This window comes from Chitinophaga dinghuensis (genome assembly GCF_003259435.1).
GTDB classification, from domain to species: Bacteria; Bacteroidota; Bacteroidia; order Chitinophagales; family Chitinophagaceae; genus Chitinophaga; species Chitinophaga dinghuensis.
In genome coordinates this window covers 115,344-173,014 of the sequence record NZ_QLMA01000005.1, presented here as the reverse complement: position 1 = coordinate 173,014, position 57,671 = coordinate 115,344, and the positions used below count along the sequence as shown (strand labels likewise).

The window sequence follows — 57,671 nt, the reverse complement described above, 5'->3', positions numbered from 1 at the left end:
GGGTCGAGTACGCATTCCTACGGGAAGTATCAACTGGATACTCGCACCTTCGTATATCCTTAACAGTGGGGGATGGGGCATCTTCCATGAAATAGGCCACCACCATCAACACTGGAGCTGGATCTGGTCTACCTGTATTGAGGTCGGCGTTAATATATACTCTCTGGCAGCCAAACGCGCTATCCATCCGGGAGAGCCGGGTATCGGGGCATCAGATTGGAATACCATCTTCGCATACCTGGCCTTGCCAGACGGCAGCAGGAATTTCAATGCCAGCAGTACCGCGCTCTTCACCCGACTCGGTATGTTCCACCAGTTATGGCTGGCCTATGGCGATGAATTCTATCATACCCTGCATAAACGGAGTCGCGATGAAGCGCCTTCTCCAGTAGGCGATGAGCAGGAGATGCGACTTTTTATGCTCTATGCTTCCCAGATCAGCGGCGATAATCTCAGCCAGTTTTTCCGCAAATGGGGCTTCAATGTAAGCGAATCTATTTATGCAGAAGTGGCGGCACTCGGACTTCCAAACCCGGTCGTAGATCCGTCTTTACTCCGCGATGATATTGTCACAAGTATTCAAACGCCTGCCTCAGACGCAGTATACGCCGCAGGAGATACTGTATTTATCGCCGCTGCTGCCAACGGTCCTGGCAAAGTGACGAAAGTGGAATTCTTTCAGAATAGTACCAAGCTGGGAGAAGATACGACTGCGCCTTATACTTTTAACTGGATCAACGCAGCTCCCGGGCACTACGCTCTCACCACCGTGGCCACTATTCAAGGTGGCGCTACGGCTGCTTCTTCTCCGGTAAACATCACGATGAATGCGATTAGTATAACGAGCCCCCTGGATGGCGCCGCCTTCGTGAAAAACGCACCGGTTCCTGTTTCTATACGCGTGGCATCGCAAGGTAGTCCCGTACAGCGAATAGATTATTACCTGGATAACGTTCTGGCGGGAACCGCTACTACAGCGCCTTACAACATTTCCATCGTACCGGGAGAAGGCCCTCATAACCTGACGGCGAAAGTGACCTGGCAGAATGGCGATACTGCTTCGTCTGCATCTGTTGGTATGATTACCGGAGGTGCGTTCCCGTTAGCAGACGCGTTTGTTAGAGATGCCAGCTATGCCGGGATCAACTACGGTACCGCCTCTACGCTGGTGGTGAAAAAAGATGGTAACAGCGGCTATAGCAGGATTTCCTATATTAAATTTGACCTGAAAGCGCTGGGTAACGTGAACACCGCTAAGCTAAGACTCAATATAGTAGGCGCTGGTACAGCCATCACTGGCACTCAATGGCAGGTGTGGAAAGCAGATGATGACAGCTGGACGGAAACAGGTATCAACTGGAACAATAAACCTGCTGCTGTAACACAAGTGGCCAGTGTACAAGGTAAAAAAACGGGTTATGTGGAATGGGATATCACCAACCAGGTAATCCAGGAAATGACGGGCGATAAAATCCTGTCACTGGTGATACAGTCTTCCGTTTCCGGTCAAACCAACGATGCTACTTTCTCTGCCAGAGAAAACGCCGACGCCACTATCCGCCCGGTGCTCCTCGTGTATCCGGACAGTATTCCGCCTGCTATCACCACGCCTGATACGATTCACGCCCTTAACGATACCGGTCGTACTACAGCTACTGTGCAGTTGACGCCGCCTGCAGCAACAGACAAGAGTGGTATCGCCAGTATTACCTCCGATGCGCCAGCGGCATTCCCTGCTGGAACTACGCTGGTAACCTGGTCTGTGACGGACAGTGCAGGGAATACGGCAGTTGCCCAACAAGCGGTGATCGTCAGTTTGCGCAAAAGTAAATTCGGACCTGTCACCATATATGCCGGTACTACCAATAATTCCAGTATAGGGAGACGCGCAGACCTCCGCGCTGAACTCTTCCTCAATGGTCAGCTGGTGGGCTCCGGCAATTTACCGGATCAACTGCTCCAGGGTAATTCCCTGCAATCGGCTACCCGATTCACTATTCCACTGTTATCCGACAGTATCGCATACACGCCGGAAGATCAACTCCAACTGCGTATCTCAGCCCGTAAATCCGGCCCTAATGGTACTTACGGCATCCGACTTTACTACAATACCAACCCGGAAAATACTAACGGTAACGGATATAGTAAAATGGAACAATATACTCCAGCCGGCCCCGGGGGTAACAACTTCAGCCTGACAACTCCGTATCTCCTGACAACCACTGGCGGACAAAATACCCAGCAGGTAATGATCACACTGGGGAACGATTTCCGTGAAATAGCCACCTGGTCTACCTTAGAAGTGCCAGCTGCCTATGGTGATAACGCTATCGACTATACGGAAAAATCAACCCCTGGTTTACTCATTGCAACAACTTATCCTAATCCAAGTACAACGGATTTTGTGATTTCACTGCAAAGTAATCAGCAGGCGCCAGTGACGATAACGGTAATGGACTTTTTCGGCAGAACAGTGAAGCAATTGAAATTTGCTTCTGGAGCGCAAATCCGCTTTGGTAATGACCTGGAAGCAGGCATTTATTTCGCGGTGATCGCACAGGAAAACAGAACAACTTTTGTTAAACTCATCAAACGTTAACGATAAACCATGCACGCGAAAAGGGTGACTGCTAGCGGCAGTCGCCCTTTTTTATCTGCGGTAGGCAGCCGCATACATCTTACCGGATCTGTAAACAGAAGGTCGGTCGCCCAGATAGGTTGATTGTGCAAAGCCCACCCTATGCAGTAACCGGGTTAATTCCTGAAAGGGAATAGGATAAGGGACCCAGGGATTGGCTTGTTGGGTTTCATACTCCACAAATATAAAGACCGCCTCAGGTCGCATTTGTGTGGCGAGTTGGCGTAACAGCGCCTCTTTGTTGGATACATAATGCAGGGAATTGGCCATTAGTATTCCTGACAATTCATCCAGCAGAAGCGGGTCTTGTTCAAAATCCTGTTGCTTGGTTATCACTTGAATGCCCAACGGAATCGGATATACGATTTTTTCCGGCGATGCGCGGTCTATGGCATAAATAGTGCTGCCAGCAGGTAATAGCTGTGCCAGCGCTGCACTGAATAATCCGCTGCCGGCGCCCAGATCGGCCCAGGTGCCGCCTGGCAAACCGGATTGGGTAATCAATGAGGTAGCTTCCGATAAATTCATATGGTAATTTACAAAGAATCAGAAAGATAGCGGAGATCTCTTCCTAATGGATAATTTATTATTTTGTGAGGGATGAAGACGTTTACCTTTAGATTTCATAACCCGAAGAATGTACTGCTGTACCTGTTGCTCATGATCCTTGGTCCGGTGCTGGCACTGGTAATAATAATGGCAATGAACATTACCTCGTTGGCTCCTTTCCTGGCAGCTATCTTGCTGCCATTGGGCGGAGGAATGTACTTGATGTTCGTGAAAGGAAAAGCAAAAGATACCATTGACCTGGATAATGCTGGCCTTACATCCGAATTTTATGGCCGGATTAATTTCGACGATATAGAACAGATAATAGACCTCCCATGGTATCAGCGTAATCCGCCCTCCATGAGTCTGCGCCTGAAATCAGGGAAGAAGGTACGTTGGAATGTGACATACCGAAGCAATGTTTTTAACAATGAGCAGGATGCCATCACCTTTTCCGAGTTCACAGCGGCCCTGCAAAGAAGGCTGGATTCCCGTTATGCCAGGAAGCTGCAACAGCGTGAACCTGTCACGGCAGAAGATCCGGCTATTCAATTAAAAAGAGAAGAAACAAAGAATAGCAAGATGGCCTACTGGACAGTTCCTCTCGGTTTCATCTTTGCCCTGGCTTCCCTCATCAAAGCATGTGGAAAGGACTGGATCAAAGATCGTGGTCCGAACTTCAGCAAGTTTACGGAAATGCAAGAAAAAAAGTTTGATGGAAATATCCGAATTGCCAAGTCCATGGTAGATTCTATGTCTGTCGCACAAGGTGAAGTGTACCTGTACAGCAATGATAGCAGCGCTACTATCAAGCTGCTCCCCAATTTATCCGTGAATGAACCCACCGGAATAAAATTATTCGAACTCACTGCCAATAATGAAGAACTGGATAAGTTTATTGAGCACCCGGATTCCTTTGAACTGAAAATGTTAATTGTTGGGAGCGACAGTATCATAAAGAGTATGAATAAAAGTATGATGAATTATGGAGACAGCGCATCATCGAACCTCTATATCCGTTGCTATGATCCGAAGCATTTGCTGGCTCCTCCAGGCAGCAGACGCAACGAACCACTCGATTCTGCCACCGCACGGCCTTTTGATGTAACAACCGCCATCGCCTTATACGATACGCTGAAGCCAGGTAAAGCCATTGGAGAAGCCTATCCAGGCATGAAAATAATGCTGGCACAGGTGAAACACAGTTCGTCATTTCGTGTATACCTCGCCGGTAGAAAGCAGGATGGTATTTCAGCGCAGCTCTTTCAAAACAGCGTGTATGCCCTCAATAAACAATTTGCAGCCGTAGGAGTAGATACCTCCAAATTTGTGAAACACACTTTCTTTGAAAAATAAATCAATAAATAAGAATTATCGCGGCCCTGCCCACCGGGCAGGGCCGACGAAAAAATATAAGAAAAATGGTTGACGTCGCAGACGTCAACCATTTTTCTTATAAACAACTTATGTAATTAAAAATAATCTATTTAGCAATCACTTGCTGCAACAGCTTCTCTGCCACAGCAACAGAAGATGCCGGATTTTGGCCGGTAATCAGGAGTCCATCCTGAATAGCAAATGACTGCCAGTCGGGTCCCTTCTGATAATGCCCGCCTTTGGCCTTCAGCATATCTTCCAGCAGGAAAGGCACCACATGGGTGAGTTTAACCCCTGCTTCCTCACTGTTGCTAAAGCCCGTTACATTCTTACCTTTTATTACGAGCGCGCCATTACTGTCCACTACATGTTGTAATGCTACAGGCGCATGGCATACCAGCGCTGCGGGTTTTTTACTATCGAGGAAGGTGGCAATCAGCGCGGCGGAGGTTTTATCCTCTGCCAGATCCCACATCGGACCGTGGCCGCCAGGATAGAATACCGCATCATAATCTCCTGCTTTTACAGTAGACAGCGCCACAGTATGCGCAAGCCTGTCCTGTGTAGCAGGATCGCTGTAAAACCTTTTGGTAGCTTCCGTTTGCGCATTGGGGTCTGTGCTCTTGGGATCAATAGGAGCAGCGCCGCCGGCAGGAGAAGCAATCGTGATGTCTACTCCTTTATCATGCAGAAAATAATACGGTGCGGCAAATTCTTCGATCCAGATACCCGTTTTTTCACCGGTATTGCCGAGGTCGGAATGGGAAGTTACTACGAAGAGTATTTTCTTACCCGCACCCTGATTGGTATTGCTTGTGTTCATTTGTGAAAAACCTTTTAATGCTGAAAGGATAATAATGGTATTTAACACTAACCTTGATAGGAAGTTCATTGCTGATCTTTATTTTTATGACAACAAAGATCCGTCAGCGCTGGCTTTCAGCACAGGAGGTAAGTCACATTGTGCATGTGACCTATATCACATTTATTTGTTTTTGGAGTAGAGGCGACTGAGCGTTTCCCTGCTAACGCCAAGGAATGCCGCCAGGTCTTGTTTAGGTACTACCTGGAATAAATCAGGATATTGCTGTAATAGCTGCTCATAGCGCTCTTTGGCACTTCCGGTGAGCATAGATAATATACGACGTTGTAATCCGATATAGCCATAAGCATTCTTGATGCGGAAGAAATGTTCCATCTTATGCATCTCCGCACAAAGCCTCTCTTTGTCTTCCCGGGTGATACACAATACCTGTGTGGGTACCACCGCTTCTAAAAACATACTGGACGGACTTTGTGTAACCAGGGCCTGGTAATCGCTTATCCACCAGTCAGGCAACGCAAACTGCATAATATGACTTCTATCCTCACTATCCAGCACATACGATTTCAGACATCCTTTTACCACAAAATATTCCTGGGTAACAGGATCTCCTTCCTGTAACAGGAATTGCTTTTTCATAATGCGCCTGCTGCGAAAGAACTGTAAGATGTATTGAAATTCTTTATCAGTAAGAGTAATTAACTTTTCAAAATGATCCCGTAGAAATTGCATAGTCGCACATTTGAATGCGTTGTAAAGATAGGTATAAACCATCAGCGGGCTCGTTTGTTAAAGGTTAAAAAGAAATAGTTATGGCACAAAACCAAGCCTGGCCTGTATTGAATTATACTGCCTGGAAAGACACCCTGGCCACCCTGCATCTCTGGACACAGATCGTCGGTAAGATCAGGCTACGAAAAATGCCCTGGCTGAATCATTCCTGGCATGTTACCTTGTATGTAAATCCCGAAGGTTTTGGAACCGGCAGTATGCCCTACCAGCACGGTATTTTTAGTATTGACTTCAACTTTGTGGAGCATGAGCTGGTAGTGATTACCAGTGAGGGCGGAAAAGAAAAGATCCCTTTGCAAGCTATGACAGTGGCCGATTTCTACCATAAATTATTTGATATTATCGGGAAACTGGATATTGATGTGAAAATTACAGACATGCCCAGCGAAATTCCGGCAGCAATTCCATTTCCCACAGATACCGTGCATCAGAGCTACAACCCGGCGCAAGTGGAAGATTTCTGGCAGGCAATGGTACGCGTTCATTCGGTGTTTACCCGCTTTCGCACCGGCTTCATCGGAAAAGCGAGCCCTGTTCATTTTTTCTGGGGCGCATTCGATATGGCTGTTACCCGGTTCTCTGGAAGACAAGCGCCGGAACATAACGGACAAATGCCCAATATGCCTAAACTAGTGATGCAAGAGGCCTACTCCCATGAAGTAAGCTCCTGTGGCTTTTGGCTGGGCAGCGATCAATACCCGCATGCCGTTTTCTATTCATATGCTTACCCCGTTCCGGCCGATTTTTCCCAACAGCCGGTAAAACCCGCCGCTGCTTTCTTTAGCCCGGAAATGGGGGAGTTCATGCTGAATTATGAGGATGTCCAGCAAAGTGACGACCCTGCGGCTACTCTCCATGATTTCCTGCAAACTACCTACGAAGCCGCTGCCAATACGGCCAACTGGGACCGCCAGCAACTGGAATGCGATCTGTCCCATTATGAAAATACCTACGGCTGTTACAGAGAGACCTGAATCTCGCTAAAAAAATATTTTGGATGAAATGATTTTCTGATATACATTTACGTAACTAGTTACGAAATTACATACAAAATGGAAAATTTCTTTGATCATATTGGCAAAATGGCCATAGGTAGCAGGTTACGGTTTCTGACAGATAAAATCACAGAAGATGCCTCACAGATATATTCCCTGTTTGGAGTAGAACTGCAGCCCAAATGGTGGCCTGTATTTTATGTTCTCTCCCAGCGAGAAGAGGAGACGATAACAGTCATTGCCCGTGAAATAGGCCATAGCCATGTTTCTGTTAGTAAAATCGTTAAGGAGATGATCAAAAAAGGGCTGGTGAAGGAAAAGAAAGATAAGGAAGACGGACGCCGTACCTTGGTAAGCCTTACCGCTAAAGGAAAAGAAACAGCAGAGAAAATTCAGGACCAATACGAAGACGTCAACAGCGCCATTGAGGAACTGATGTCGCAAACAAGACACGACCTTTGGAAAGCTATCGGCGAATGGGAATACCTGCTGGAACAGCGTTCCCTCCTGCGCCGCGTACAAGAGCAGAAGAAATTAAGAGAAAGCAAGGAGGTCCGGATTGTGCCCTATACGCCGGCATATCAAAAAGCATTCAGAGACCTCAACGAAGAATGGATCAGCCACTGGTTCAAAATGGAAGAAGCAGATTACAAAGCGCTGGATAACCCACAGGGTTACATTCTCGACAAAGGAGGACATATCCTGGTGGCGCTTCTCCATGGTCAGCCTGTTGGCGTTTGCGCACTAATTAAAATGAAAGATCCTGAATATGATTATGAACTGGCAAAGATGGCGGTATCGCCGGCTGCGCGAGGTAAGAACATAGGTTGGCTGCTGGGCAACGCCATCGCAGAAAAAGCAAAGGCATTAGGCGCTAAGAAAATTTACCTCGAAAGCAATACCATTCTGAAACCTGCTATCAGTCTGTATGAAAAGCTAGGTTTCCGGAAAGTGGCAGCCCGCCATTCTCCCTATGAACGCGCTAATATTCAGATGGAATTGATATTAAAAAATCAATAGGAATAAGATAGACCGCATAGCGGCATAAGCAGCAAAGTCGAAAGATGTATACCAGGTTGATTGTTCAGATAATATGTTATGTTGATTGTTAAATAATATGTTATTGGTATAATTTTATCATCTTTGCTGCTTATACTGCATTGCGGCCATTACTGGCAGCCAAATACATCCTATCTATGAAGGGAAATAATATTATCCGACTGCCATTCCATTTTGATATAGCCAAGCTGCAGGCAGACCTGAAAAGTTGTGAAGAAGCCAGCTGGCAGCTGCATTTCAATACCCGTGATTATGATGGAGAATGGACGGCCGTCGCGCTTCGCTCCGGAACCGGCCATGATGCAGATATCTACGCACATCCTACAGATAATTACCAGAACACCGCATTATTAGATGCCTGCCCTTATTTCCAGGAAGTCATCCATACTTTTAAATGTCGAATGGATGGCATCCGGCTGCTTAAACTGGAACGCGGCAGCGTCATCAAACCGCATCGAGATATGGATGCTGCCTACGAAGATGGTTTTGTACGTATACACATCCCCGTTATAACGCATCCAGATGTCATATTCATGGTAGGCGGGCAACGGGTGGATATGCAGGAAGGACAGTGCTGGTATGCCAACTTCAGCGAAGTACACAGCGTAGAGAATTTTAGTCCGGTCGACAGGGTACATCTGGTCATCGATGCGCATCGCAACGAATGGACTGATACGCTCTTCCAGCAGGCAGGATACGATTTTCAGGCGGAGAAAGTGGCCGCTAAACTGGACCGCGGCACTACGCTCCAGGTAATCGCAGAACTCGAACGCAACAACAATCCAGCCAATGAGGCCTTAATCGCTCAATTGAAAGCTTCCCTTTAATCATGCAAATTTCCGGCAATTCTATTCCTTACCAGACTATCCTCACCGGCCCCGCTATGAAATTTGAGTGGCTGGATGCAGCACAATACCGCTTTACACAACCTTTCTTTCATAATACCATACAAGAGCTGAAAAAACTGCAAGCGCCCGCGTTCCGGCAAGTAAAATGCGTCAGCACTGCAGAAGATATCCTGGAATGGACGAAGGAGCTACCGCCGCCAGATCCGGCGGCTATCATTTTTCATGTGTCCCGCTGCGGCTCTACAACCATCTCCCAAATGCTGGCAGAAGATGAGGAAAACCTGATCCTTTCTGAAGTAGCCATTTTGGATGATGTATTGCGGCTGCCATATATGCCCGATATCACCATGCTGCCTCCAAGGGAACAATTGTTTAAATCGCTGGTAGCATTGTTGTCCAAACCTCGTACAGGCAAGGAGAAACGGGTGTTCATTAAACTGGATAGCTGGCACCTGTTTTTCTATGAGGAACTACGGCAATGGTTTCCCAATACGCCATTCATGTTGCTATACCGACATCCGGCTGAAGTCGTGCGCTCCCAAATGAAACAACATGGCCTGCATTTCTTTCGTGGGGTCATCCCAGCTGAGTTAATGGGTTGCACCTGGGAAGAACTACCGGCTGAAAATCCTGCCTACATATCTTTTTTAATTGATCTTTACCTCCGGAAAATGGCGTATATCCATTCCCGTGATAGCAATACTTTTCTGGTAAATTATAAGGATGGTAATGAAGGAATGTTGGATGAATTGCTCTGCCATAGCCACTATCAGCCTTCGCCTCCTGTGAAAGAGGCAATGCTGCAAAGGGCAGTGAGGCATGGGAAATATCCCGATCAATCTTTCCAGCCGGAACCGCAAATATTGGATATACCAGATTATTTAGCGCAGGCTTGCCGCAGCTATGAGGAATTAAACGCTAATAATTTGAATTGTTTAATTATATAATGTGAAATAGATATTGCATTATATGATTTAATAATATAATATTGGATTGTACCGTTTATTGGCTTAAAAAAGAATTTATCATGCATAAGGTGTGTTCTATTTCGCTAAATACTTTATAAATTTGACGCTTTATCCTATTGTTTATGTTTAACAGAAAACTTCTTGGCGGTTTTGTATTGGGCATCTGTGCTACCTTGATGGTAATGTGGATATACCGGATGTTTTTATTGGAGAAACATGTTCCTTATGCTATTTCTATTAATGTCACAGATTCCATGCTTGGAAAAGTGAAAATTAAGGAGATTGTTAAAGACCTGGAACAAACAGAAAGCACAATTGAGAAGATAAACTCAGTCAGTAAAAGAATTGATGACATCCTGATTTTTGGCGGCGTTATTGTCACCTTATTAATAGCAATAAATGTGGGGGTTTATATTAAGGCAGAAAGCGAAGTAGAAAAACATTTTAAAGATAACTTTGAGAAAGTGAAAGAAAAGGTAGAGAAAAGAGTGAATGAGATAGAACAAATTGCAACAAAAGCGCAAATTGAGTTTGCTGCAATATCAGCTTTAAAGGAGAAAGTGACAATGTCGAATTCACAATCTACCAATCAATAATTATAGATGGAAAATTACAATAATCCAACAATTAGTTTGGAGGATCTTAACATATTTGAACAAAAAGTAAATCAGGGAACAATCAGTCAGGAGGACCTTGAGCTCATAAACAAGTTTATGACTAGTATCGGACTCCAGAATTTCTTGCTGGATAAACTCAGAGAATTAAATGTTCTCTCTTTCGAAGAATATGTTTTAAAGGTTACTGGAAGGGATAACGATTCTACATTGGAAGCAAGGCTTAGAGGGACTGTCTTAGGAGTGATCTCTGCATTGAGAACTTATTTAAAGTAAAATAATGAATGCATATGTAACTTACGAGTTAGTGGCTAATCAGACTGATCTAGTTGAAAATTTCAAGAGCAAAATGATGTCTGACTATAGTTACTTCGATAAGTGGTTTTCTGGCCCGAACAATAATCAATTTACACTTCCGAATGGAGGTCTTTGGAAACCCAATATTTCCCTTGAACAAGCCTATCAAGATTGTGTTCGTTGCGGAAGACAGCTTAATATTGAGTTTAAAAGCTTAATTATTGTACCTGCAACCCCCTGGGTGGGTGCAAGTTCAGTACGTTAAAAGTGCTTAGCCTTCCAGAATGGAAGGCTTTTTTATCAGTAAAAGTCTAGGTTATATTTATACTACAAACTAGCAAGGATATACGAAGATAATCGCTCCACAGCATCGTGTATAGTCTCCTCATGGGTATGTATAATAAGTTGGGGAGACACGGGTACTTCATAGGGATCATTCACTCCCGTGAGGTTATGGAGCTTTTCCGGATGGCCGTCCGGTAACAGCGCCCGACGATATAAACCTTTAGTATCTCTGTCCAGCAACGTCTCCAGCGGGCAATGAATCCATATCGTATGAGCGCCATAGTTATCAGCCGCCCATTTCCTCATTTCTTCATAGGGATGGATAACAGAAAGGAGCGTAATCACTCCTGCCTTTGTTTTTTCTGCGGCCACAGTAGAAAGGCGGCGGATATTTTCATACCTGTCCTCACGAGAAAATCCCAGATCCTTACAAAGGGTTTGCCGGTAAACATCTCCGTCAATTACTTCTGTCTGGTAGCCTTGCTGGCGCAGACGTTCCTGCACCGCATTGGCGATGGTTGTTTTTCCGGCTCCTGATAATCCTGTCAGCTGAATAAAGCGCATAATCAATTTGTTGGATAGCCCTGCAAAAATATCATTTACCGCCAGTTTATCTTGAATAAAATAATTCCGAAAGAAAGCCTGTCTAGTATTAATTTCCAGCTACAAAACAGGAACATGAAAAACAAACATCTACTCCTTGCCATGCTAATGGCGGGCGCCACTACAGCCTATGCGCAGGGACCCGCTAAAACACCCACTGCAGAAGACGTGATCATCACGCCTACCAACCGACTGAAAGTAAAAGATTCCGTATTGCGTAAACAGGTGCTGGACTGGAGCAGTAAGGCAATGGCAAGCAAAGATTACCAGCATATAAAGGCACATCCCTCGGCGGCCTGGTTTCCGGGAGCCGTGAAGCCCGGAGCAGATCATATCTCCCGTACTATTCATATTGATCATAAACAGGTAGACAAAAATGACTGGGCTGTTATCCGCAAGCTCGATTACGGCTCCCCAGAAGCCGCTACGCTGTATTCTACCGGCCTCTATGCTGCCCCAGGTGAAGTTGTGGAGTTTTCCATCCCATCCAATATGGCAAATGGTATCATAACAATCCAAATTGGCGCACATTCTGATGAGTTGGGCCATTGGGTAGCAGGAGGGGAAGACTGGCGCAGAATGCCGAATATCGTGAAGGCGGAGACACTAAAGTCTACGACTACACGAATAGCCAGTCCTTTCGGCGGTTTGATTTACATCGCTACATTACCCGTAGCAAAAGACTGGTCCGCCGATGTAACTATTAAAGGCGCTGTAACATCTCCTCAGTTTGTACTTGGCAAAACCACCAAGGAAGAATGGCTGGAACAACTGAAAAATAATAAAGCGCCATGGGGCGAAATGAGTACAGACCGTATTATCCTCACCTTGCCAGACTCCGTCATGCAGCAAGTATCAGATCCTGAAAAAGTAATGAAGATCTGGGACCGTATCATTGGTGGAATTATGGAGCTGGCGCAATATCCGCAGCCTGTTTACCGGCCGCAACGCATGGTGCTGGACGAACATATTGGCGGCGGCTACATGCATTCCGGTTATCCGATCATGGTCCATCATTCTCCCTCCGCGCATATGGTGTCCGCAGATATCATCGTAAATCCTGAAAAACTGCTGATCCCAACAGAAGGTGGCGCTAACTGGGGCTTCTTCCATGAAATTGGTCATAACATGCAAAGCAGCGACTGGTCCTTCGATGGTACTACGGAAGTAGGTTGTAATTTCTTTTCGCTCTATTCCTTTGACCGACTCACAGGTGGCCGTAATGGCGCACATGATGGCGTTTCCAATAAAAGAACGATGGATATGATGAGGAAGTATTTTGAAAAAGGCGCCAACTTCGAAACCTGGAAAAATGATCCTTTCTTAGCGTTGATCCTGTTCCGCCAATTGCAGGAAGGCTTTGGCTGGGAAGCGTTTAAGACGTTCTTCCGCAATTGCCAGGCATATGCCAAACAGGACCCTAAAGGAAGCTACGCTAAGACAGATGAACAAAAAAGAGATTTATGGGCAAAAGAATTTTCAAAAATCACTGGCCGAAATCTCGCGCCGTTCTTTGAATTCTGGGGCGTTCCCATTAGCAGCAGTGTAAAAGAAGAACTGAAAGCGCTGCCGGAATGGATGCCGTACAACGTTCCCCCGTTACAGTAAGTAATCGTTGAAATGTCTGAAAGCAGCGGCTTTCAGACATTTCTTCTTATGCGCCAATCGTTTTTTCTTTCCAGTTATACCGATCGTTTTTAATCTTCCAGATAAAACCATCCAGTACATAATGCGTTACCTGCGGAATAGCAAGAAAAGGTATGATGAAAGCGAGAAAATAATTATCATCATAGGCTGGCAGTTGACGGAATAAGGAAAAGAACTGCAAATGTTCTCTCCATACAAATCCATCCCATAGCCCTTCTTCGACATAAGCAAATAACATCGTCAATCCAATAAAGAGTACAATTCCTTTATTACTGAATAACAACTGAAGGAACCTGCTGCCCTGTGCCGGACGATAATACTGCTTGCGGCCATGCGCCCAAATGAGCGCCATATAAGGTATCCCATGCGAAATGACATTCAGTAATGTAAAGGTAAGATCGCCGTTGAAATAGATAATCCCGAAATACCAGGATAGTACCGTGCCCAATACCAGCAAGTGTTTGGGCGTATTGAAAGACCGGGAGATTATCGTCTCCCTGATAGCATTTATAACATATGTTATTAAAATAAAGGCATATGGATATCGCAGGAAATCCGCCACACTGGCCCCGGAGATATAGTAGAAATCATTTTCTACAAACCAGTTGAATAGACGTGGGCCATGCAGGTGCCAGTATAATAACGGGTATATAGTAGCGGCGTATATCGTAATGCTGTCAATGGTTTTACTCCATTTACCTGCGTTTTCTTTCCGACTGTAAATGCGTAAAAATCCATACTGTTGTCGTACAAAATGATATACTGCCAGGTAAGCCAGTATCCGCCAAAATACCAACGGGCCTGCCAAATAGGCGAGTACGCCGGCTATCCAGGAAATGATTGGTACAGCAATAAATAACCGACGCCGTTTTTGGAAAGTATCGCCATCGAAATAAGTGCGGTAAATAGTGCTGTAAACATGCGATACATCTATAAACAACACCAGGATCACCCACCATGCCAGGTTCACGCCGCCTGAGACCTGGAATGCGGCAGGAAACAGCCAGATTGCCAGCAATGCGGCAAACGGCGGAAATAAGATGAACAAACCATCTACCCAACCACTGTAAATCCATGGCTGACGTTTAACTGCAATAGTCGGCAAGGGCATTAGCGGCTTTATTTCCATGATAAAATGCTTCCTCAAAAATAGAAACGCCACTCAGATCAGAGTGCGCATAGAAAATATTTTTATAGGGAGACGACTGGGCCGCTGCCCTCGCTGCTCCCGTGATAAATCCGGTATGAGGTCTTATCATGCCGTGTCCCCAAACGGTAATATCTACATCCCGAATAACTTCGTGTATGCCCGGATGTACCTTCTCTAAATCATCTGTAATGAGCTTCACCCATTGCTGTGGTTCCAGCGCAATAGCATATTTGCGGGAAGATACCGGGTCCAAATGATCCAGGGGAAGATAATAAGTTACTACCTGTCGCTCTGGCTGAACCTGTGTAAGCTGCTGTTGTTGTGCATATACATAACCGAGCGATTTCCCTCTGTAAATCACATTATCCCAGCACAATTGATAGCCGGAAGATTCGGGAACACGATCCAGCGTGATGTTGGCTACTAACCATGGAGAATATACGAAATCATGATCGTAGGTTCCGCCTGGAATAAGACGCTGCGTCACAAACTGCGGAGTAGCGAGGATGCAGGCTTTGGCGATAATCCTTTGGGTAGTATGCAATCGCATATCATAGTAATCGATGGCTACGCGGTTGCCCTGTGGGGTTACTTTATAAACGATCGTCTGCTGTAACGTTTTTTCTTTGCTGAACTGTTGGAGATGTTGCACTAACCGACCATTGCCCTGGGGCCATGTCAGCATCTGGGAGTTGTCGGCATTGGCGGCTTTCCCTTTGCGACTGGCAAAATAGTGAATGCCCGCCCAGGCGCTGATAATATCGATCCCCGCTCCATAATCATCGCGACAGCAATAATCCAGGTACCAGTACAGTTCCTCAGACTGGTATCCTTTCTGTTGCAGATAAGTGCGCATATTGATGTTGTCCAGCTCACGGAATGCAGGATCTACGGAGCTATTGGCAATGGGAATATCAAAAGCATAACGGCCGTCAGTTCCCCGAATGGCACGTAGTTGCTGCATTTCGTCCAGCCAGCGTTTGAGCTCCTGCTGCGTAGTCTTCGTAGTGCCTAACTGCGGAATCAGTCCTTCCTGCCAACGATCATGGATATAAAGTCGTTCTTCAGGGTCATAACAAAGATCAGTTTCATTGTATACGGGAAGGCCATTGGAATTGTAACCAGTCAGAATACCCGCTTCTGCCAGCATATCCAGCAGGGGCTGATTATCTGTATTGGGTATAGGAAGATAGTGCGCTCCCAGCGGAAAAGCGCTGTACTTGTTGGAGCCGAAGCTGGCATTGCCCCCTGTATGGGATTCCAGTTCCAGTAACCGATAGTTATTCATCCCCCTGTGATGCAGCATGCGTGCTGCTGCGAGTCCCGCTACGCCGCCGCCAATGATCACTGCATCATATTCTTTCGTATGCGTGGGCGTTTGGAAAACGTTATCCCGCATCATATGTCCTGCTTTCGCAGAAGCGCCACTGATGCGACTCGTAATATGTCCGTATTTATCGCGCTTTTCAGAACAGGCAATATATTGTGAAGCCGTTATCGTACTGCCCGCAATGATAGCCATATACCGGAGGAAATCTTTCCTGCTGATATTATTCCTGGAATTTTCCCCACTCATCTTCAAAGTATTGTACCAGTATCTGGTTGTTCAGGTGATTGGCCAGCACTTTTCTTTCACTCATGTCTGGCGTGAAATCCGCCATCTGGCGGAAAGTGGCGGCAGTAAAGTATCTTAGACCAGCTGGTAGCTGGTCGTGGTGTTGCGATAATGGCATGGGAGAGGCCATGACATATCCCCATTCTCCGAAAGAAGGCACATAAGTGTGATAGGGGATCGTTTGAAAATTACATTCCTGTAAGGTGGCATTCACACACCAGAAGGCCTTCGGCGCTACGTATGGAGAAGTGGACTGTATCACAATCACACTGCTGTCAGTCAGCGCATTTCTCAGCTTGCGGTAGAACGCGGTGGTATAAAGCTTACCTACAGCGTAATTCCCGGGGTCCGGGAAATCTACGATGGCTACATCAAATTGCTTTTTGTTTTCTTTCAGCCACTGAAAGGCATCGGCATTGATCACCTGAATGCGCGGAGAGAGGAGGGAACTATCGTTCAGTCCCACCAGCATACTGTTGCTACGAAATAATTTTGTCATCGCCGGGTCCAGGTCCACCAAGGTGATCTGCTGTACTTCCGGATATTTTAGCAGTTCTCTTGCCGCCATCCCATCGCCACCGCCAAGAACGAGTACCTGACTGCGTTTGGGGCTATACATCATCGGTGGATGTACGAGCGCTTCATGGTAGCGGTATTCGTCGGCAGAGCTGAATTGCAGGTTACCGTTAAGGTATAGCCGTAAATCTAACCGACTTCTGGTGAGCACGATGCGTTGATAAGTAGAAGAATGGCTGTAGATCACAGGATCACGGAAGGCGACGCCTTCTGAATAGCTCATGATCCTGTCCGCCCAGAAAAAGATTGCTACTAATGCCACAATACATGCGATCGCTTTGGCTTTCAAATATTTTGCCCATTGTACTTCGTGTTTAAATCGTACACATACCACAATGGCCACTGCCACATTCAGTATCCCGAAAAAGCAGGAAGTGCGGATAAGCCCCAGGTAAGGTACCAGCAGCAAAGGAAATATCAGAGAGGCGAGGAGCGCCCCAATATAATCAAAGGTAAACACCCTGGACACGAGGTCTTTGAACTCGTATCTGTCTTTCAGAATATTCATCAGGAGCGGGAGTTCCAATCCTACCAATGTTCCTGTGAGTCCTACCAACAGATATAACACCAGCCTGAAGCTGGCGGCATGTTCAAAGAGAAGAAACAGCAGGGCAGAGCTGATACCGCCGATTAATCCTACCAGTATTTCCAGTTGGATAAACCAGCTGAGTAAATCCTTTTTAAAAAAACGGGAGAGCCATGCGCCAATGCCCATGGAGAATAAATAAACGCCAATAATGGTAGAAAACTGTGTTACAGAATCACCCAATAAATAGCTCGCCAGCGTACCTGCTACCAGCTCATAAATGAGGCCACAGGTCGCAATTACAAACACCGATAATAATAACAGAATTTCCACCTGCGTAATTTAACTGTGAATCGCGGAACTGATAATCAATCCCATTGCAATGATATAGGCCGCTACCACGATGGCCAGGGCAATATTTTTATTTTGTACTACTTCCTTCCAGGTGTCCTCAGGGGTTATGAACTTGTCTACCAGCCAGAAGCCGCCTACCAGAACAATTACGCCAATGAGGGCATAAACCATAGATGCCAGGATAAATTTGAGTTGTAAAGTTTCCATATACAGGGATTATTTGTGATAGAAATAGTGAACGCCGCTATGACTACGTGCACCGCGGGCTTTCCCGGGTTCCCATTTTTCCGTACTTGTACAGTTACAGATACGATAGCCATATACATTGCTGATGATCAACAGGCCAAGGAAACTGCAGAGCACCATAATGGAAATCTTATCCTGCTTCCAGGAAAAAGGTAGTTTACTAAGAAAGTTTTTCATCTAATTTGAATTTTACGTTAGACCCGGCCATTCGTTCATTCTCAAAATTGTTTTCCCACAAAAGCAGGGTCACTGCTATCGCGCCTAGAATAAGACAAAGAAGTACCTCATTCCAGTAAGTAGGTACATCATATCTGGCAGCTACATTCGCTGATATATAGCCATATCTCGGTTCTCCGCTTGTAGCCAGTACAAAGTGATAGGTACCCGCTGTTACGCCACAAATGAATGCCTTTTGATAAGCGCTTCCTTCCGACCATGACTCTCCGTCTTCTACGCCTCTATACAGCGAAGATTCCATACTGAATGCATTTTCCTTACCAGTCACTTCATCCACCAGTATTAAATCCAATGCCGCCCAACTATTGTTTACATCCGAATAAAACTCCAGCTCCAGGTTGCTGTAACCTCCATCCACTTTGAAACTGGGACTTACTATCTGCTTACTGGCGACGGCGGCGCTGTCTATGCGCAAATGCTGATTAAATACCTCTACATTCCGCCTGATGCCGTTGGTATATAGAGAAAAGAAGATCGCGATGAAACAGAAAAGCAAGGTACCATATACGAACTGACGAGGTCGGATATACCTTGAAAAAGGCTGTGTGGGACCCACTCCTTTACGACTTGGCGGATATTTACCATTCAAAAACGCTTCTTGGATTTCTTTAGGGTAGATATACCTACCCAGGAAGGTATCGAATTCAATATGATGATTCTCATCTTCTGTCATTTCAATAGCCAGCATCTGAGGAGGGCGGATAAACTCTATACACCGGGTCTTGTTCTTATATTCCAGTTCCCAGGGTATTTCTCCAATGATGTAAATAAATTTTGCAGAGTATCTGGAAAAAATCTCAAAGTCCTTGCCTTCATGGACCAAATGTTTGGTCGATTCTGCATCCTGCTTCCTGGTGAAAGGCTTGTCGGGTAAAGGTGCTAACAGGTTCCAATGTCCGTCATACTCCGACAAGAATACAGTCACATTATCCCGCAGCCTTGTCAGTACGTACTCTGACCAATAATAATATGTCCCCAATTCCTGGCGCTCGAGGTAACCAATAATACGGTACTTCTCGCCTTGAAGGATACCCTCTGTTCCCAACGGAATACATTGCTCACGATGAGCGCCTTTCATGGCAATCGTGCTGCTTACATTGCCATTCCTGACGCGGAGTAAGGAATGACATTTCGTACAACCATAATAACCGTCACCGGTATGCTGCATCTCAAAAGATTGGCGACAGCCGGAACAATTGTAGTGTGGCATATTATCTTCTTAAGGTGTGGGATTCATGGCGCTGCGTTTCAAAAAAATCATGAATCGCCGCCATTATAGATTGTGTAGTATGATCGTTGTCCTTTCTGAAATTGGAGAGAAATACATCACAGGTACAGAGCCCATATTCCGGCCAGGTATGGATAGAAATATGTGATTCCGTCAGGCAATGCACTGCGGTAAAACCTCCGGTAGGGAAGTCATGAATCGCCTGACCTACTTCCGTCAGTTCATATTTACAGATTTGTTGCTGGATAAACTCCTTCCAGTTGGCACTGTGCTGCAGTAACTCAAGTTTGTCGGAATACAATGTGGTCAGCAAATGTAATCCCGGTCGATATTCCATAGTAGAGATAATGTTGCGTGGGCAAGATATACATTCTATCCAGATAATAAAATAACCTGGAGCCCTTCACTCTGCATATTATATGCCAGATTTATATAAAGAAAAACGGATACAGCGGAGAAACGCCATATCCGTTCATATATTCACTATAGGACTTGCTGCTAAGGTTGTTCCTGTTTTTTCATTTCCCGTTGTTCTTTACGTTCTTTATATTTTTCTTTGGCCTGTTCGCGACGTTCTTTCTTATTGGCTTCATACATATCATATTGCTGCGGTGTCAATACAGTCTTCAAAGAGGAATCCCTTTGCTGACTTAGATCTTTCATTTGCTTCGCTTTCTCCATTCTCTGCACCTGATTATCTTTTCTGAGCGTAGCCATACGGTCGGAAAAATTCTTATTGATGTCGTATACTTTTGTATACTGCTCTTCATTAAGAGAGAGGTGTGCTTTCATGGAATCTGTCATGACACGGATATAATCCCTTTTTTCCTGAGACCTGGATATGAATCCGGTCAGCAGCAGTGTCACCAGCATTGGAAGGAATAATCTTTTCATGATCGGATATTTTATAGCTCAACAATCCATATCCGTCATTTGTTCGCACAAGAAAGGGCTACCGTTCTGGTAAGCCCTCTCAACAATCTTTTTAATAAGAAATATCAGTCGTTGTAAACAGGTGCGACGGTTCGCTGAGGGATTCGTATCTCTATAGACCCGCCGAATTGTAACACAGGAGCCATAGATGCCAGTTGCATCGCTTGTTCGTCGTTTTCAGCCGACATATGAATAAAGCTTACCAGTCGGTTGCCTTCTTCTCTTATTACGCCCGCTGCGCTATTATGGTCGTCTACCACAAATCCTGGCTGTACCACTGGAATGCCGTAGATATAATGATTGCCGGCTTTCCAATGTTCCACTGCCGTATCCCAGCCAGCGTGAAGCGTTTCCAGATCTGATGCAGATAATGATTCCGGGTTGATTCTTACAAAAAATACATACTCTTTCATAGCATTGATGATTTATACCAGCAAAGCTAGCAGCTGTATCTCCCCGGAAATTGTAAAAAATCATTTTTTATGTTTACCACTCTGGTGCATGGCTGAAAAAAGCCTGCGGTGTCTGTCCTGTGAAAAGCCGGAAGTCGCGGATAAAATGCGCCTGATCAAAATAACCGGCTTCGTAAGCCAGGTCTGTAAGAGAGCGATTGGGCTTATAACGGGAGATAACATTCCGGAACCTGACAATCGCCGCAAAATGCTTGGGACTGGTACCTACCATGCTGCGAAATCTTTTCTCCAGTGGGTCCCGGCTGATGTGTAAGGAGGTGGCCAGGTCACGGATTTTCAGTTGTCCGCCCGCTTCTCTGATCTGCCCTATGGCGGCGAGTATCAGTAAATCCTGTTGTTGAGGCCGAATAATACTGCATAACCACTGGTCCAGTAATTGAACGCATAATTTGTCTGTGGCAGCCGCCTGTAGCCGATCTGTTACAGCGTCCAGCATATCCTTGGGGAATAAATCGGTCATCGAAACCACCTGACTATTCAACAGATGTAATGGCGCTGGTATGAAGACAGCCGCCGCTCCGGGTTTCATGGTGGCTAGTAAGAACCGGGTTTTATCATGGTAGGCCATCTGCTGCGGCCCCTTTCTAATTCCGGCAATGTTGGCGCTCGTAAGGACCGTGGACGCATGATCCACCTGCCCACCCAAACGAAAGGAGAGGGTCATAGCAGTATCCGGCAATACCGTATTGATCCGGCCAGTATCGCTGGTAATGATCATATAGCCAGTGATATAAGGCGCTAATTTTTTCGATGGTGGGTAATGCCGGATTTGCATGGTATGCTAAAATTGTCCTATGAAGATATTAATTAACACCGCTTTAATACTATGCTGTTAGAAATTTGAGGAAATTTATCAAAGAATTTAAAAGCTCATTTATTCACTTTTAAAATTCAATGTCATGTTGCATAAAGGGAATGGTTCCGGTAAACACTCGGAACAACATCGTGAAAGATCCCTGGGCAGAGAACCAGGAAAAACCCAACACAGAAAGAACAACGCCCGGAACATGCAGGACAATACTGATAAAATGGAACACGGTACGTCCGATAAAGGCCACCTGTCAAAACGTAAAGGTGGACACTAGCCGCCGCTCCGGGTTATCAACAATAGCTTTCATCATTACACCAAAACAACCAGCGTCATGGATCATATACAGCCGTATCCATGGCGCTGTATTTTTTTACTACTTCTTTACTACGTCAGCATAGGATTTTTACGCCCTGAGTGCTATTTTTAGCGCCTATGAAGAAACTGCTTCTCCCGTTGCTGCTATTACTCGCTGATGCCCTGAGCGGCCAGCATCTCCCTAAAGCCATCGCTTTCTATACCGGTAAAAACGACCAGGCACATATCAATTTCGTGAAGGAAGCAAATACCTTCTTCGCCACGCAACTGAAAAATTACGGCTACCAATACTATTGCACCCAGGATTGGGACCGACTAAATCCGGATACCCTCCGGCAATACGACCTGGTCATCTTCCTGGATACCAGACCCGATAATCCTGCCCAGAGAACAGCTTTCCAGGATTATATGGAACACGGCGGCGCATGGCTGGGATTTCACTTCTCCGCTTTTGCACTCAGCCCTTCCGCCTTTCCGGCAGACTGGCACTGGTACCATGAAACCTTTCTCGGAAGCGGCTCCTATGCCAGCAATACCTGGAAACCTACCAGTGCAAACCTCCGCGTAGAAAATACCCAACACCCAGTAACAGCAGGACTCCCAGCCATTTTTCGCAGTGCGCCCAATGAATGGTACCGCTGGAGCAACGACCTGCGCAAAAATCCAGCTATAGCTATTTTGGTAGCAATAGACAGCAGCAGCTTCCCCCTGGGGACTGGTCCCAAACCCCACGAAATATGGCATAGCGGCTATTATCCGGTGGTATGGACCAATAAAAAATACCGTATGGTCTATATCAATATGGGCCACAACGATATGAACTATCAAGCAGATACCGGATTATCCTCTACCTTCAGCGAACCCGCTCAAAATCAACTTATCTTGCAGGCATGCCGCTGGTTATTGGATACAAATAAAAAATAACCGCACCCGCGCTTCATCCTACAACACAAAGGACCATCCGCTAAGCCCGGATGGTCAAAATGTCGATTTCGTACTATTCTTACAAAGGAAAATGATGATAACTTTACCATAGTAATACCCATATTTTCGATTAGCCGTAAACGGTAGTACCCAATTCTATTTAACCTTCTATTCTTCATGTATACATATTTTCCGATATTTCATCGGATGTTATACCCATACTGCCTTTTGCATTAAAAAGTTATAAATTCAGTATGCGATATAGCTGACAAACCCTTTCCAAGCCGGAAGTGATTTTTCTTCCGGTTTGTTTCATTCGTTGGAAAAAAGAAAACTATGCATATTTCAGTTGACTCCGTTACCAAAAAGTATGGTAAAATAACGGTATTAGATCAAGTGAGTATTGATTTTCGCCAAGGCGGATGCTATTGCATCATCGGCGTTAATGGCGCTGGAAAATCCACCCTCTTTAATTTACTCATGCAGTATATAAAGGCGGAAACAGGGGAGATCCTGTACGACACGCATCGTTTTCAGGTATTGCCTGCTGCATATAAACAACGCATGGGATATTTAAGCGAACCATTGAATATTTTAGAAGAGCTGTCCGTCAACCAATACCTGGATTTTACAGGGAAACTTTATGGAGTAGCACCTGCTTTATTGCAAGACCGGAAAGAAAGAATATTACAGTTTCTCTTTGAAGATCAGGAAGAAATAGGGAAGAAACGAATCGCCGTTTTATCCACTGGTATGAAGAAAAAAGTAGCCTTTGCCGGCGCCATCTTACATTCCCCTGAATTCCTGCTGCTGGATGAACCCTTTTCCGCGCTGGATCCTGTTTCTGCAAAAAAAATATGCAATTTTTTATCCGGTTATCTGAATGAAAAAAGAACAATAGTATTCTCCTCTCACAATCTGGAATACCTGGAAGCAATCAATCCCATTATCATCATATTGGATGATGCCAAAGTCAAATACAACGCGCCACTGGCGGAGTTCACCAGCAACCATAGCCAAAGTATCAGTCAGTCGCTCATGGAGAAACTGAAAGTTAATGACAGCTCAACTGTAATGCAATGGGATTAATTGGGTGGTATACAACTGTTAAAATAAAAGCATTCTTCCGTTGGAAAGACAACCGCTCCGGAATAATATATGCTATACTAGGTATGGCCGCTATGTTGTATGCAGTGGGTTTACTGTACCTGTTGATGACCGAACTGACGAAACGCTTATCTGTAGAACATTTTAAGCATATACTACTGGTCACGGTCGTATCGATGACGGTCCTCCGAAAGTTCCTGCCGCAATACATACCTTTTCGAAAAAGTCTGTTACCTTACCATCCTACATCAGCCATCTTCCGATATGCCTTTAACGTATTAGATGAAATCTTGTGTTTCAATTTTGTGAACACGGTATTATTCATTTCGCTGCTACTTATTTTTCCGTTTTTTACTATCAAAGATGCCCTTACCTGGATCATTTGGATAGTGGTGGCGATCATTTGCAGGCGATTTATCCAATGTTTACTGGAGCAACGAATAAGGAGACACGATTTTTTCTTGTTATTAGGTCTCTCCCTGGCAGCAATCATCGGAGCCGTGATATTTTGGCAGCCGGCATTTATAAATACGGGGTCCTGGGAAGCCGCTCTGATAGCCATTGTAGTTGCCGGGTTGGCAGACTTTATGATGGAAGAAAAAATCGGTGAATATGAATATACAAGCAGACAAGGTGTTACAAGCAGTCACACTGGTTTCAATATATTGATGAATGCTCCGGTGCTGCGGGTGGCCGTAACTGGCGCATTCATCGTGAAAGCGCTTTTCCTCCTGGTGCTCACGATGAAAATGCAAAAGAAAGGGGTGAATGAAATGATGTTTGTCACCATGTTATTTTCTTCACCGGCACTTCCGTTTACATACTGCTTCAATAATTGCTGGGGGCCACTGAGAAACTATTGGTTCTCCATAGATCAGGCTGACCCGAACGGCACCGCAATTTGGAGATTACAGCTGCGGATCATGGCTCTGCCGTTAGCAATTGACAGTATACTTACCATTATTTTTTACATCGTTAACAGCAAGCTAGGCCCAATGATATTGGTGTCCTACTTTGCTTCCGGTATCCTTCTCTGCGTACTCTCTTATTACTGGTCTTTACGCTTCCCATTTTATGTGAAGCGAGGATTCAGTATGAATGTGAATACCTCAACAGTGGCCTCTCTTATTACATTACCCATTTGCACTGCGCTGTGGCTCACCTGCCTGTCGCCAGCATATTACCTGATAGCGGTAGCATATGTCATCGCGGCATTAGTCCTCATCATACGAATGAATAAATTCTATAACAACATCAGAATATCCGTTTATTCTAAATTATATCGCTAAAATCCAATTATCCCTATGCAGATGAGATTGGCCAGGGTCGCCTGGCCAATCCGAATATTTTTTAGCAACCCTGCAACTTTTAAGCTATCTTTGCCCCGTTAAATTAAAATTGAAGATTAGACGGAAGTCTTTACAGTCTTGAATTTTATACATTTAGAGCGTATGGTTCAACACTTACAAGCCTTGTAAGCGCTGATTAAAAGGGAACTCGGGTGTAAATCCCGGACAGTCCCGCTGCTGTAAATCTCACCAATATTGCTTTGGCAATCCATCACAGGTCACTGTCTCTCCAACTAGAGATGGGAAGGCCGCCAAAGCGGAGATAAGTCAGAATACCTGCCATATACTTGGATTTTTGAGCTTTCGTGGAATGAGGCTCGGAATTATGATCCGGTACAGACGTACTGTCTTCATACTTTTTCCATTTCTCTGAGAAAGCTGTTAAGTGAAACATTAACAGATAAATTTATGTACTTCAAAGAACTGCTTAGTTCTCTGACGAAAGGATGCCTGCATGTGATGCTCGTAGCAACCGCTATAACCGCTTCCGCGCAACAGAAAGACAGTGTGACGTCAAAAGATTTGAAAGAAGTAGCCGTATCCGCTCCCAGAGTGGCCAAAGAAGTGGTGCCCGGACAAAAACTCCAGGGCGAAGAACTGAAGCGATTAGGGGGCAACTCCGTAGCAGATGCACTCCGCTTTTTTGCAGGCGTACAAATGAAAGACTACGGCGGCATCGGCGGACTCAAAACAGTGGATGTACGCAGTATGGGCACCACCCAAACAGGGGTCTTCTACGATGGCATCCAGTTAGGTAATGCCCAAAATGGTACCGTTGACCTGGGAAAATTCTCCCTGGATAATATGGAAGAAATATCCTTGTACAACGGCCAACGCAGTAATATTTTCCAATCAGCGAAAGATTTTGCCTCCGCTTCAGCCATCTATCTCACCACTATCAAACCTAAATTCGCCGAAGGCGAAAAAACACATTTTCGTACTACCGTTAAAACCGGCTCCTTCGGTTTGTTTAATCCTTCTTTCCTCTGGCAACAGAAAGTAAGTAAACACATCACCGCCAACCTGAGCGGAGAATGGGTCAATGCTACCGGCAGATATAAATTCCGCTACGAGAAAGAAAAAGGATACGATACCACGGCTATACGAAAAAATGGAGATATCAATGCATACCGCCTGGAAGGCGGATTAAACGGTCAATTGCAAGGTGGCGAATGGTCTGCCAAAGGCTATTTCTATAAATCAGAAATGGGTATTCCTGGCTTTGTAGTCAATAATGTTTTCGGACATGTGGATCGCCAATGGGACAGAGATTACTTTTTCCAGGCGTCCTTCCGAAAGGATATTACCGCCAAATATAGCATGCTGCTGAATACCAAGTACGCCAACTACTTCAACCGTTTCGACCAGCCAGATACCGCATTGCTGATGATTGATAACAGATACTATCAGCAGGAATATTACTTTTCCTCTGCCAATCAGTATGTCATCAATAAATGGTGGAATGTGGCACTGTCCGGAGATTTTCAATGGAACAGAATGCGCTCTTTCGATAAAACAGGTAACCAGTTGTCTGAGCCAATCCGATATACGACGTTGGTAGCTGCCGCCACCAGCCTGAGTTTTAACCGGGTCAGTGCGCAACTCAGTATGCTGGGAACTTTCGTGAATGAAGATAACAGAATCAATATGCCGGCGCCATCCAAAAAGGAATTTACCCCCGCAGTATACATTTCCTGGCAACCTTCACCCAGCCCGGATTTCAAGCTGAGAGGATTCTACAAACGCATCTTCAGAATGCCTACCTTCAACGATCTCTATTACCAGGAAATCGGCGTTGCCACCCTGAAACCAGAATTCGCCACACAATACGATGCCGGCTTTACATGGTATAAACAAACACAAAATAGTACTGTAAAAGAATTCGGACTGGATGTAGATGCCTACTACAGCGAAGTGACAGATAAAATCGTTGCACAGCCTACTTCCAACCCCGAACGATGGCAGATGTTCAACCTGGGATTCGTAAAAAGCAAAGGAGTCGATGTCAAAGCCAAAGCAGCTTTTGAAGTATGGAGCGACCTTCGTCTCTCTACAAAACTGGTGTATAGTTACCAACGTGCACAGGACTTCTCCGACCCAGCCGATACCTATTACAAAAATCAAATTGTCTATATCCCGATCCACAGTGGAACCTTTATCCTGGCGGCAGACTACAAATTGTGGCAACTGAACTTCAGCCAGATTTATACAGGTGAAAGATATAACGCCAAAGCCAATATACCAGACAACTATGAACAACCCTGGTACACCAGTGATATAGGACTATCCCGCATCATTCCGCTGAAAAAATGGACATTCAAAGCCACTGCTATGGTCAACAACCTGCTGGATCAACACTATGATGTAGTGAGAAGTTTTCCTATGCCAGGCAGAAACTATAAAGTAATACTAACTATCAATATATAAAGTATGATCAATCATTCCCGGCATCTTTTGTCTCTGACGCTCCTGGCTACAGTACTGCTGTATGCCTGCCGTAAAGGAGATAAGATTGTTCCTCCTGTGATAACGCCTGTTACCCCGCCGACTCCCAACGCGGCTGTCACCGGTTTTTATCTGCTGAATGAAGGTAATATGGGCAGCAACAAAGCTACCCTGGATTATTTCGATTATACCACTGGCGTCTATCATAAAAACATATACGCCACCATCAATCCCAATGTGGTAAAGGAACTCGGCGATGTAGGAAACGACGTACAAATCTACGGCAGCAAGCTGTATGCCGTGATCAACGTATCCAATAAAGTGGAAGTGATGGACGCAGCCACTACCAAACGCATCAAACAAATTGATATCCTGAATTGCCGCTATGTGGTGTTTGCTAACGGTAAAGCATATGTGAGTTCCTATGCCGGTCCTGTACAAATCGACGTCAATGCGCCAATAGGATTTGTGGCCGAAGTAGATACCGCCACGCTGGAAGTAACCCGCAAAGTGACAGTAGGCTTCCAGCCAGAGGAAATGGCAGTAGTAAACGGTAAATTATATGTAGCCAATTCCGGCGGTTATCGCGTACCGAACTACGATAGCACCGTGTCTGTCATTGACCTGAATACGTTTAAAGAAATAAAGAAAATTAATGTTGGTATTAACCTACACCGACTCAAAGCAGATGCCTACGGAGATATCTACGTTTCCTCCCGCGGGGATTATCGTAATGTGCCATCTTCCCTGTATCGCATAGACACTAAAACAGATCAGGTAGTCCAGCATTTTGGCGTACCTATTAGCGATATCTGGATTTCGGGAGACACGGCCTATGTCTATGGCTCCGAATTCAGCTATAATACAAACAGTTTCCAGATTACCTATAATATGCTGAATGTCCGCACAGAAACGGTGCTGAATAAAAACTTTATTACAGATGGTTCCGAAGCACAAATTAAAATGCCCTATGCAGTGGCAGTAAACCCGGTTACAAAGGAAATCCTCGTAGGAGATGCGAAAGATTATGTTTCTCCCGGAAAACTGTTGTGCTTCAGCAATTCCGGCCAGCTGAAATGGTCGGTGATCACCGGGGATATTCCCGGACATATTGTTTTTGTCCCTGTTAAAAAATAAAAGAATACATCATGAAGAGCCAGAAATTATGGATGGTGGCCGGATTGGCATTATTAGCAGCCTGCTCTAAAAGCGATCCAGCACCAGAGGTAAAGCCAGTAGATCCTGCACACACAACCAACAGGGCCGCGGTATTAGATTACCAACCAGCGCCAGGACAATTTATTAACCAGTCGCCAGAATGGGTAGCCGGTAACACAGATCAGGACATCATAGCGAAAGCGCAAGCAGCGCTGGATAACAATAATTTTGTATGTCTGGGTGGTTATGGCGGTTACATCGTATTAGGTATGCAATACGCTATTCCCAATGTAGATGATCAATATAGCTTTCTCGTAAAAGGAAATGCGTTCAATAACTGGGCAGAACCAGGTATCATCATGGTTTCCGCAGATGCCAACAACAACGGTAAACCAGATGACGAATGGTACGAGATTGCAGGCTCTGAATATAGCAGTGCTAAAACCCTCCGTAACTACCAGATCACTTATTTCAAACCCGATGAGAAAAAGGTGGCAACGCCTTCCAAAACAGATAAAAATCTCAACGATACCACTTATATCCGTTGGAAGGATAACCAGGGACAATCTGGCTTCCTCTCCAGGAACATCTACCACAGCCAATCCTACTATCCGCAGTGGAAAGGGGACAGCATCACTTTTACCGGCTCCCGTCTCTCTGCTGATGGCGTGAAAGACCTTTCTGGTACAGGTGTAAACTGGGTAAGCACCGCATTCGCATTTGGATATGCTGATAACTGGTCTAATGATAACGACAATGGTAAAATTAAAATCAGCTGGGCCGTAGATAAAAATGGTAAAAAAGTAAACCTGGCTAATATCAAATTTATCAAGGTCTACACAGGTATCCGTGCAGAAGCAGGCTGGTTAGGAGAAGTATCCACCGAAGTAACCGGCGTAACCGATCTGACGCTGAAACAATAACCATCAGGGCATCTGATATGGTCGGATAAGCTGGATCTGCATCTGTTTTTCTATGCTGATTTTTTAAATCTTTGCATAAGTAAAAACCCTTCAAATGCAATTCAGATTCTTTCATGTAGATGCCTTTACCGGCGAAGCTTTCAAGGGAAATCCGGCAGCGGTATGCCTGCTGGATACCATGCCCTCTGACGATATATTAAGCAGCATAGGTAAGGAAAACAACTTACCTATGACTGCTTTTCTTTTGGCGCAACATGACGAATATATCCTGCGTTGGTTCCTGCCCAATGGCGACGAATCAAAGCTCTGTGGCCATGCCACCCTCGCCAGCGCTCATATTCTATGGGAATCGGGTTTGAAGCTGGCAGATGAAACTATTCGCTTTCATACCGCAGGCGGACTCCTAACCGCCACTAAAGGCCAGGATGGCTGGATCACCCTGAACTTTCCTGCGATTGAAAATACCCCATTGCAAGCGCATGGGCCGATGGCCACATTGTTCCCCACTGCGAAGGAAGTGCTGACTACCAGCGCAGGCGGCTATCTTGTAGTACTGCCAACAGAAACGGAAGTAAGGGATTTTGTGGCGGATGCGGAAAAACTGAAGCCGTATAAAATCACCATCACTGCACTCGCAGACGAAAACCAACCATACGATTTTGTATCCCGCTTTTTTATGAATCATGGCGGCTCTCCCGAAGATCCGGTTACCGGTTCAGCACATTGCAGCCTGGTGCCTTACTATGCGCAGGTACTGAATAAAAAAGACTTCGATGCGCGCCAGGTATCGGCACGTGGAGGCATACTGAAAGTGGGACTACGTGAAAACAGGGTAGACATCGTCGGACAGGCAGTGACCTTGGTGGATGGCTGGTTTAAGCTTTAAACTAAGCAAACATAAAAAGGCGCAAAGGGAATGGTGTCTCACCTGTATTCCCTTTGCGCCTTTGCTATAGAAGCAGGCAACGATTACAGGAACAAATCCTTTTGCAATCTTCCACCCGGCTTCACGGCATATTTACTGAAATCCGTAACCCCGGCGGATTGCAACACTTCCTCATCAATCAAGGTATGTCCGGTATACGATGCAGACGGCTGGTTAAGGATATAATACACCGCATCAGCGATAATATCTGGAGTGCGACTCATATTCACCAGTGCATCTCCGCCCAGTAAGTTCTTCACCGCTGCAGTAGCTATAGTGGTGGCCGGCCAGAGGGCATTGGAAGCAATTCCGTCAGCCTCCAGTTCTGCCGCCCATCCTAAGGCCAGCATACTCATATTGTATTTACTGATGGTATAGGCTACATGGGGCCCTAACCATTGCGCAGCGAGATTGATAGGAGGAGACAAGGTCAGAATATGCGGATTCTTACCGAGTTTAAGGTAAGGAAGACAATGTTGTGTGACCAGAAAAGTCCCGCGCACATTGATATCGTGCATCAGGTCAAATTTTTTGGCATTGGTTTGCAGCGTATTGGTCAACTGAATTGCGGAGGCATTGTTGATGACTACATCAATCCCGCCGAAACGCTCTACGGCTTTGGCTACGGCATCTGCAATCTGGGCTTCATCCCGTATATCTACCTGTACTGCCAGCGCTTTCCCGCCAGCAGCTTCCACCTCTGCGGCTGCGCTGTGAATAGTGCCTCCCAGCCTGGGATCTTCCTCTACACTTTTCGCGGCTATCACAATATTAGCGCCTCCTGCGGCCAATTTAAGGGCTATCGCCTTACCAATTCCTCTGCTGGCTCCAGTAATAAAAACCGTACGTTGTTGGTATGTCATATCTGACTGCTTTAAAGAATGAAAAATGCTATGAGGAATTTAAGCATTCTTTCCTTTCCCGCAAAAGATTGCTATTTAAATAGCCGGCTGACGAGCCCCATCCGGCCCGGAAACATCATTTACATGCCTGCGGCGGTACGCCACAAATAAGGCTACAGACACGGCGCCTAAAAGTCCCTCTACAAATACCGTAAACCGCGGTCCCGCCGCATTGGCCGCTGCGCCAGCCAGCAAGCTACCAATAGGTATCATGCCCTGGTAGGCCATGATATAATAACTGATGGCCCTCGCACGCATGGCCGGTAAAGCATGCGTTTGTATATAAGTGTTTATGGCGGAAGTCTGCGCCATCATGCCCACCCCAGAACAAAGCATGAATACCAATGCCATAGGGAGCCAACCGGAATAGGCCAGCAGGAGCAGACTTAAGGAGAAGATCAGACTGGAAGTAATCAATACTTTGATAAGATCCCTTCCTGGCTTTAACCTGGCTAAATAAATGGCAGATATAATAGAGCCAAGCCCCGCCGCACTCTCAAACCAACTGAAAGTACGGGCATCCCCATGGAAAATATCCTTGGCAAACATCGGCATGAGCGTATTGAATGGCATTACCAGCATACTGCTGACGGTCAACATTAGCAAGAGCGATAAGAGGTCCTTGTCATGCGAAATGTACTGAAATCCTGCCCGCAATTCCACCCAGATACTAGTGTCGCTCTTGTGTATCACCGGTACTTCCAGCTTCATCATAAACAAACAAATCAATATGGGGATGTAACTCACAAAATTCAATACAAAACAGACATCTTCCCCAAGAGTACTCAGCAGAATCCCTGCCAACGCGGGCCCCGCGATACGGGCAAAGTTCCACATAGTGGAATTCAGGACAATGGCATTCGGCAAATCCTCCTTGTTGGTAACCATATCCACCATGAGCGACTGCCGGCAGGTGACTTCAAAAACATTCACAATCCCCTGTAAAAGCGTAAGGAGAATAATCCAGTTCGTATTGTAATACCGGAATAATATCAACAGCGCAAAAGCAAGCGCCTGTACCATATTGATAACCTGCGTCTGTACAAGTATCTTATACCGGTTATGCCGGTCTATATAACTGCCCGCATAAGGGGCTAATACGAGAGAGGGTATGAGTCCCGCAAAACTAACCACACCAAGCAGCCATGCAGACCCTGTGAGTCGGTATATCAGCCAGCAGACTGCTGTCTTCTGCATCCAAGTTCCAACCAAGGAAACAGATTGACCATAAAAAAACAGTCTGAAGTTGCGGGATTTTAATGAGCGAAATACTTCCATTCTAAAGGTTTTTCCTGGTTCTCACTGCGCTGGCAGAAAGGCCATGCGCTAAATCGACCACAAAAGTCCTACATTTACACTAATTAGTTAAATAGATTGTTTTAATCATTTCCATTAGTAAAACCGATTAGTATGGAGTTGCGTCAGCTGAAATACTTTGTACACGCTGCAGAGAAAGGCAATTTCACCGCCGCTGCTGAAGAGCTGTACATCACCCAATCCACGCTCTCCCAGCAGATCATGCAACTGGAATCCGAACTAAATACCCACCTGTTTGACCGCATCGGCAGAAGAGTACGCCTGACGGAAAGCGGACAGGTATTACTGGAACATGCCCGCTTTGTCCTCACAGAAGTAGATAAAACCAAACAAGCCATTGAGGATTTACAAGGACTGCTGACAGGCGAACTGAGGATCGGGGTAACCTATGCATTTACCAGCCTCCTGCAACCCTTACTCATCAGCTTTCCCCGGAAATATCCGGGGGTACGACTGCGGATTGTATACGGTTCCCCGGATGAGCTTGTACATAAACTCCTGGCAGCAGACCTCGACATGGTACTGTCTTTCCATACCACCGGCCAGGAAGACCAACTGGAGATGAAACCATTGGTAAATTCACGTATAGTCCTTGCCGTTGGAAAACACCATCCGCTGGCAGGAAAGAAAACATTGCCGATTGAATCGCTGAAAGGAGTAGATATGATCCTGGCTACAAGAGGATACAGTTCCAGGGACTTCCTCGATGAAATCCTCTATAAACATAATATCACCTTGTCGGTCCGCATTGAAATGAATGATGTGCACTCCATTTTGTCCTTGGTGGAGAAAGGCCATTGGGCCACTCTGTTGAATGAACGTGCTGTAACAGGCTGGAAAAATATCCGGGTAATACTGGTGAAAGGGCAGGAGTGGATAAGAAGATCCTATATCATTACACAGAAAGGAACACACCCAAAAAAATCAGCGGCCCGTTTCGTGGAGGAACTCCAGAAAGCGACCGCTGGTGAGAAATAGTCAATGTAGGAACGGATCTTGGATTCTAATAATCCTGAATAATAACTAGTTCATTTCTACTCTTACTTCCAGAATAGTGAGATTATAATAGCTTTTGAAATCCCTGACAAAGCGTTTGAAACTATGTTGGTCGTTGTTTAATTCTTCATCCGGACTCCCCCACGGCAAATAGCCGCAAAGACATGCAATAGATTCATGATCTTCTGTGGTATTAGCCAGTTGATGATACGCCCAGTCCATTCTTTCCATTTGCAGGTATTCATGAATACTGTTATGCATGACAGCTTTGAAATAATCGTCCAGCTGCTGGAAGGGCCGGCCGAACTTCTCCGTCAGCAAATTCTCAATATATATCAGGTAGAAATTTTCCCGGATGGTTTCCGCAATATCATGGGCCAGTTGCACTTCTGCGGAAGTCAGTTGCTGTGGCGTGCTTTCCACCAGCTCATTGATGAAATTCACCAGGTAGTTGACCGCACAACGGGCCATATACCGCTTACGATGATTCTGTAAATCCTGACAGCCCAATATCCGCTTCTTCATGGTTTCACGGATGTAATTGGTGTTCAGATTATTCTCATGTACGCGGGTGGTAGTGATCACCTGCTCCCAGCGCTTCAACCGGCGAAGCTCCGGATAAGCCCGCACCAGCGTTTTTATCCAGTCCGGCCGCACAGTAACATAAAAGATTTCTCCCAAACCGCTATCCACCACTGTATTATTAATGCCTGGCGCTACTTTGAAAAGTGTATGCTCTGCCGCATATTTATCGCCTACATCCACCAAATGGCCTGCATGCGTCTGCACCAGGTAAGAGGATGACTGATTCAATGCCAGCAACCGATATTCACTGACTACCTCCAGCTGTGTTCCCGCCGGAAGATGATGCAGATCCCGGCAGATGCCAATGCCAAAAATCTCTACTTTCTGTTCCATTACCCATCCTGTCTCATCTCTATCCAGGTAAATCCTTGCAGGTCGCCAGCAATAGGACTTTAAATCTGAAGGAATGGAAGACTCACGCTTGTAGTCTGCAGTGGGGGTATGTAGGTAAATTCTTCTCGTCATGACATTTGTGTTATTCCGTTAATGTATCGCAATCGTTGCAATAGGGTTTCAAAATGCACTGTACATTATCAGTATAACCATGACGGAGAAGGATGGTACCAGAAATTAATAAGTGATTAACAAAAAAATTAACGGGCGGAGAGCGTTACCAATTTATTGACAGTAGCCCAGTTGCGGGTTGTAGCCGACATTTTTAATTTTTTCTCAATTAATACATTGGTAAATACAGGCTTAGACATGTCTTTTTCAACCGCTATATATAATTCCCGATCTATGAAATGGATTTTTTCCTGCGCAGAAGCCAATTGTAACATCGTTTCCTGTAACGCTGCGGATGGTGTTTCATGCAGGAAGGTGACATACAATTTCCTCGTTTCCGCTGTAGCCACATGGCCAAAAGGATGTTGGGAGACGACTGTCGCCAAAGACGCATGGGTGCGTAACATCACCGGCACACTATACCCGAGTTCCTGTTCCAGCGCTTTTTCAATTTTTTTCAGCAGGGTACTTTCCGGGGTCGCTTTAGTAGAGAAAATCACATTCCCGCTTTGAATGAATGTGGCTACATTGCTGAATTGCATCCGCTCAAACATAGGGCGGAGGTCCTCCATTTTGATGATATTTTTTCCACTGACATTAATGCCTCTGAGAAGGGCTACATATGTTTCCATATGGTAAATATAAGTAATTTATTTTTAGGGAGACACGTAGTCATCGTTCTAATAACTGCTCCCATGGCGGGAAAGCAGGAAGTCGTCTGATTTAAATTTCCCCGGAGAAACACTGACCATTGTTTTGAAACTTCTAATAAAATGGGCCTGGTCATAAAATCCCTGATCCAGTGCCATAGACGTGAGCCGCAGTTTATCTCCAGAGGTCTGCAGCCGGTCTATCAGGCTCCTGATCCGAATAATGCCTGCATAGGTTTTCGGACTGATGCCAATCGTCTCCCTGAACATCATTTCCAGGTATCTCCCCGAACGACCAAACTCGCCAGCCACTGTATGCACGGGAATATTGCCCCTATGTTCCCTGATCAACTGACAGGCCTGCCATGCCGGAGTGATGGGTAAAGACTGACTGAAATAGCGATGAAAGTAGGCCTGTATCTGTTGCTCATCCGTTACATCAAATTGAAATGCCAACCGATGTTGCAATAATTCCAATGGAACAAAGGTATCCGCAGTTTCGGTTAATGGCTCATCCAGGAAATGGGCAGGGGCCCAGGGATAAAATTGTACGAGAAATATTTTCGTATACCCGTGGAGGTGAATACGGATACTGGTGGTTAATTGTCCGCATAAATAATTGCCTGCTTGCAGGAAATGATGTCCCCGGCATCCATCAATATTGATTCCCGGTCCATGAATAAATGCAATATTGAAACATCCGTTGGGTAATACCTGTTTGCCCTCCAATGCAATACCAGAGCGCGAATTATCCAATACCCAACATTTTTTTATATAGTTGGATGCTGGCGGTAATACGGGATATTCATGATAGCGGAACATATTCCAAAATAATAAAAAATAACAAGCTTCGCATTTTTACAATTTCATCCAGGATCTTTCTGATACTTTTGAGCGCAGATAATTACCACGGTTATGAACAGACGAAATTTTATTGGTCTTGCCGGCACATTCGCCGCAGCAAGCCTCACGCCTGCATGGGCCCATGCGGTTACTGCTCCCAAATATAAACTGGGCTTGCAATTGTATTCCCTCAATGCAGAAATGAAAAAAGACCCCCGGAGTACGCTGCAACAGGTGGCTTCCTACGGCTACCAGGAAGTGGAAACCTATGGCTTCAATCACGGCGGTAACAAATTTTACTGGAACATGGAACCCGCTGCTTTCCATGAATTGTTACAGGAATTTAATCTCACTTCTTCCAGTGGCCATTATGATATCGACAAGTTCCTCCTGCCTGGCGTAACGGTTGATGAAAGAAAAAAATACCTGGATGATTGTATAAAAGGGGCAAAGGCGTTAGGACAACAGTACATAGTATGGCCATGGCTCGACCCACAGCTGCGAAATCCCGAAAGTTTCCGCCTGCTGGCGCAGACCCTTAATGAAATGGGAGAGCAGGTAAAGCAGGCTGGCCTTCAGCTGCTATACCACAACCATAATTTCGAATTCGTAGCGAATAATGGAAAAACAGGATACGATATTCTCCTTTCACAAACTGATCCCGGGCTGGTGAAACTGGAGCTGGACCTATATTGGGCCATCCGGTCCGGACAAGATCCGCAACGCCTGTTTGCTCTTCAGCCTGGAAGATTCGTTATCTGGCACATTAAGGATATGGATAAAAACGATCCCGATTTACATGCAGTGGTAGGGGATGGCTCAATCGATTTTACTAAAATCTTACCCTACGCAAAGCAAGCAGGATTGAAACACTTATTCGTAGAGCAAGGGAACAATTATGTTCCCAGTGCCCTCGAATGTGTCGCCAAAAGTGCCAGATTTGTGAAAGAAAAAATATTCAGATAAACTTAGAAGGGTAGAGTACAGGAGAATCTCACTACTTTTTGACCTTGGATTTATCCACGACTTCTACATATCGTATAGCCGTGTCCGCAGTGATGGTGATGGGGGAAAATATTTTCTTGAATGTTTTAACTTTATCCCCATCTGTGAAGGTAATGCTGAGCGTACATTCCACCTCGCAAGGCTCGCTGGTTGGCGGATTCATGTACAACCGGATAAAAGTATCCTGGATATCTTCCAGCTTGTACTTTTGATCGCTCTGGGTCAGCTTGGCATCGCGCTGCCAGCCTTTACTCCAGTTCGTCATAGTGTCGTTCTTGGCCGTTACATAATCCTTGTCGTCATCGTAATTGTGAAAGCCTACTCTTACGCTCAACTGTCCGTCCGGACTCTTTTGATTGTTAAGCGTTCTAATGACCATGTTTGTTTTCAGCACATCATTTTTGCTGTTCGGGAAAATAGTTTGCGCGCACGCAACACTAGTGATTCCAGCCAAGAAAAAGCCAATGGATAAAAACTTCCTACGCATTACTAAAGGTTTTTTTTGGTCAATAAATGGATGATGGTTTCATCGCGTTTACAATCTCATTAAAGAGAAGACTAGTATTTTAGTACTAGATATTAGTAAATCGTTAACAAAAAAGTCCGGCTTTCACCCCCAGAGGGCGAAAGCCGGACTTTATATACTAGTATTTTATTAAATATTAACGCTTGCGCTTAGGCTTGGCGCCTCTCTTTTTAGGCTTACCATATTTAAGCAGCATCTTCTCTTTATGCGTCATGACGTTATTCGTCTTCATATTCTTAGCCTTCTTCTCATGGAAAGCGGGCCCGAAATCCTCCAGCTTAGGCGCTTTCACCAGGGTGTTGCGCATAAATACCTTAGGCTTCTCATCTTCTGTCAATACCTCCGAAATCTCTAATGCCTCCGGTAAATCCTGCTGTGGAATGCGATAATTCATCAATTCTTCCACGGCCGCCAGTTGGTCTTCCTCAGAATCTTTACTCAGCAATATGGAAATACCTTTCTTATCCGCCCTACCCGTACGACCGATCCGGTGAATATAGTTCTCTGGCTGTTCCGGCGTATCGAAGTTAATCACATGGGTTACTTCCGCTATATCCAGACCTCTGGCGATAATATCCGTTGCAATCAGAAAACGGAACGATCCCGCCTGGAAACCATTAACGGTATTAAATCGATGGTTCTGTTCCTTGTTACTATGAATAACTCCCACATTCTCCGGAAAAGTCTGGCTCAATTGCTCATACAGATCATCCGCCAATGCTTTTGTGCCCGCAAAGATTAATGTCTTTGTCATGCTCTCATCAGTGCTGATCAGCAATTTGAGCAAATTAACCTTGGTATTGAAGTTGGGTACGCGATACAAACGCTGATCAATGTTTTCCAGCGGAGTACCTGCTGGTGCAGCTTCTATACGCGCAGGATTGTTGAAGTTATTTTCAATAAACTGCTCTACATCCTCCGTAATGGTGGCAGAAAACAACAGATTCTGCCTTTTCTCCGGCAACAGACCTATGATATTTTGAATCTGGGTGCGGAAACCAAGATTCAGCATCTCATCCATCTCATCAATCACCAGTCTTTTAACAGACTTCATTTTCAACGCGCCGCTGAGTATAATATCATACAGGCGGCCAGGTGTGGCCACAATAATATCCACCTTATTCTGCGCGGCGGCTGCCTGCGGATTCATATTGACACCACCATACAAGCCGAGTACTTCTACACTCATGTAGGTGGTCAGTTTCTTAATAGATTCTACTACCTGTACTACCAGTTCCCTCGTAGGCACCAGGATGAGCATCTGTGGATGCTTCTCCTTGCTAAACTTAAACAACCGCAGGGTAGGCAGCAAATAGGCAAAGGTTTTACCCGTACCAGTCTGTGCAATACCGCATACATCCTGCCCGGACATAATCACGGAAAAGGCCCGCTGCTGTATAGTAGTAGGTTGCTGAATACCCAGGTCATCCAGGGCATTCAATAAAGATGAATTCAGATTTAATTCACGAAAAGTCATGACGCTGCTATAAAATGAACGACAAAGGTAAATATTTTAACGTTGCAGTCCGGCATTCCGGCAGAACAGCCTGATGATTTGATCTGAAATTCTTACTAGCTTTATGTTATAATCTGTTTTCAAATGGCGCTCCTGAAAAGAATTAACCCTTTCTCCAAAACAAATGACGACACAGGTTTTGGTATCAATGCAGCCGGCTATGGCGGCCGCTTTATCAATCGGGATGGTTCCTTCAACCTCCGCCGCGAAGGCTATCCATTCTGGCACCGGTTTAGTGTTTATCACGCGTTGTTGAATGTCTCGGCCTGGAATTTTATCACATTTTTATTGCTATTCTTTTTTGCCGCCAACCTTTTCTATACTGGCATTTACTGGCTGGTAGGCCCCGAGCAACTGCAAGGCGTAAGAGGAGTAACAGCCTGGGAGAAGTTCAAAGAACTTTATTTCTTCAGTACGGAAACCTTTACCACCGTGGGTTATGGGCGGGTGAACCCCGTTGGAGACGGAGCCAACTTTGTAGCTTCCATCGAAGCCATGACCGGCTTCCTCTCTTTTGCAATCGTTACTGGTCTCCTCTATGGCCGTTTCTCCCGCCCCCGCGCACATCTGCTCTTCAGCGATGATGCCGTGATTGCTCCTTATAAAGACAGAACAGCCTTAATGTTCCGCATGGCCTCCCACAAGGAATACCATACCCTCACAGATGTTATCATTCAGGTAAACCTGGCCCTCCTCGTGGAAGAAAATGGACACCTGGTCTATAAATATTTTGAATTAGCCCTCGAAAGAAAACGGGTGGATAGTCTGTCCATGAACTGGACGGTAGTCCATCCAATTGATGAGAACAGCCCTTTACTGGGCTTTAATGAGGAAGATATGAGAACCGCAGACGTGGAAGTATATGTGCTGGTACGCGGTTTCAATGACGTATATTCAAATGTAGTGCAGCAACGTACGTCGTATACTTTTGAAGAGATAAAGCTGAACCGGAAATTCGTTCCCATGTATCGGGTCAGCAAAAATGGACGCACGACCATCCTGGAACTAAATAAATTGAACGCCACCATCTCGGCGGAATCCGAGGCCCATTAGGCCACGGATTCCGCTTTGCGGGATATCAGCAGTAATCCCAGGAAAGTGAAGAAGCCATTGATCACCAGCAGCTCCAGCCCAATCTCGAAATTACCAAAAAGTCTATGTTGATTATTATCCACCACCAGGCAGAGCAAAGGCGCCACCACACAAACTAACGGCACCAACTTGTCATTCACAACACGCTTGGTGAAAATACCAAAGGTAAATAACCCCAGCAGCGGACCATAGGTATATGCGGCAATTTTCAGAATCACCCCAATCATGCTCTGATTGTTGATCCATTCAAATACCATTACAAACAAAAGGAAAATAAACGCCATCATCAGGTGAACCCGCTGACGTACTTTTTTCTGCTTCTCCGGCGACCAGTCAGCCCTGCGTTGAATACCCAGGATATCTATACAGAAAGACGATGTCAGCGCCGTCATAGCCCCATCTGCACTCGGAAAGAGGGCAGAGATCAACGCAATAATGAAGATCACAGAAATCGCTGGCGGCATATGATGCAGTGCCAGCTCTGGGAAGATTTTATCTCCGGTAGCATTAACGCCCTGTGATGCGCCATACAGATATAACAAGCCTCCCAAAAACAGGAACAGCCCAATCACTATCAGCATGATGAATCCTAATACCACCACGTTCTTCTGGGAATCTTTTACCGTAGTAACAGAAATGTTTTTCTGCATCATCTCCTGGTCCAGCCCCGTCATGGTAATGGTGATAAAGGCCCCGGCTATAATCTGCTTGACAAAAAACAACTTGCTGTTAGGATCTGTCACAAATATATTCGTCAACCCTCTTTCCTTCATGGCCGCAATACTCTCGCCAAAGCCCAGGTTCATCGTATGCAGGATGTAAAACACACAAATAATCAATCCCGCCAGCATACAAGTGGTCTGCAAGGTATCCGTATACACAATGGTCTTTACCCCGCCTTCATAGGTATACACCAGGATCATCGCCAGGATGATAAGGGTGGTTACGGCAAAAGGTACCCCGAAATTCTGCAGGATGGTCTCCTGCAAAATACGTACTACCAGAAACAGTCGGGCCGTAGCTCCGAGCGTCCTGGAGAGAATGAAGAAGGACGCGCCGGTTTTATAAGAGGCAGTCCCAAACCGATTATTCAGATAATTGTAAATAGATGTCAGCTGCAACCGATAGTACAGTGGAATCAATACATAGGCAATGGTCAGATACCCAATCAGGTAACCCAGCGTGATCTGGAAATAGGTAAAGGCATCCTTGCCTACCGCCCCAGGCACACTCACAAAAGTAACCCCGCTCAAAGAAGTACCAATCATCCCGAAAGCAACCAGCATCCAGTTACTGTTTCGGTTACCGATGAAGAAAGATTCATTGTTTGAATTACGCCCGGTATACCAGGCTACAATCAGCAGAATGATGAAATAAGCAACGACAAATGAAAATAATAACGCTGGCGACATGTATCCGTTTTAGTAAGATGTCAAATATATGGAATCAGCTTTAGTTTTTTCTACTTCTATTGTTTGATTTTGTCAAATAAAAAATTTGCTGTTGTCAAATTATATTGTAATTTTTATTGATAAACAACTCGCTATGCCTGACATGAATAACCTGGCCGATACGATTTTGAATTTTAACGGATTTTACGAGGAGATAGCCGCCCTCCTGAATAATCATCGTACCCGTCAGCCACTGTCGGGAGCAGAACTCCGCATTTTGTACGAAATAGCCCGTGGTAATCATCCCAATGCCGGCCAGCTGGCAACCGCTACTGGCACCGATCCCGGATACCTGACACGTATCGTTCGCTCCCTGCAGCAACAGGGACTGATTATCCGGATTCCGGCCCCCACAGATGCCCGCAGCTTTACCCTCGGACTTACCCCGGATGGTGAAGCCTTATTGACTACCCTCCACCAGGAAAGCCGGGAAGATATCCTGCGCCTCATCGCCCCGCTTAGTCAGCAACAGCAGAACCAACTGGGAGCCGCCATGAATACCATCCGACGCCTCCTGGGGAAAGACCAGGACAGCGCAGGAGAAGGTATCATCTTCCGAAATAATATCCTCCCCGGCGATATTGGTTATCTGATCCACCTGCATGGCGATCTCTATGCCAGGGAAAAAGAATACAACCTGGAATTTGAAGCCTATGTCTGTAAAACATTCTATGAATTCGTAGCCAGCTACTCGCCGGCAAAAGATCGCCTCTTCCTGGCAACGGAAGGGGGCAAAATTATCGCATGCGTGGCTATCCTGGGCGCAGGAAGACTCGCCCAGCTGAGATGGTTCCTGGTACATCCGGATTATCGAGGCCGCGGTCTCGGAAAAAAACTCCTGACCGACGCACTGGCCTTCTGTAAGGAAAAGCAATTCCAGACAGTGTACCTCATGACCACCAGTATGCAAACCTCCGCCATCGCACTGTATAAGCAGATGGGATTCAGGAAAACAGGGGAGAAGCTGCTCCAGCTTTGGGGCCAGCAATTATATGAGCAACGTTATGATATGGACCTGATGTGATTTTTCAGATAGCCGTCACTGTTATAGCCTCAGGCATAACGGTGCAGTAACACAATCTGCCCCAGATGATAGGAATCATGGTCTGTCAGGCCCTGTAGATAGTAGATAGCGGTATTATCCGTACCCGGAAATACATCAAACAGTTCGGCTTCCGGAAAGGAGCGGACAGACTTCACTATACTGGTAAAGGAATGTTCCAGCCGCTGTATAGTACCATGCCAGTTATCCGGCCCATGATTATCCGGGAGATAAAAATCGGGCAAATCCCCGTCCTGCTCAGGCGCTTCATTGTGCATATAACGCTCTACCCGTTGATGCCAGTAAATGAGGTGATTAACGATTTGCCAGATGCAGTTGGAATCCTGGAATCGCTTTACAGCTTTATCCGCATCAATGCGGATAAGATGTTCCTTAAAAGTAACCCCTATCCAGGGTTCGCCATTATAAAGACTTTCCAGTGAATTGGCTACATGTTTTGTAAATGACATACCTGAAAGATTAAGGAATTGATACTCGTTATTCGTAATTTACAAAAAAACCTGGTTATGAATCAACTGGAACTGGAAAGCAACAAAAACGAAGATTCCATTCGTCTGGCCGTAAGTACAATGAAACAGCGCCTTGGTGTCATTGAACAGGGCGGTGGCAAAAAAAGCCTGGAGAAGGTAAGGCAACGCGGTAAGTTAACTGCCCGTGAACGCATTGCTTACCTGATCGATAAGGATTCCACATTTACGGAAATTGGCGCATTCGCCGCTTACGACATGTACCCCGAATATGGCGGCTGCCCCGCTGCCGGAACCGTCGCAGGCATCGGCTATGTAAGCGGACGTCAGTGCATGATCGTGGCCAACGACATGACAGTAAAAGCGGGAGCCTGGTTCCCACTGACAGGCAAGAAAAACCTCCGCCTGCAGGAAATCGCCATGGAAAACAGATTACCCGTAATCTATCTGGTAGACAGCGCAGGCGTATTCCTCCCCATGCAGGATGAAATCTTCCCGGATAAAGAACACTTCGGTCGTATCTTCCGCAACAATGCACGCATGTCCGCTATGGGCATCACCCAAATCGCCGCTGTAATGGGCAGTTGTGTGGCAGGAGGCGCGTATCTCCCAATCATGTCCGACGAAGTACTCATGGTGGAAGGAAACGGGTCTATCTTCCTCGCCGGCCCTTACCTCGTAAAAGCCGCTATAGGCGAAGACGTAGATGCGGAAACGTTAGGCGGCGCCGTTACCCACACGGAAATCTCCGGAATAGCCGACTACAAATTCAAATCGGATGAAGAATGCCTGGATCGCATCAAACATATCGTTGGCAAAATCGGTCATAATACCGGCGCAGGGTACGACCGCATCGCCCCGGTAGCGCCCTCATTCCCCGCAGAAGATCTGTACAAACTAATGCCCGCAGAAAGTACCAAACCTTATGATATGCTGGATATCATCAGCCGACTGGTAGATGGTTCCGAGTTTGATCAGTATAAGGAAGATTACGGAAAAAGTATCCTCTGCGGCTACGCCCGCATCGATGGCTGGGCAGTAGGCATCGTGGCCAACCAACGCAAAATTGTAAAAAGCCGCAAAGGCGAAATGCAAATGGGAGGCGTGATCTATAATGATTCAGCCGACAAGGCCGCACGCTTTATCATGAACTGCAATCAGAAAAAAATTCCACTGGTATTCCTCCAGGATGTTACCGGTTTTATGGTGGGCAGCAGAAGCGAACATGCCGGCATCATCAAAGATGGCGCAAAACTCGTGAATGCAGTGGCCAATTCTGTAGTACCCAAAATCACTATCGTCATCGGTAATTCCTATGGCGCAGGAAACTACGCTATGTGCGGAAAAGCCTATGACCCCCGTTTCATTTATGCCTGGCCCACTGCTAAAATCGCAGTAATGGGAGGAGAACAGGCCGCCAAAACATTACTACAAATACAGGTTGCATCGCTAAAGGCTAAAGGAGAAGAAATCTCCCCTGAAGAAGAAAACAAATTACTGGCAGCTATCACTGAAAAGTATACTGCTCAAACTACTCCATACTATGCGGCAGCAAGATTGTGGGTAGATGATATCATCGATCCGGTGGACACACGTAAACGCATATCCGAAGGAATCAAAGCGGCGGAAAACGCCCCCATTGAGCAATCCTTCAATGTAGGCGTATTCCAGGTGTAGGAATAATGTGTGAATCCACTATCTTCGCCGAATGGCTGAACTCATCATATATACAGACGGAGCATCACGCGGTAACCCCGGTCCTGGCGGTTACGGCGTGATTCTCATGTGGGGAACCGTAAGAAAGGAATTGTCCCAGGGATACCGTAAAACAACCAATAACCGCATGGAACTACTGGCCGTTATCACCGGCCTGGAAGTCCTCACCAGGGAAGGTCTCGACATCACCGTGTATACCGACAGTAAATACGTCGTGGACAGTATAGAAAAAGGTTGGATCTGGGGCTGGGTGAAAACAGGCTTCAAAGACAAAAAAAATAAAGATCTCTGGATGCGGTTTATTCCGCTCTATCGCAAGCATAAAGTAAAAATGAATTGGGTGAAAGGCCATGCCACCAATCCTTTCAACAACCGTTGTGATGAACTGGCCACACAAGCCGCCGATAGCGGCAACTGGCTGATCGACACCGGCTTTGAAAGCGGCAACGGATAATCTGCTGCACACCCAAAGAGAACCAATTCAATAGTTGAGTTGTAATTATTCCGACAATTCAACTATTGCTTATGTTCGAATGGCTCATTCACACCCTCCGCAAATACCCTGAAATTGCCGTGATGTTAACCCTTATGTTAGGGTACCTGATTGGCAAAGTACATATAAAAGGCTTCACCCTGGGAACCGTTACTGGCGTACTGCTCGTAGGTATTTTCATCGGCACTTATCATATCCCGATCCCCGACGGCTCCAAAGCAATTTTCTTTCTCTTCTTCCTGTTCTGTACCGGCTATGGCATTGGCCCCCAATTTTTCCAGGCTCTGAAAAAAGATGGGATGCCTATTGCATTGTTTTCATTTATTGTTTGCGTTAGCAGCTTGATATTATGTTGGATCATCTCTTCCATCTTACGCTTTGAAATAGGTACTGCCGCCGGTTTCATGTCAGGCGCCAATACCTGCTCCGCTATCATCGGGGTGGCCTCTAATAGTATCAAGGATCTGAATATCCCCGATTTCGAAAAATCCAAATACCTGGATCAGATACCCGTGGCTTACGCCGTGACGTATATCTTCGGTACCGCCGGTACCAGTTGGTTCCTCTCTGTCATTGGTCCCTGGTTTATGTCTGGCAGCAGGGCTAAACTAATTGAAGAAACTAAGCAACTGGAAGCCAAACTGGCCGAATCAGCCACAGAAGAGCAAGGAGGACCCACAAACGCCTATGATAAAGTAGCTTTCCGCGCATACCTCCTCAGCAGAGATATTATCGGCGATGGTAAAACCGTTACTGAACTGGAAGACTCCCTCAAAGCAAAAGGCCGTATCCTCTGGATGCTGCGCGTACGCCGGGAAGGACGACTACTCCCAGTAACGCCGGATTTACTACTCCATGCCGGAGATATCGTGGCCGCTGGCGGACAACGTGTCTCCGCAATCGGTGCAGATGCACTCCTGGGTAAAGAAGTAGCAGACGTAGAACTACTTACTTTTCCCGTGCAAGATGCCATGGTATACGTGACGAATAAACGAATGGTGGGGCATCATATACGCAGGCTCGCAGCAGAGCCAAGTTTCAGAGGTATCAGCGTCCGCAAACTCACCAGGGCAGGGATTGAAATTCCTTTATCGCCACTAACAGTACTGGCCAAAGGCGATGTACTGGAACTGGTGGGAATCGAACAGGATCTGGACAGAGCCATCAAACTCCTTGGGTTCAAAGAGAAAACAGGCGTGGAAACGGATATCATTTACCTGGCCGGAGGTATTGTGATCGGTACGCTGGTAGGCGCGCTGTCCGTGAAAGTAGGGAAGGTGCCCCTGGAACTTAGTACCAGCGGAGGTTCGCTCATCGCAGGACTCTTCTTCGGATGGTTGCGCAGCGCACGTCCCACTTTCGGATTTATTCCCCCTTCTTCCCAATGGGTGCTGGCAAAACTTGGCCTGCATGTATTTATTGCAATCGTAGGACTCACTTCCAGTGAAGGATTCCTTACCGGATTAAAACAAGAAGGCATCACTCTCTTTCTCGCCGGGATCGTATTAAGTCTTTCTCCTATGGTACTGGCACTTTTTCTTTCTAAATATGTCTTCAGATTTCATCCGGCAGTAGGGCTGGGAGCCTGTGCTGGCGCGCATGACGAGTCGGCCCCGCTATTGGCAGTACAGGATGCGCTGAATAGTAAGGTGCCCGCACTAGGCTATACCGTGGCCTATGCAGTGGCCAATATTACCCTCACTACTTCAGGGGTTATTATTGTACTCCTCATGAGTCATGGAAAATAATTTTCGGCAACTTTTTTAACATTTCTTTTGTTGATTACGGAATAACCACTAGCTTTGCGCTCCTATAAGTCTATAGAATTAATAGGGTAATAAAACGGAACTCATGACAGGAAACCAATTACAAAGAAACCAACCGCATTGTGCTGCATGCTTGTCGTACTGTTGCGACGCCCGAATGTATTGTTGAAAAGCCACACAATCACCTGACAGCAATTAAATAATAGGGGAAACATAGCTTGGGGTACCTAACGCCAAACCGGCGCTGGGGTGGATATTCCATGCTTCTGAAAACAGCAAAACCTCCACAACTAACATATTATGCTACAACGATTACTTTTAATTTTTCTCGTGGTGCTGGGCCCATTACTGGGTGCTGCACAAACACGCACAGTTACGGGAACAGTATTCTCGGCCATAGATAAAGCGCCGTTGCCAGGAGCAACAGTGGTGGTAAAAGGTACTACCAAAGGTACTGCCACCAATGCGGAAGGCACTTTTAAACTGGATGTCACCGATCCTTCAGCAACTACGCTGGTGGTGAGTTTTATAGGTATGAAACCACAGGAAGTAGCCATAACGACTGCGCCTATACGTATTTCACTGGAATCTGCCAGCAAAGAAATTGACGAGGTAGTGGTGATCGCTTACGGTACTGGTAAGAAAAACTCGCTGACGGGTTCCGTTTCACAGATTAAAGGGGCAGAATTGGAAGATCGCCAGATCTCCAGCGTTTCCCGCGGTCTGCAAGGACAGGTAGCCGGTGTGCAAAGCACTGCCCAGAGCGGACAACCAGGTACTGATGCGACGATCCGCATCCGTGGCGTGGGATCTATCAACGCTTCATCTGATCCGCTGTATGTAGTGGACGGCGCACCATATACTGGTAGTATTAATGCGATCAATCCTTCGGATATCGAGTCTATTTCTGTATTGAAAGACGCGGCTTCCAGTGCCCTGTACGGGTCCCGCGGCGCTAATGGCGTGATCATCATCACTACTAAAAAAGGAAAAGGCAACGGTACGAATATCAATGCCCGGGTAAGCCAGGGATTTTCTAAACGTGCAGTGAAAGATTACGCACAGGTAAGCACCAATGATTATTTCCAAATGTACTGGGAAGCCTTGCGTAATGCGGGTCTTACCAATGGCCTGTCGGCAGACGCGGCTGCTGCATACGCCAGCAGTAATGTAGTCAGCGATCTCGGCATCAACCCTTACGGTACGGCTTATCCTACGCCTGTTGGCCTGGATGGCAAAATAGTGCCAGGCGCTCACCCGCTCTGGAACGATAACTGGAACAATGCCATGCAGCGTACCGGCCAACGCACGCAAGCAGATGTGGCCATCAGCGGTACTTCCGACAAAGCCAGATACTATGTTTCCGGCGGATACCTGAACGATCAGGGTATCTATCTTGGCTCAGGTTTCAAACGTTATAACGTACGCACCAACCTGGACCTGGATGCAAAAAAATGGCTGAAAGTAGGCATCAACCTCGCTGCTGCTCACTCCGATCAGCAAGCGCCTCCTTCTGAAGACAGTCGCTCCGATAACTACGTGAACTACGGCAGATTAATGCCTTCCTTCTATCCAATATATCAACGTAACCTGACTACAGGCGCATATATTCTGGATGCAAACGGTAATAAAATATTCGACTATGGCGCATATCGCCCTAGTGCCAATAACCCCAATACCAACCTGGTTCAAACAGCTAACATCGATTTACATAACGTAAACCGTGATGATGTTTCCGCTCGTGGTTTTGCAGAAGCTACCATCTGGGATCAGCTGAAATTTAAAACCACTTACAGCGCCGACTATACGCAGCGCATGACCCACGATTACACCAACCCAACACTGGGCTTCGATGCGCCTATCGGCGGTACGGTGGATCGTGGTAGCTATCGTACTTTCAGCTGGACTTTCAACAACATTTTCACTTACGATAAAACCTTCCAGGAAAAACATCATATCAGCTTACTCGCTGGTCAGGAAGCCTATAAATATAAATTCACCTTCATCGATGGTAACCGCTCCGGTTTCTCGCTGCCAGGCCTGACAGAACCGGCTGATGCCTCTGTACTACTGGGCTACACCGGCTACTCCGATGTATTTACTTTATCCAGCTACCTGTCTCGCGCAGAATATGACTACAAAGGAAAATACTTCTTCTCCGGATCATTACGCCGCGATGGTTCTTCCCGATTCTCTCCAAGCAGACGTTGGGGTACCTTCTGGTCTTTAGGCGGTTCCTGGAAAATGACAGAAGAAAACTGGCTGAAAAGCTCCAAGTGGCTGGATTTGCTGACAGTACGCGCCAGCTACGGTGCACAGGGTAATGATAACCTAGGTTCCTTCTACGGCTATCAGGCTTTGTATGTAGTAAACAGCAACCTCGGAGAAGGCGGTACCTACCGCGATACGCTGGCCAACACCAACCTGAAATGGGAAACCAATTTAAACCTCAACGTAGGGGTAGACTGGTCCATGTTTAACAACCGTTTCGGTGGTACTGTAGAATTCTTCCAGCGTAAATCAAGAGACCTGCTCTATCAATTGCCACTGGCGCCTTCTACAGGTTATCCTTCCATTGCGCAGAACATCGGCGCATTACGTAACAATGGTATAGACGTTACGTTAAGAGGCGTACCGGTAAGAACGAGAGACTTCCAATGGTCTGTAGACCTGAATCTCACCCATTACAAAAATGTGGTGACCTCCTTACCGCAGAAAGAAATTATCAGCGGTACGAAGAAACTGATGGTAGGCCATTCTATCTATGATTTCTATATCCGCGAATGGGCAGGAGTAGACCCTAAAACTGGAGCGCCACTCTGGTATGTAACAGATCCTACTACAGGTAATAAAACCACTACTTCCAATTATAGCAGCGGTTCCCTGTATTACTCAGGTTCTGCATTACCGGATATTTATGGCGGTCTGACCAATACCTTCACTTACCGCGGTATTTCCCTGTCTTTCCTCTGGGCTTACAGTCTGGGTGGAAAAGTACTGGACCAGGATTATCCTCAGTTAATGCATACCGGTAATAACCCCGGTCGCGCATGGTCTGAAGAAATGCTGAACCACTGGACGCCAACGAACACCAATACCAACGTTCCTTTGCTGACAACCAACAATACGAACTGGACATCTACCTCCACACGTTTCCTGTATGATGCATCTTATGCACGTCTGAAAAATGTGAATCTCAGCTACACGCTGCCTAAGTCGTTACTGGATAAGGCGCACCTGAATACGGTTACCGTATACGTAACAGGCGAGAACCTGATTACTATTTATGGTCACAAGGGGATGGATCCTGAGCAGGCAGTTGCAGGCGTTACTTACTTCCGTTATCCGGCTATCAAATCTTTATCTGCCGGTATTAACCTGAATTTCTAAAAACAGAGCCATGAAAAAGAACAGATATATACTTACAGCGATATTGAGTGTAGGATTGTTGGCGTCGTGCAGTAAGAGCTTCCTCGATCAGCAACCTACCAACCAAGTACCGGAAGATCAGGTATTCACTACCGCAGATAACGTGGAAACCGTTATCAACGGAACCTGGGCTTATGCCATGGAAACATTCTTCACGTATTCCGTACCAGGATTCACTTCTATTCTCCGTGCCAGCGATGCCATGGGGGATGATGTGGCCGTAACCACCAAATATGGTTTGCGGGATGCTTATACCTTCGTGGAAATGGTAGACAACACCAAGAACCGCGTCAGCGCTTACTGGACCATTCTCTATAAAGTGATAGACAATGCCAACAGCATCATTGCAAACGTTGATAAAGCAACGGGAGATGACGCACAGAAAGCCCGTCTGAAAGGACAAGCTTATGCGCTCCGTGGCTGGTGCTACCTGACCCTGGCATCCTTCTATCAGTTTAATCCGATAGTAGATCCTAACGCCAAAGCAGTACCTATCTATCTCACCCCTACAACACCCACTACCAAAGGGAATCCGCGTGCTACCATTAAACAGGTATACGATCAGGCTATTGCCGACCTGCTGGCAGCAGAACCACTGGTAACAGGGTATAACAGGGGAGACGCGAGCAAAAAATATAAAATCGATCTCAATGTGGTTGAAGGATTGCTGGCCAGAGCCTATCTGCAAACCCAACAATGGACCCTGGCACAACAGAAAGCAGCTGCTGCCCGCAACGGTTACCCACTGATGGCAGGAGCGGACTATCTGAAAGGTTTCAGCGATGTCAGCAATGTAGAATGGATCTGGGGACACCCTCAAACGCCTAACCAGAGCAATGCAAGCTATAACTTCCATTTCCTGGATGTAAGCGATCCCGGTTCTTACTACTACAGCTTCATGGCAGATCCTTTCTTCAAAAACTACTTCGATAACGGCGACGTACGTACGCAGTTGTTTGATTGGGATACATTACCATCTCAGGAAGGTTACCTGCGCTATAAAAAATTCCGCTTCCGTGACCAGACAGCCTTAATCGGCGATCTCGTACTGATGCGCACTGCAGAAATGGTATTGATCCAGGCGGAAGCCTACGCCCGTAGCGGCGATGCAGGAAATGCTGCACTCAAACTGAATGAATTGCGTTCTGCCCGTGGTGCATATCAATATGTACAGAATACCGGTAGTCTGATCGATACCATTATGATTGAGAGAAGAAAGGAACTATGGGGGGAAGGATTCTCGCTGTCGGATATCCTGCGAACTAATGGAACTGTGGTAAGGAAAGCATTTACTTCTTATACTGGTGGCGATTCTATCATTCAGGTGCCTCGTGCAGACGGTACATTCAAAGCAGTGAAAGCGAAAGGTCACAGAACCCTGCGCTTCCCGGATGGTACCGTGTTTACGCCACAGAGTAAATATTACCTCTTCGCTATTCCATTATCGGAAGTACAGAATAATCCTAGCCTGAACAACTAATATATTGCATGAAAATAAAAAGGGATTGATGTCGCAGACATCAATCCCTTTTTATTTCCGCTTTTTTTATGCTTAATAAATAAACGGTATCAATCGTTTCGTACGTTGCATATACGCCCGGTAAGTATCGCCGAATTGGGTAAGCAATACTTTCTCTTCAATACTGATGCGGTAAGAAAAGGCAATAAATACGGGAATCACCACTGCCGCTACGCTATACCAGTTATTGTAGGATACCCCATAGCCAATAAAGGAGAGTAGGGAGGCCGCATAAGAAGGATGACGTAAATAGGCATAAAACCCATCCGTCTTTAGCTGATGGTCTTCCCGGATAGTAACCGTTACAGTAAAGAATTTACCAAGTGCCCGAATAGCGGCAAATCGTAGTATCACACCCAGTACGATCAATGCCAGTCCGGTATAATGCACGGGAAAAAAGCTGGAAGCAATGGGAGCATAGGTACGGTAACCCAGCTGAGAAGCCGCAATGATACTGGCAATGATCACCAGCCATATCACATTCAGACTGTTTTTATCTTGTTGCTGCTTGTCTGCCTTGCCAGGACGCAATAGCACATTGAGCAGAATTTCAGAGGCCAGCCACAGCACAAAGATGACGATAGAAAGTACATGCATAAAAATGGTTTTAGGGTGATTTAATATACGCAATTTTTATCATGTTGTACTATCCATTGGTACTTTGTACCTTTGAATATCAAATTTTATCTAACAGTAAAATACGGAACTATGGAAAATCTACAGGAACTAATACAGTCATCCACTCCTTTGCTGATCGATTGTTTTGCTACCTGGTGCGGACCTTGTAAGATGGTACCTCCGATATTGAAGGAGGTGAAAGACAAACTGGGAGATAAGATTCGTATAGTGAAAATTGATGTGGACAGGAATCCGCAGCTCTCCAGTCAATGGCAGATTGCAAGTATCCCTACATTACTGCTATTCAAAGAGGGTAAACTGCTATGGCGCCAAAGCGGCGTAGTGCCTGCACATCAGTTGCTGCCACTACTACAACAATATGTACAATAACTTATTAGTCGCAAAAATAAAAGGGAAAGGACGTCGCAGACGTCCTTTCCCTTTTATTTTAAATATCAATTTTAAATATTACTGTAAAAACCTCTTAACTCCCGGTCCAGATCCGTATAAATAGGCTTGGTAAATTCCAGGAATAACTGATCGGGTGGAGGAGGAGACATTTCGCGGCCTCCCATCAGGCGTTTGTCCTGATCCGATAATGCCCGGGAATCGCCTCTGTAAGAACCGAATTCATTTATCCAGGTATAACTGCCCGGAATGCGGTTCTGACGGATCGTCTGGCCATTGGCGGTATTGAGGATACGGTAATCCAAAATACCTTTCGATACAACGGTTTGTTTGGTGAGAAAAAGTGTAGCCTTTACCGTTATATACTTTTTGATTTCTTTACCGGTGGAGTCTTTTTTCGTACCATCTTCAATTTCCCTGCTAACATCGCGCTGAGTGCGGTCTACATATGTTTGACCAACGATAAAATCATAGAATCGAAGTTCCAGGTATTGATCTGCCGGCACTTTGTTTTCTGCGGCAAAGCGCTCGTCAAAGAACTGTACAAAGCGATTAATCTGTTGCTGTTGAATGTTGCGAACCAGATAGTCGCGGAACTGATCAGCAGTGAACTGGAAATAAGGAGAACGTACTTCAAGCTGGCTGATCACCACATTCACTACGCCCATATGATAGGCCTCATCCATGAGGGCTTTGGCATCTTTATAGTTGTTCACCAGTTTCAGTGCGGCGGCAAACTCATCATAAGCCTGTCTGGCACTGGCTTTATCACCTCTGTCCAGCAAAATATTACCACGTTCGTAACGGGCTTCTGCTGCATTCTCCTGTGCGCCGGTAATGGCGGATGAATAGTCTTTCGGCTTTACCACTTCCATAGCGGCAGGACTGGATTGTATGATGTCATACAGTCGCTGCATGCTGCGGTATTCCGCCCTTACATTTTCCCATTTAAGCTGATTATTGGAAACCAATAGCTGGCTGACACGATCTTCATGCAGCTTCAAGGAATGCTGATAGGCAGTAGGAAGGAGTTGTCGGGCCTTCGTATCAGACGGACGGCGCTGTAACTTCTTCACGAAAGTTTCTACCGCCTCATCGTAACGACCTTTATTATATAATTTTTCTCCGGAGCGGCATGAGAATAGGAATGCCACTACTGCACAGCATAGTAGTGTGCGCAGTTGCAGGAATGATAGGTTCGGAAGTTTCACTGGAATTCGGGTTTATGGGATAATGCTGATGACTATTTATATTGACGTCTCAACTCTCTTTCCGACTCACGCTGTTTGATGGAATCTCTCTTATCATGGAGTTTCTTACCCTTACCCAGGCCTATTTCCATCTTCGCCAAACTCTTCTCGGTGATGAACATACGTAAAGGGATAATGGTATAACCTCTTTCCTTCATTTTGTTCTCCAGTTTGCGGAGTTCTTTCTTAGTCAGTAATAATTTGCGTTCCCGCAGGGGATCATGATTGGCTGCGGTACCGTGGGAGTACTCTGCAATATGCAGGCTTTTAACAAACAACTCTCCTTTGGAGAAGTAGCAGAATGCATCATTAAAGCTCACTCTGCCGGCACGGATTGATTTAATCTCCGTTCCGGTTAATACTATGCCAGCAATATACTTGTCTTCTATTGCGTACTCAAAATATGCCGATCTGTTTCTTAATTCTGCCATAGTGTATGATTACAAAAATGCTTTATGGATTTGGTAGTCTGACGACTGCAAATCCATAAAGCATACAATGTAATGTTTATTTTTTGAACAGTGCCAGTACTGTTGCCAGTTTGGTCTTCAATTCTTTTCTGTCCATGATGAAATCCAGGAAACCGTGATCCAACAGGAACTCAGCGCTCTGGAATCCTTCAGGGAGATCTTTCTTAATAGTTTCCTTGATGATCCTTGGACCTGCAAAGCCGATCAGTGCGCCCGGTTCTGCAATGTTGAAATCGCCCAGCATCGCGTAAGATGCCGTCACGCCACCAGTGGTAGGATCAGTCATCAGGGAGATGTAAGGAAGTCTTGCATTTGCCAGCTGTGTCAGTTTAGCGGATGTTTTTGCCATCTGCATCAGAGAAAATGCACTCTCCATCATACGCGCGCCACCAGATTTAGATATAATCATCAGTGGCATTTTATGCACAATGCAATAATCAATAGCCCTTGAAATCTTCTCTCCAACAACAGAACCCATGGAACCGCCGATGAAGTTGAAGTCCATACAAGCCACCACCAAGTCATTTCCCAGTACCTGCCCAGCGCCAACTGTCATGGCGTCTTTCAGACCTGATTTTTTCTGCGCATCTTTAAGCCTGTCACCATAGGGCTTCAAGTCTTTAAAGCCCAGAAAATCAGTTGGGTAAATATTGGGGAACAGTTCTTCGAACTGATTGTTGTCGAAAATGATCTCAAAGTACTCAGCGGAGTTGATACGATTATGATAATTACACTTATCACAAACATAAAAATGCTCCTTCAGATCCTTAACAGTGGTGGTTTTTTTACAGTTAGGGCATTTGTGCCATAAACCATCAGGAGCTTCTTTCTTCTCACTGGTGGAGGTGGAAATGCCTTGTTTAATTCGCTTAAACCAGCTTGACATATTCTTCTGTTAGATTAGAAAATAGTGGTGCAAGATACGAATTAATGAATTATTTAAGTAAAAAATCAAATAATTATAGTATAATAAGTTACATATAATTAAAAAGATGCTGCATCCACCAATAAATTAGGAGAGGATCTGGTCAAAACCTGCGGTTTCAACCAGATCCTCTCCTAAAAAAATGTACAAAGAATATATTAAGCGTTTCTGTTGATACAGTTCAGATCATGGAAAGCCTCTTCCAGACGCTTAACAAAGGTTTCTTCCCCTTTGCGCAGCCAAACGCGTGGATCATAGTATTTTTTGTTTGGTTTATCTGCACCTTCTGGGTTACCCAGCTGGCCTTGCAGATATTCTTTCTTCGCTTCGTAGAAATCGTGTACACCTTCCCAGAATGCCCACTGCATATCGGTATCGATGTTCATTTTGATAACGCCATAACCCAGTGCTTCTGCAATCTGGTGCTTTGGAGAACCGCTACCGCCATGGAATACATAGTAAACTGGTTTTGCTTTGGTGCCGAATTTCTGCTGGATGAACTCCTGGCTGTTGTGCAGGATCACCGGACGCAGTTCTACGTTACCTGGGCTGTATACGCCGTGTACGTTACCGAAAGCAGCAGCCACTGTGAAACGGTTACCTACTTTAGACAGTACTTCATATGCATGCGCTACATCTTCAGGCTGAGTATAGAGTTTGGAATTGTCTACGCCGGAATTGTCTACGCCATCTTCTTCACCACCGGTTACACCCAGTTCGATTTCGATAGACATACCCAGTTTGTTCATTCTCTCAAAGTATTTGTGAGAGATCTCGATATTTTCGTGCAGCGGCTCTTCAGACAGATCCAGCATGTGAGAGCTGTACAGCGGATGACCGTGCAGTTTGAAATATTCTTCACCGGCAGTCAGCAGACCGTCGATCCATGGCAGCCATTTTTTAGCAGCATGGTCTGTATGCAGTACTACTGGCACACCGTAATATTTTGCCACTTCATGCACATGCTTCGCGCCGGAAATGCCACCTGCAATATTCGCCTGCAGTTTATCGTTAGGCATTCCTTTACCAGCGAAGAATTGCGCACCGCCGTTGGAAAACTGTATAATTACCGGTGAATTCACCTTTGCTGCTGTTTCCAGTACTGCGTTTACGGAGTTAGTTCCTACCACGTTCACAGCAGGCATAGCAAATCCGTTGTCTTTGGCATCGTTATACAGCGCATCCAGCTCTTCGCCGAATAATACGCCAGCTCTGTATTTTCCCATACTCTAAAAGATATTTGATTTTTAGGAAAGCAAATATAAGGAGTTAATGAGAAGATTTATAACGATTTCAGATTTTACACTACCTTTAAATGGTTTGTCGTTAATCGTATCTTTTACGTCTGAAAACCCAATACTATGCAACCT

Annotated in this window: 56 protein-coding genes and 1 riboswitch (2 of these 57 cut by a window edge); of the genes, 28 read left to right on the top strand and 28 right to left on the bottom strand. The window is 45.7% G+C overall.

From position 1 onward, the window contains the following. On the top strand, positions 1–2,599 hold the 3' portion of the coding sequence (locus CLV59_RS15970) for a M60 family metallopeptidase (RefSeq protein ID WP_111593063.1). Its footprint begins 764 nt before the window's first position; only the last 2,599 of its 3,363 coding nucleotides appear in the window; the start codon falls outside the window, past its left edge; the stop codon is at positions 2,597–2,599. Positions 2,600–2,650: 51 nt separating this feature from the next. Here CLV59_RS15970 and CLV59_RS15965 read toward each other — a convergent pair whose 3' ends face one another. Beyond that, complete coding sequence (locus CLV59_RS15965) at positions 2,651–3,166, bottom strand: class I SAM-dependent methyltransferase (protein ID WP_111593062.1); 516 nt, start codon at positions 3,164–3,166, stop codon at positions 2,651–2,653. A gap of 72 nt (positions 3,167–3,238) precedes the next feature. Here CLV59_RS15965 and CLV59_RS15960 point away from each other — a divergent pair, with 72 nt between their 5' ends. After that, positions 3,239–4,543 carry a hypothetical protein gene (locus CLV59_RS15960; protein WP_111593061.1) on the top strand — a complete coding sequence of 435 codons (1,305 nt, stop codon included), beginning with the start codon at positions 3,239–3,241 and terminating at the stop codon, positions 4,541–4,543. Positions 4,544–4,670: 127 nt separating this feature from the next. Here the strand turns inward: CLV59_RS15960 and CLV59_RS15955 are convergent, their stop codons facing one another. Further along, complete coding sequence (locus CLV59_RS15955) at positions 4,671–5,387, bottom strand: type 1 glutamine amidotransferase domain-containing protein (protein ID WP_211323909.1); 717 nt, start codon at positions 5,385–5,387, stop codon at positions 4,671–4,673. A gap of 162 nt (positions 5,388–5,549) precedes the next feature. Continuing rightward, entirely contained in the window at positions 5,550–6,026 is a 477-nt protein-coding gene (locus tag CLV59_RS15950; RefSeq protein ID WP_245950882.1) for a Crp/Fnr family transcriptional regulator, read from the bottom strand. Between the two features lie 173 nt (positions 6,027–6,199). On the opposite strand from CLV59_RS15950, the gene CLV59_RS15945 reads away from it, so the two are divergent. The 6 genes from CLV59_RS15945 to CLV59_RS15920 all read left to right on the top strand — a co-directional run bounded on the left by CLV59_RS15945 (position 6,200) and on the right by CLV59_RS15920 (position 10,939). Next, complete coding sequence (locus CLV59_RS15945) at positions 6,200–7,153, top strand: DUF5996 family protein (protein ID WP_111593058.1); 954 nt, start codon at positions 6,200–6,202, stop codon at positions 7,151–7,153. Positions 7,154–7,231: 78 nt separating this feature from the next. Then, positions 7,232–8,194 (top strand): bifunctional helix-turn-helix transcriptional regulator/GNAT family N-acetyltransferase, encoded by a 963-nt coding sequence (locus tag CLV59_RS15940; protein ID WP_111593057.1) that lies wholly within the window; start codon positions 7,232–7,234, stop codon positions 8,192–8,194. Positions 8,195–8,370: 176 nt separating this feature from the next. Next, positions 8,371–9,060, top strand: coding sequence for an aspartyl/asparaginyl beta-hydroxylase domain-containing protein (locus CLV59_RS15935; protein WP_111593056.1), 690 nt, complete (start codon positions 8,371–8,373; stop codon positions 9,058–9,060). A 2-nt stretch (positions 9,061–9,062) separates the two neighbouring features. Next, a complete protein-coding gene (locus tag CLV59_RS15930; protein ID WP_111593055.1) occupies positions 9,063–10,028 on the top strand; it encodes a sulfotransferase family protein in 966 nt (321 codons plus the stop codon). Between the two features lie 143 nt (positions 10,029–10,171). Then, on the top strand, positions 10,172–10,645 hold the full coding sequence (locus CLV59_RS15925) for a hypothetical protein (protein ID WP_111593054.1): 474 nt from the start codon (positions 10,172–10,174) through the stop codon (positions 10,643–10,645). Between the two features lie 6 nt (positions 10,646–10,651). Then, entirely contained in the window at positions 10,652–10,939 is a 288-nt protein-coding gene (locus CLV59_RS15920; protein WP_111593053.1) for a hypothetical protein, read from the top strand. A gap of 348 nt (positions 10,940–11,287) precedes the next feature. On the opposite strand, the gene cysC is transcribed toward CLV59_RS15920, so the two are convergent. Continuing rightward, entirely contained in the window at positions 11,288–11,809 is a 522-nt protein-coding gene (cysC, locus tag CLV59_RS15910; protein ID WP_111593051.1) for an adenylyl-sulfate kinase, read from the bottom strand. A gap of 114 nt (positions 11,810–11,923) precedes the next feature. Between cysC and CLV59_RS15905 the strand changes: the two genes are divergently transcribed. Next, complete coding sequence (locus CLV59_RS15905) at positions 11,924–13,456, top strand: M60 family metallopeptidase (protein ID WP_146616213.1); 1,533 nt, start codon at positions 11,924–11,926, stop codon at positions 13,454–13,456. 46 nt (positions 13,457–13,502) lie between these two features. Here CLV59_RS15905 and CLV59_RS15900 read toward each other — a convergent pair whose 3' ends face one another. The 10 genes from CLV59_RS15900 to CLV59_RS15855 form a co-directional block, all read right to left on the bottom strand. After that, positions 13,503–14,606 carry a hypothetical protein gene (locus tag CLV59_RS15900; protein WP_111593049.1) on the bottom strand — a complete coding sequence of 368 codons (1,104 nt, stop codon included), beginning with the start codon at positions 14,604–14,606 and terminating at the stop codon, positions 13,503–13,505. Next, entirely contained in the window at positions 14,581–16,221 is a 1,641-nt protein-coding gene (locus CLV59_RS15895) for an NAD(P)-binding protein (RefSeq protein WP_111593048.1), read from the bottom strand. The genes CLV59_RS15900 and CLV59_RS15895 overlap by 26 nt, the downstream gene beginning before the upstream one ends. Continuing rightward, positions 16,196–17,695: a polyamine aminopropyltransferase gene (locus CLV59_RS15890; RefSeq protein ID WP_111593047.1), complete on the bottom strand. Its 1,500-nt coding sequence runs from the start codon at positions 17,693–17,695 to the stop codon at positions 16,196–16,198. The genes CLV59_RS15895 and CLV59_RS15890 overlap by 26 nt, the downstream gene beginning before the upstream one ends. Before the next feature lie 9 nt (positions 17,696–17,704). Then, positions 17,705–17,923 carry a DUF350 domain-containing protein gene (locus CLV59_RS15885; protein WP_111593046.1) on the bottom strand — a complete coding sequence of 73 codons (219 nt, stop codon included), beginning with the start codon at positions 17,921–17,923 and terminating at the stop codon, positions 17,705–17,707. A 9-nt stretch (positions 17,924–17,932) separates the two neighbouring features. After that, entirely contained in the window at positions 17,933–18,139 is a 207-nt protein-coding gene (locus CLV59_RS15880) for a hypothetical protein (RefSeq protein WP_111593045.1), read from the bottom strand. Then, positions 18,123–19,367, bottom strand: coding sequence for a DUF4178 domain-containing protein (locus CLV59_RS15875; RefSeq protein ID WP_170137777.1), 1,245 nt, complete (start codon positions 19,365–19,367; stop codon positions 18,123–18,125). The genes CLV59_RS15880 and CLV59_RS15875 overlap by 17 nt, the downstream gene beginning before the upstream one ends. A 43-nt stretch (positions 19,368–19,410) precedes the next feature. Continuing rightward, entirely contained in the window at positions 19,411–19,764 is a 354-nt protein-coding gene (locus CLV59_RS15870; RefSeq protein ID WP_111593043.1) for an S-adenosylmethionine decarboxylase family protein, read from the bottom strand. Between the two features lie 161 nt (positions 19,765–19,925). Further along, positions 19,926–20,321, bottom strand: coding sequence for a hypothetical protein (locus CLV59_RS15865; protein WP_111593042.1), 396 nt, complete (start codon positions 20,319–20,321; stop codon positions 19,926–19,928). A gap of 104 nt (positions 20,322–20,425) precedes the next feature. Continuing rightward, complete coding sequence (locus CLV59_RS15860; RefSeq protein WP_111593041.1) at positions 20,426–20,773, bottom strand: phospholipase D-like domain-containing protein; 348 nt, start codon at positions 20,771–20,773, stop codon at positions 20,426–20,428. Positions 20,774–20,846: 73 nt separating this feature from the next. Next, on the bottom strand, positions 20,847–21,608 hold the full coding sequence (locus CLV59_RS15855; protein ID WP_111593040.1) for a helix-turn-helix domain-containing protein: 762 nt from the start codon (positions 21,606–21,608) through the stop codon (positions 20,847–20,849). 124 nt (positions 21,609–21,732) lie between these two features. Between CLV59_RS15855 and CLV59_RS15850 the strand changes: the two genes are divergently transcribed. From CLV59_RS15850 to CLV59_RS15815, 8 genes are all read left to right on the top strand, one after another. Further along, the gene (locus CLV59_RS15850) at positions 21,733–21,918 is read left to right on the top strand and encodes a hypothetical protein (RefSeq protein ID WP_111593039.1); all 186 of its coding nucleotides are present in this window, start codon (positions 21,733–21,735) and stop codon (positions 21,916–21,918) included. 158 nt (positions 21,919–22,076) lie between these two features. Next, positions 22,077–22,883: a ThuA domain-containing protein gene (locus CLV59_RS15845; protein WP_111593038.1), complete on the top strand. Its 807-nt coding sequence runs from the start codon at positions 22,077–22,079 to the stop codon at positions 22,881–22,883. Positions 22,884–23,219: 336 nt separating this feature from the next. Continuing rightward, positions 23,220–23,972: an ABC transporter ATP-binding protein gene (locus CLV59_RS15840; protein WP_111593037.1), complete on the top strand. Its 753-nt coding sequence runs from the start codon at positions 23,220–23,222 to the stop codon at positions 23,970–23,972. Then, positions 23,963–25,279 (top strand): hypothetical protein, encoded by a 1,317-nt coding sequence (locus CLV59_RS15835; RefSeq protein WP_111593036.1) that lies wholly within the window; start codon positions 23,963–23,965, stop codon positions 25,277–25,279. The genes CLV59_RS15840 and CLV59_RS15835 overlap by 10 nt, the downstream gene beginning before the upstream one ends. A gap of 146 nt (positions 25,280–25,425) precedes the next feature. After that, positions 25,426–25,637: riboswitch (cobalamin riboswitch) on the top strand. A 110-nt stretch (positions 25,638–25,747) separates the two neighbouring features. Continuing rightward, a complete protein-coding gene (locus CLV59_RS15830; RefSeq protein ID WP_211323907.1) occupies positions 25,748–27,766 on the top strand; it encodes a TonB-dependent receptor plug domain-containing protein in 2,019 nt (672 codons plus the stop codon). Positions 27,767–27,769: 3 nt separating this feature from the next. After that, positions 27,770–28,921 carry a YncE family protein gene (locus CLV59_RS15825; RefSeq protein ID WP_111593035.1) on the top strand — a complete coding sequence of 384 codons (1,152 nt, stop codon included), beginning with the start codon at positions 27,770–27,772 and terminating at the stop codon, positions 28,919–28,921. 11 nt (positions 28,922–28,932) lie between these two features. Further along, positions 28,933–29,865, top strand: a complete 933-nt coding sequence (locus tag CLV59_RS15820; protein WP_111593034.1) for a PKD domain-containing protein — start codon at positions 28,933–28,935, stop codon at positions 29,863–29,865. A 94-nt stretch (positions 29,866–29,959) separates the two neighbouring features. Continuing rightward, on the top strand, positions 29,960–30,751 hold the full coding sequence (locus tag CLV59_RS15815) for a PhzF family phenazine biosynthesis protein (protein WP_111593033.1): 792 nt from the start codon (positions 29,960–29,962) through the stop codon (positions 30,749–30,751). An 83-nt stretch (positions 30,752–30,834) separates the two neighbouring features. Here CLV59_RS15815 and CLV59_RS15810 read toward each other — a convergent pair whose 3' ends face one another. Both CLV59_RS15810 and CLV59_RS15805 read right to left on the bottom strand, forming a co-directional pair. Further along, a complete protein-coding gene (locus tag CLV59_RS15810; RefSeq protein WP_111593032.1) occupies positions 30,835–31,653 on the bottom strand; it encodes an SDR family oxidoreductase in 819 nt (272 codons plus the stop codon). Positions 31,654–31,728: 75 nt separating this feature from the next. Further along, the gene (locus tag CLV59_RS15805; protein ID WP_111593031.1) at positions 31,729–32,970 is read right to left on the bottom strand and encodes an MFS transporter; all 1,242 of its coding nucleotides are present in this window, start codon (positions 32,968–32,970) and stop codon (positions 31,729–31,731) included. 132 nt (positions 32,971–33,102) lie between these two features. Here CLV59_RS15805 and CLV59_RS15800 point away from each other — a divergent pair, with 132 nt between their 5' ends. Then, positions 33,103–33,987 (top strand): LysR substrate-binding domain-containing protein, encoded by an 885-nt coding sequence (locus CLV59_RS15800; RefSeq protein WP_111593030.1) that lies wholly within the window; start codon positions 33,103–33,105, stop codon positions 33,985–33,987. Positions 33,988–34,032: 45 nt separating this feature from the next. Here the strand turns inward: CLV59_RS15800 and CLV59_RS15795 are convergent, their stop codons facing one another. The 3 genes from CLV59_RS15795 to CLV59_RS15785 form a co-directional block, all read right to left on the bottom strand. Next, positions 34,033–35,055: a helix-turn-helix domain-containing protein gene (locus CLV59_RS15795; protein ID WP_146616212.1), complete on the bottom strand. Its 1,023-nt coding sequence runs from the start codon at positions 35,053–35,055 to the stop codon at positions 34,033–34,035. 128 nt (positions 35,056–35,183) lie between these two features. Continuing rightward, positions 35,184–35,726, bottom strand: coding sequence for a DUF1697 domain-containing protein (locus tag CLV59_RS15790; RefSeq protein ID WP_111593028.1), 543 nt, complete (start codon positions 35,724–35,726; stop codon positions 35,184–35,186). 48 nt (positions 35,727–35,774) lie between these two features. Further along, on the bottom strand, positions 35,775–36,566 hold the full coding sequence (locus CLV59_RS15785) for a helix-turn-helix domain-containing protein (protein WP_111593027.1): 792 nt from the start codon (positions 36,564–36,566) through the stop codon (positions 35,775–35,777). 93 nt (positions 36,567–36,659) lie between these two features. Between CLV59_RS15785 and CLV59_RS15780 the strand changes: the two genes are divergently transcribed. Continuing rightward, a complete protein-coding gene (locus CLV59_RS15780; protein ID WP_111593026.1) occupies positions 36,660–37,553 on the top strand; it encodes a sugar phosphate isomerase/epimerase family protein in 894 nt (297 codons plus the stop codon). Between the two features lie 31 nt (positions 37,554–37,584). Here the strand turns inward: CLV59_RS15780 and CLV59_RS15775 are convergent, their stop codons facing one another. Then, positions 37,585–38,079, bottom strand: a complete 495-nt coding sequence (locus CLV59_RS15775) for a hypothetical protein (protein ID WP_111593025.1) — start codon at positions 38,077–38,079, stop codon at positions 37,585–37,587. Positions 38,080–38,254: 175 nt separating this feature from the next. Then, positions 38,255–39,595 (bottom strand): DEAD/DEAH box helicase, encoded by a 1,341-nt coding sequence (locus CLV59_RS15770; protein WP_111593024.1) that lies wholly within the window; start codon positions 39,593–39,595, stop codon positions 38,255–38,257. A 123-nt stretch (positions 39,596–39,718) separates the two neighbouring features. On the opposite strand from CLV59_RS15770, the gene CLV59_RS15765 reads away from it, so the two are divergent. Then, complete coding sequence (locus CLV59_RS15765; RefSeq protein WP_111593023.1) at positions 39,719–40,687, top strand: ion channel; 969 nt, start codon at positions 39,719–39,721, stop codon at positions 40,685–40,687. On the opposite strand, the gene CLV59_RS15760 is transcribed toward CLV59_RS15765, so the two are convergent. Beyond that, a complete protein-coding gene (locus CLV59_RS15760) occupies positions 40,684–42,138 on the bottom strand; it encodes a sodium:solute symporter (protein WP_111593022.1) in 1,455 nt (484 codons plus the stop codon). The two genes, CLV59_RS15765 and CLV59_RS15760, sit on opposite strands and share 4 nt — an antisense overlap. A 133-nt stretch (positions 42,139–42,271) precedes the next feature. Here CLV59_RS15760 and CLV59_RS15755 point away from each other — a divergent pair, with 133 nt between their 5' ends. Continuing rightward, entirely contained in the window at positions 42,272–43,201 is a 930-nt protein-coding gene (locus CLV59_RS15755; protein WP_146616211.1) for a bifunctional helix-turn-helix transcriptional regulator/GNAT family N-acetyltransferase, read from the top strand. 29 nt (positions 43,202–43,230) lie between these two features. On the opposite strand, the gene CLV59_RS15750 is transcribed toward CLV59_RS15755, so the two are convergent. After that, positions 43,231–43,689 carry a DinB family protein gene (locus tag CLV59_RS15750; protein ID WP_111593020.1) on the bottom strand — a complete coding sequence of 153 codons (459 nt, stop codon included), beginning with the start codon at positions 43,687–43,689 and terminating at the stop codon, positions 43,231–43,233. Positions 43,690–43,746: 57 nt separating this feature from the next. Here CLV59_RS15750 and CLV59_RS15745 point away from each other — a divergent pair, with 57 nt between their 5' ends. The 5 genes from CLV59_RS15745 to CLV59_RS15725 all read left to right on the top strand — a co-directional run bounded on the left by CLV59_RS15745 (position 43,747) and on the right by CLV59_RS15725 (position 52,591). Then, on the top strand, positions 43,747–45,384 hold the full coding sequence (locus CLV59_RS15745; RefSeq protein WP_211323905.1) for an acyl-CoA carboxylase subunit beta: 1,638 nt from the start codon (positions 43,747–43,749) through the stop codon (positions 45,382–45,384). Between the two features lie 31 nt (positions 45,385–45,415). Continuing rightward, on the top strand, positions 45,416–45,877 hold the full coding sequence (gene rnhA / locus CLV59_RS15740; protein ID WP_111593019.1) for a ribonuclease HI: 462 nt from the start codon (positions 45,416–45,418) through the stop codon (positions 45,875–45,877). Between the two features lie 71 nt (positions 45,878–45,948). Beyond that, positions 45,949–47,664 (top strand): aspartate-alanine antiporter, encoded by a 1,716-nt coding sequence (gene aspT, locus CLV59_RS15735; RefSeq protein ID WP_111593018.1) that lies wholly within the window; start codon positions 45,949–45,951, stop codon positions 47,662–47,664. 318 nt (positions 47,665–47,982) lie between these two features. Next, a complete protein-coding gene (locus CLV59_RS15730) occupies positions 47,983–51,072 on the top strand; it encodes a SusC/RagA family TonB-linked outer membrane protein (RefSeq protein ID WP_111593017.1) in 3,090 nt (1,029 codons plus the stop codon). A gap of 10 nt (positions 51,073–51,082) precedes the next feature. Beyond that, positions 51,083–52,591, top strand: coding sequence for a RagB/SusD family nutrient uptake outer membrane protein (locus CLV59_RS15725; protein WP_111593016.1), 1,509 nt, complete (start codon positions 51,083–51,085; stop codon positions 52,589–52,591). Positions 52,592–52,663: 72 nt separating this feature from the next. On the opposite strand, the gene CLV59_RS15720 is transcribed toward CLV59_RS15725, so the two are convergent. Continuing rightward, on the bottom strand, positions 52,664–53,227 hold the full coding sequence (locus CLV59_RS15720; protein ID WP_111593015.1) for a methyltransferase family protein: 564 nt from the start codon (positions 53,225–53,227) through the stop codon (positions 52,664–52,666). A gap of 111 nt (positions 53,228–53,338) precedes the next feature. Here CLV59_RS15720 and trxA point away from each other — a divergent pair, with 111 nt between their 5' ends. Then, on the top strand, positions 53,339–53,638 hold the full coding sequence (gene trxA / locus CLV59_RS15715) for a thioredoxin (protein ID WP_111593014.1): 300 nt from the start codon (positions 53,339–53,341) through the stop codon (positions 53,636–53,638). A gap of 71 nt (positions 53,639–53,709) precedes the next feature. Here trxA and CLV59_RS15710 read toward each other — a convergent pair whose 3' ends face one another. The 4 genes from CLV59_RS15710 to fbaA all read right to left on the bottom strand — a co-directional run bounded on the left by CLV59_RS15710 (position 53,710) and on the right by fbaA (position 57,527). Further along, entirely contained in the window at positions 53,710–54,867 is a 1,158-nt protein-coding gene (locus CLV59_RS15710; RefSeq protein WP_146616210.1) for an outer membrane protein assembly factor BamD, read from the bottom strand. 32 nt (positions 54,868–54,899) lie between these two features. After that, positions 54,900–55,337, bottom strand: coding sequence for an SsrA-binding protein SmpB (gene smpB, locus CLV59_RS15705; protein WP_111593012.1), 438 nt, complete (start codon positions 55,335–55,337; stop codon positions 54,900–54,902). A 76-nt stretch (positions 55,338–55,413) separates the two neighbouring features. Beyond that, positions 55,414–56,262: an acetyl-CoA carboxylase, carboxyltransferase subunit beta gene (gene accD / locus CLV59_RS15700; protein ID WP_111593011.1), complete on the bottom strand. Its 849-nt coding sequence runs from the start codon at positions 56,260–56,262 to the stop codon at positions 55,414–55,416. Positions 56,263–56,459: 197 nt separating this feature from the next. Continuing rightward, complete coding sequence (gene fbaA, locus CLV59_RS15695; protein ID WP_111593010.1) at positions 56,460–57,527, bottom strand: class II fructose-bisphosphate aldolase; 1,068 nt, start codon at positions 57,525–57,527, stop codon at positions 56,460–56,462. 135 nt (positions 57,528–57,662) lie between these two features. Between fbaA and CLV59_RS15690 the strand changes: the two genes are divergently transcribed. Then, positions 57,663–57,671, top strand: partial view of an alpha/beta fold hydrolase gene (locus CLV59_RS15690; protein WP_111593009.1) — the 5' portion only. It continues 807 nt past the right edge of the window; the window shows 9 of its 816 coding nt (coding positions 1–9); the start codon lies at positions 57,663–57,665; its stop codon lies off the right edge, out of view.

What these genes read in the sequence shown, in the direction of transcription:
- CLV59_RS15900 (WP_111593049.1), bottom strand. Translation starts at nt 14,606, where the DNA reads ATGCCCTTGCCGACTATTGCAGTTAAACGTCAGCCATGGATTTACAGT.
- smpB (WP_111593012.1), bottom strand. Translation starts at nt 55,337, where the DNA reads ATGGCAGAATTAAGAAACAGATCGGCATATTTTGAGTACGCAATAGAA.
- CLV59_RS15815 (WP_111593033.1), top strand. Translation starts at nt 29,960, where the DNA reads ATGCAATTCAGATTCTTTCATGTAGATGCCTTTACCGGCGAAGCTTTC.
- CLV59_RS15720 (WP_111593015.1), bottom strand. Translation starts at nt 53,227, where the DNA reads ATGCATGTACTTTCTATCGTCATCTTTGTGCTGTGGCTGGCCTCTGAA.
- CLV59_RS15775 (WP_111593025.1), bottom strand. Translation starts at nt 38,079, where the DNA reads ATGCGTAGGAAGTTTTTATCCATTGGCTTTTTCTTGGCTGGAATCACT.
- CLV59_RS15895 (WP_111593048.1), bottom strand. Translation starts at nt 16,221, where the DNA reads ATGAGTGGGGAAAATTCCAGGAATAATATCAGCAGGAAAGATTTCCTC.
- CLV59_RS15875 (WP_170137777.1), bottom strand. Translation starts at nt 19,367, where the DNA reads ATGCAGCATACCGGTGACGGTTATTATGGTTGTACGAAATGTCATTCC.
- CLV59_RS15765 (WP_111593023.1), top strand. Translation starts at nt 39,719, where the DNA reads ATGGCGCTCCTGAAAAGAATTAACCCTTTCTCCAAAACAAATGACGAC.
- CLV59_RS15795 (WP_146616212.1), bottom strand. Translation starts at nt 35,055, where the DNA reads ATGACGAGAAGAATTTACCTACATACCCCCACTGCAGACTACAAGCGT.
- CLV59_RS15865 (WP_111593042.1), bottom strand. Translation starts at nt 20,321, where the DNA reads ATGAAAAGATTATTCCTTCCAATGCTGGTGACACTGCTGCTGACCGGA.
- rnhA (WP_111593019.1), top strand. Translation starts at nt 45,416, where the DNA reads ATGGCTGAACTCATCATATATACAGACGGAGCATCACGCGGTAACCCC.
- CLV59_RS15955 (WP_211323909.1), bottom strand. Translation starts at nt 5,387, where the DNA reads ATGAACACAAGCAATACCAATCAGGGTGCGGGTAAGAAAATACTCTTC.
- CLV59_RS15885 (WP_111593046.1), bottom strand. Translation starts at nt 17,923, where the DNA reads ATGGAAACTTTACAACTCAAATTTATCCTGGCATCTATGGTTTATGCC.
- cysC (WP_111593051.1), bottom strand. Translation starts at nt 11,809, where the DNA reads ATGCGCTTTATTCAGCTGACAGGATTATCAGGAGCCGGAAAAACAACC.
- CLV59_RS15770 (WP_111593024.1), bottom strand. Translation starts at nt 39,595, where the DNA reads ATGACTTTTCGTGAATTAAATCTGAATTCATCTTTATTGAATGCCCTG.
- CLV59_RS15745 (WP_211323905.1), top strand. Translation starts at nt 43,747, where the DNA reads ATGAATCAACTGGAACTGGAAAGCAACAAAAACGAAGATTCCATTCGT.
- CLV59_RS15800 (WP_111593030.1), top strand. Translation starts at nt 33,103, where the DNA reads ATGGAGTTGCGTCAGCTGAAATACTTTGTACACGCTGCAGAGAAAGGC.
- CLV59_RS15790 (WP_111593028.1), bottom strand. Translation starts at nt 35,726, where the DNA reads ATGGAAACATATGTAGCCCTTCTCAGAGGCATTAATGTCAGTGGAAAA.
- CLV59_RS15825 (WP_111593035.1), top strand. Translation starts at nt 27,770, where the DNA reads ATGATCAATCATTCCCGGCATCTTTTGTCTCTGACGCTCCTGGCTACA.
- CLV59_RS15755 (WP_146616211.1), top strand. Translation starts at nt 42,272, where the DNA reads ATGCCTGACATGAATAACCTGGCCGATACGATTTTGAATTTTAACGGA.
- CLV59_RS15940 (WP_111593057.1), top strand. Translation starts at nt 7,232, where the DNA reads ATGGAAAATTTCTTTGATCATATTGGCAAAATGGCCATAGGTAGCAGG.
- CLV59_RS15870 (WP_111593043.1), bottom strand. Translation starts at nt 19,764, where the DNA reads ATGGAATATCGACCGGGATTACATTTGCTGACCACATTGTATTCCGAC.
- CLV59_RS15925 (WP_111593054.1), top strand. Translation starts at nt 10,172, where the DNA reads ATGTTTAACAGAAAACTTCTTGGCGGTTTTGTATTGGGCATCTGTGCT.
- CLV59_RS15835 (WP_111593036.1), top strand. Translation starts at nt 23,963, where the DNA reads ATGGGATTAATTGGGTGGTATACAACTGTTAAAATAAAAGCATTCTTC.
- CLV59_RS15845 (WP_111593038.1), top strand. Translation starts at nt 22,077, where the DNA reads ATGAAGAAACTGCTTCTCCCGTTGCTGCTATTACTCGCTGATGCCCTG.
- trxA (WP_111593014.1), top strand. Translation starts at nt 53,339, where the DNA reads ATGGAAAATCTACAGGAACTAATACAGTCATCCACTCCTTTGCTGATC.
- CLV59_RS15785 (WP_111593027.1), bottom strand. Translation starts at nt 36,566, where the DNA reads ATGTTCCGCTATCATGAATATCCCGTATTACCGCCAGCATCCAACTAT.
- CLV59_RS15760 (WP_111593022.1), bottom strand. Translation starts at nt 42,138, where the DNA reads ATGTCGCCAGCGTTATTATTTTCATTTGTCGTTGCTTATTTCATCATT.
- CLV59_RS15780 (WP_111593026.1), top strand. Translation starts at nt 36,660, where the DNA reads ATGAACAGACGAAATTTTATTGGTCTTGCCGGCACATTCGCCGCAGCA.
- CLV59_RS15830 (WP_211323907.1), top strand. Translation starts at nt 25,748, where the DNA reads ATGTACTTCAAAGAACTGCTTAGTTCTCTGACGAAAGGATGCCTGCAT.
- CLV59_RS15950 (WP_245950882.1), bottom strand. Translation starts at nt 6,026, where the DNA reads ATGAAAAAGCAATTCCTGTTACAGGAAGGAGATCCTGTTACCCAGGAA.
- CLV59_RS15810 (WP_111593032.1), bottom strand. Translation starts at nt 31,653, where the DNA reads ATGACATACCAACAACGTACGGTTTTTATTACTGGAGCCAGCAGAGGA.
- CLV59_RS15905 (WP_146616213.1), top strand. Translation starts at nt 11,924, where the DNA reads ATGAAAAACAAACATCTACTCCTTGCCATGCTAATGGCGGGCGCCACT.
- CLV59_RS15880 (WP_111593045.1), bottom strand. Translation starts at nt 18,139, where the DNA reads ATGAAAAACTTTCTTAGTAAACTACCTTTTTCCTGGAAGCAGGATAAG.
- aspT (WP_111593018.1), top strand. Translation starts at nt 45,949, where the DNA reads ATGTTCGAATGGCTCATTCACACCCTCCGCAAATACCCTGAAATTGCC.
- CLV59_RS15935 (WP_111593056.1), top strand. Translation starts at nt 8,371, where the DNA reads ATGAAGGGAAATAATATTATCCGACTGCCATTCCATTTTGATATAGCC.
- CLV59_RS15820 (WP_111593034.1), top strand. Translation starts at nt 28,933, where the DNA reads ATGAAGAGCCAGAAATTATGGATGGTGGCCGGATTGGCATTATTAGCA.
- CLV59_RS15750 (WP_111593020.1), bottom strand. Translation starts at nt 43,689, where the DNA reads ATGTCATTTACAAAACATGTAGCCAATTCACTGGAAAGTCTTTATAAT.
- CLV59_RS15945 (WP_111593058.1), top strand. Translation starts at nt 6,200, where the DNA reads ATGGCACAAAACCAAGCCTGGCCTGTATTGAATTATACTGCCTGGAAA.
- CLV59_RS15920 (WP_111593053.1), top strand. Translation starts at nt 10,652, where the DNA reads ATGGAAAATTACAATAATCCAACAATTAGTTTGGAGGATCTTAACATA.
- CLV59_RS15730 (WP_111593017.1), top strand. Translation starts at nt 47,983, where the DNA reads ATGCTACAACGATTACTTTTAATTTTTCTCGTGGTGCTGGGCCCATTA.
- fbaA (WP_111593010.1), bottom strand. Translation starts at nt 57,527, where the DNA reads ATGGGAAAATACAGAGCTGGCGTATTATTCGGCGAAGAGCTGGATGCG.
- CLV59_RS15850 (WP_111593039.1), top strand. Translation starts at nt 21,733, where the DNA reads ATGTTGCATAAAGGGAATGGTTCCGGTAAACACTCGGAACAACATCGT.
- accD (WP_111593011.1), bottom strand. Translation starts at nt 56,262, where the DNA reads ATGTCAAGCTGGTTTAAGCGAATTAAACAAGGCATTTCCACCTCCACC.
- CLV59_RS15965 (WP_111593062.1), bottom strand. Translation starts at nt 3,166, where the DNA reads ATGAATTTATCGGAAGCTACCTCATTGATTACCCAATCCGGTTTGCCA.
- CLV59_RS15930 (WP_111593055.1), top strand. Translation starts at nt 9,063, where the DNA reads ATGCAAATTTCCGGCAATTCTATTCCTTACCAGACTATCCTCACCGGC.
- CLV59_RS15960 (WP_111593061.1), top strand. Translation starts at nt 3,239, where the DNA reads ATGAAGACGTTTACCTTTAGATTTCATAACCCGAAGAATGTACTGCTG.
- CLV59_RS15725 (WP_111593016.1), top strand. Translation starts at nt 51,083, where the DNA reads ATGAAAAAGAACAGATATATACTTACAGCGATATTGAGTGTAGGATTG.
- CLV59_RS15860 (WP_111593041.1), bottom strand. Translation starts at nt 20,773, where the DNA reads ATGAAAGAGTATGTATTTTTTGTAAGAATCAACCCGGAATCATTATCT.
- CLV59_RS15840 (WP_111593037.1), top strand. Translation starts at nt 23,220, where the DNA reads ATGCATATTTCAGTTGACTCCGTTACCAAAAAGTATGGTAAAATAACG.
- CLV59_RS15855 (WP_111593040.1), bottom strand. Translation starts at nt 21,608, where the DNA reads ATGCAAATCCGGCATTACCCACCATCGAAAAAATTAGCGCCTTATATC.
- CLV59_RS15805 (WP_111593031.1), bottom strand. Translation starts at nt 32,970, where the DNA reads ATGGAAGTATTTCGCTCATTAAAATCCCGCAACTTCAGACTGTTTTTT.